This is a genomic window from Flavobacterium sp. TAB 87, assembly GCF_001529295.1.
Taxonomy (GTDB): Bacteria; Bacteroidota; Bacteroidia; order Flavobacteriales; family Flavobacteriaceae; genus Flavobacterium.
Genome location: NZ_LLWK01000036.1, coordinates 230686 through 288356, shown reverse-complemented (window position 1 = coordinate 288356; position 57671 = coordinate 230686). Strand labels below are relative to the sequence as shown.

Annotated in this window: 46 protein-coding genes (2 of these 46 only partly in view); 29 read left to right on the top strand and 17 right to left on the bottom strand. The window is 35.0% G+C overall.

Annotated features, from left to right (window positions below; translation table 11 throughout):
• The 7 genes in view from AP058_RS09225 to AP058_RS09195 are tightly spaced (at most 12 nt apart) and all read right to left on the bottom strand, a layout consistent with a single transcriptional unit that may run on beyond the window.
• Positions 1-131, bottom strand: partial view of a DUF3164 family protein gene (locus AP058_RS09225; protein ID WP_066309570.1) — the beginning only. Its footprint begins 520 nt before the window's first position; 131 of the gene's 651 nt are visible here — the first part of the coding sequence; it begins with the start codon at positions 129-131; its stop codon lies off the left edge, out of view.
• A gap of 8 nt (positions 132-139) precedes the next feature.
• The gene (locus AP058_RS09220; protein ID WP_157492662.1) at positions 140-442 is read right to left on the bottom strand and encodes a hypothetical protein; all 303 of its coding nucleotides are present in this window, start codon (positions 440-442) and stop codon (positions 140-142) included.
• A gap of 3 nt (positions 443-445) precedes the next feature.
• Positions 446-850 (bottom strand): hypothetical protein, encoded by a 405-nt coding sequence (locus tag AP058_RS09215; protein ID WP_066309564.1) that lies wholly within the window; start codon positions 848-850, stop codon positions 446-448.
• 11 nt (positions 851-861) lie between these two features.
• Positions 862-1488 (bottom strand): ATP-binding protein, encoded by a 627-nt coding sequence (locus AP058_RS09210; RefSeq protein ID WP_066309562.1) that lies wholly within the window; start codon positions 1486-1488, stop codon positions 862-864.
• A complete protein-coding gene (locus tag AP058_RS09205) occupies positions 1488-2423 on the bottom strand; it encodes an AAA family ATPase (protein ID WP_066309560.1) in 936 nt (311 codons plus the stop codon). Before AP058_RS09205 ends, AP058_RS09210 begins: the two co-directional genes overlap by 1 nt.
• On the bottom strand, positions 2420-4501 hold the full coding sequence (locus AP058_RS09200; protein WP_157492660.1) for a hypothetical protein: 2082 nt from the start codon (positions 4499-4501) through the stop codon (positions 2420-2422). The genes AP058_RS09205 and AP058_RS09200 overlap by 4 nt, the downstream gene beginning before the upstream one ends.
• Positions 4502-4513: 12 nt before the next feature.
• Positions 4514-4708 (bottom strand): hypothetical protein, encoded by a 195-nt coding sequence (locus AP058_RS09195; protein ID WP_066309553.1) that lies wholly within the window; start codon positions 4706-4708, stop codon positions 4514-4516.
• A gap of 96 nt (positions 4709-4804) precedes the next feature.
• Between AP058_RS09195 and AP058_RS09190 the strand changes: the two genes are divergently transcribed.
• From AP058_RS09190 to AP058_RS09115, 17 genes are all read left to right on the top strand, one after another.
• Positions 4805-5572, top strand: a complete 768-nt coding sequence (locus tag AP058_RS09190) for a S24 family peptidase (RefSeq protein ID WP_066309550.1) — start codon at positions 4805-4807, stop codon at positions 5570-5572.
• 764 nt (positions 5573-6336) lie between these two features.
• The gene (locus tag AP058_RS09185; protein WP_066309547.1) at positions 6337-7575 is read left to right on the top strand and encodes an efflux RND transporter periplasmic adaptor subunit; all 1239 of its coding nucleotides are present in this window, start codon (positions 6337-6339) and stop codon (positions 7573-7575) included.
• 68 nt (positions 7576-7643) lie between these two features.
• Positions 7644-8348, top strand: a complete 705-nt coding sequence (locus tag AP058_RS09180) for an ABC transporter ATP-binding protein (RefSeq protein WP_066309544.1) — start codon at positions 7644-7646, stop codon at positions 8346-8348.
• An 11-nt stretch (positions 8349-8359) separates the two neighbouring features.
• On the top strand, positions 8360-10789 hold the full coding sequence (locus tag AP058_RS09175) for an ABC transporter permease (RefSeq protein ID WP_066309541.1): 2430 nt from the start codon (positions 8360-8362) through the stop codon (positions 10787-10789).
• Positions 10790-10791: 2 nt separating this feature from the next.
• The gene (locus tag AP058_RS09170) at positions 10792-13209 is read left to right on the top strand and encodes an ABC transporter permease (protein WP_066309540.1); all 2418 of its coding nucleotides are present in this window, start codon (positions 10792-10794) and stop codon (positions 13207-13209) included.
• The gene (locus tag AP058_RS09165) at positions 13202-14497 is read left to right on the top strand and encodes a TolC family protein (protein WP_066309539.1); all 1296 of its coding nucleotides are present in this window, start codon (positions 13202-13204) and stop codon (positions 14495-14497) included. The genes AP058_RS09170 and AP058_RS09165 overlap by 8 nt, the downstream gene beginning before the upstream one ends.
• A 124-nt stretch (positions 14498-14621) precedes the next feature.
• Positions 14622-15965 carry a sigma-54 dependent transcriptional regulator gene (locus AP058_RS09160; RefSeq protein WP_197413397.1) on the top strand — a complete coding sequence of 448 codons (1344 nt, stop codon included), beginning with the start codon at positions 14622-14624 and terminating at the stop codon, positions 15963-15965.
• 159 nt (positions 15966-16124) lie between these two features.
• Positions 16125-16397 carry a hypothetical protein gene (locus tag AP058_RS09155; protein ID WP_066309530.1) on the top strand — a complete coding sequence of 91 codons (273 nt, stop codon included), beginning with the start codon at positions 16125-16127 and terminating at the stop codon, positions 16395-16397.
• A gap of 157 nt (positions 16398-16554) precedes the next feature.
• Positions 16555-16914: a hypothetical protein gene (locus AP058_RS09150; RefSeq protein ID WP_066309528.1), complete on the top strand. Its 360-nt coding sequence runs from the start codon at positions 16555-16557 to the stop codon at positions 16912-16914.
• Positions 16915-16920: 6 nt separating this feature from the next.
• Positions 16921-16998 (top strand): K(+)-transporting ATPase subunit F, encoded by a 78-nt coding sequence (kdpF, locus tag AP058_RS16675; RefSeq protein ID WP_072992107.1) that lies wholly within the window; start codon positions 16921-16923, stop codon positions 16996-16998.
• Between the two features lie 35 nt (positions 16999-17033).
• Positions 17034-18722, top strand: a complete 1689-nt coding sequence (gene kdpA, locus AP058_RS09145; RefSeq protein WP_066309526.1) for a potassium-transporting ATPase subunit KdpA — start codon at positions 17034-17036, stop codon at positions 18720-18722.
• A 12-nt stretch (positions 18723-18734) separates the two neighbouring features.
• Positions 18735-20744 carry a potassium-transporting ATPase subunit KdpB gene (kdpB, locus tag AP058_RS09140; RefSeq protein ID WP_066309523.1) on the top strand — a complete coding sequence of 670 codons (2010 nt, stop codon included), beginning with the start codon at positions 18735-18737 and terminating at the stop codon, positions 20742-20744.
• 170 nt (positions 20745-20914) lie between these two features.
• Positions 20915-21475, top strand: a complete 561-nt coding sequence (locus AP058_RS09135; protein ID WP_066309520.1) for a K(+)-transporting ATPase subunit C — start codon at positions 20915-20917, stop codon at positions 21473-21475.
• 66 nt (positions 21476-21541) lie between these two features.
• On the top strand, positions 21542-22624 hold the full coding sequence (locus tag AP058_RS09130; protein ID WP_066309517.1) for a porin: 1083 nt from the start codon (positions 21542-21544) through the stop codon (positions 22622-22624).
• 126 nt (positions 22625-22750) lie between these two features.
• Positions 22751-23302, top strand: a complete 552-nt coding sequence (locus tag AP058_RS09125; protein ID WP_066309514.1) for a potassium-transporting ATPase subunit C — start codon at positions 22751-22753, stop codon at positions 23300-23302.
• Between the two features lie 129 nt (positions 23303-23431).
• Entirely contained in the window at positions 23432-24559 is a 1128-nt protein-coding gene (locus tag AP058_RS09120) for a histidine kinase (RefSeq protein ID WP_066309511.1), read from the top strand.
• Positions 24559-26298, top strand: coding sequence for an ATP-binding protein (locus AP058_RS09115; protein ID WP_066309504.1), 1740 nt, complete (start codon positions 24559-24561; stop codon positions 26296-26298). The genes AP058_RS09120 and AP058_RS09115 overlap by 1 nt, the downstream gene beginning before the upstream one ends.
• A gap of 319 nt (positions 26299-26617) precedes the next feature.
• Here the strand turns inward: AP058_RS09115 and AP058_RS09110 are convergent, their stop codons facing one another.
• From AP058_RS09110 to AP058_RS09100, 3 genes are all read right to left on the bottom strand, one after another.
• Positions 26618-27106: a hypothetical protein gene (locus AP058_RS09110; RefSeq protein WP_066309502.1), complete on the bottom strand. Its 489-nt coding sequence runs from the start codon at positions 27104-27106 to the stop codon at positions 26618-26620.
• Positions 27107-27148: 42 nt separating this feature from the next.
• A complete protein-coding gene (locus AP058_RS09105) occupies positions 27149-27640 on the bottom strand; it encodes a BON domain-containing protein (RefSeq protein ID WP_082706618.1) in 492 nt (163 codons plus the stop codon).
• Between the two features lie 232 nt (positions 27641-27872).
• Entirely contained in the window at positions 27873-28451 is a 579-nt protein-coding gene (locus tag AP058_RS09100) for a hypothetical protein (RefSeq protein WP_066309500.1), read from the bottom strand.
• A gap of 331 nt (positions 28452-28782) precedes the next feature.
• On the opposite strand from AP058_RS09100, the gene AP058_RS09095 reads away from it, so the two are divergent.
• Both AP058_RS09095 and AP058_RS09090 read left to right on the top strand, forming a co-directional pair.
• Complete coding sequence (locus AP058_RS09095; RefSeq protein ID WP_066309497.1) at positions 28783-29967, top strand: PAS domain-containing sensor histidine kinase; 1185 nt, start codon at positions 28783-28785, stop codon at positions 29965-29967.
• A complete protein-coding gene (locus AP058_RS09090; protein ID WP_066309495.1) occupies positions 29964-31013 on the top strand; it encodes a response regulator in 1050 nt (349 codons plus the stop codon). Before AP058_RS09095 ends, AP058_RS09090 begins: the two co-directional genes overlap by 4 nt.
• A gap of 542 nt (positions 31014-31555) precedes the next feature.
• On the opposite strand, the gene AP058_RS09085 is transcribed toward AP058_RS09090, so the two are convergent.
• The 4 genes from AP058_RS09085 to AP058_RS09070 all read right to left on the bottom strand — a co-directional run bounded on the left by AP058_RS09085 (position 31556) and on the right by AP058_RS09070 (position 37178).
• Positions 31556-32728 (bottom strand): glycoside hydrolase 100 family protein, encoded by a 1173-nt coding sequence (locus tag AP058_RS09085; RefSeq protein WP_066309492.1) that lies wholly within the window; start codon positions 32726-32728, stop codon positions 31556-31558.
• A 12-nt stretch (positions 32729-32740) separates the two neighbouring features.
• The gene (locus tag AP058_RS09080) at positions 32741-33883 is read right to left on the bottom strand and encodes a glycosyltransferase family 4 protein (protein ID WP_066309489.1); all 1143 of its coding nucleotides are present in this window, start codon (positions 33881-33883) and stop codon (positions 32741-32743) included.
• Entirely contained in the window at positions 33880-34512 is a 633-nt protein-coding gene (locus AP058_RS09075; protein WP_066309479.1) for a PIG-L family deacetylase, read from the bottom strand. The genes AP058_RS09080 and AP058_RS09075 overlap by 4 nt, the downstream gene beginning before the upstream one ends.
• Before the next feature lie 143 nt (positions 34513-34655).
• Positions 34656-37178, bottom strand: a complete 2523-nt coding sequence (locus tag AP058_RS09070; RefSeq protein ID WP_066309471.1) for a cation-transporting P-type ATPase — start codon at positions 37176-37178, stop codon at positions 34656-34658.
• A 179-nt stretch (positions 37179-37357) separates the two neighbouring features.
• Here AP058_RS09070 and AP058_RS09065 point away from each other — a divergent pair, with 179 nt between their 5' ends.
• Positions 37358-37963, top strand: coding sequence for a 2,3-diphosphoglycerate-dependent phosphoglycerate mutase (locus tag AP058_RS09065; RefSeq protein ID WP_066309467.1), 606 nt, complete (start codon positions 37358-37360; stop codon positions 37961-37963).
• A gap of 98 nt (positions 37964-38061) precedes the next feature.
• Here AP058_RS09065 and AP058_RS09060 read toward each other — a convergent pair whose 3' ends face one another.
• Positions 38062-41436, bottom strand: a complete 3375-nt coding sequence (locus AP058_RS09060; RefSeq protein WP_066309464.1) for a CheR family methyltransferase — start codon at positions 41434-41436, stop codon at positions 38062-38064.
• Positions 41437-41506: 70 nt separating this feature from the next.
• The gene (locus AP058_RS09055; RefSeq protein ID WP_066309461.1) at positions 41507-41959 is read right to left on the bottom strand and encodes a response regulator; all 453 of its coding nucleotides are present in this window, start codon (positions 41957-41959) and stop codon (positions 41507-41509) included.
• A gap of 605 nt (positions 41960-42564) precedes the next feature.
• Here AP058_RS09055 and AP058_RS09050 point away from each other — a divergent pair.
• From AP058_RS09050 to AP058_RS09010, 9 genes are all read left to right on the top strand, one after another.
• Positions 42565-42939: a hypothetical protein gene (locus AP058_RS09050; protein WP_066309454.1), complete on the top strand. Its 375-nt coding sequence runs from the start codon at positions 42565-42567 to the stop codon at positions 42937-42939.
• Positions 42940-43621: 682 nt separating this feature from the next.
• Complete coding sequence (locus AP058_RS09045; protein WP_082706617.1) at positions 43622-46780, top strand: TonB-dependent receptor; 3159 nt, start codon at positions 43622-43624, stop codon at positions 46778-46780.
• Between the two features lie 12 nt (positions 46781-46792).
• A complete protein-coding gene (locus AP058_RS09040; RefSeq protein WP_066309453.1) occupies positions 46793-48388 on the top strand; it encodes a RagB/SusD family nutrient uptake outer membrane protein in 1596 nt (531 codons plus the stop codon).
• A 258-nt stretch (positions 48389-48646) separates the two neighbouring features.
• On the top strand, positions 48647-49213 hold the full coding sequence (locus AP058_RS09035; RefSeq protein ID WP_082706616.1) for a hypothetical protein: 567 nt from the start codon (positions 48647-48649) through the stop codon (positions 49211-49213).
• A gap of 514 nt (positions 49214-49727) precedes the next feature.
• Positions 49728-50105, top strand: coding sequence for a GreA/GreB family elongation factor (locus AP058_RS09030; RefSeq protein ID WP_066309613.1), 378 nt, complete (start codon positions 49728-49730; stop codon positions 50103-50105).
• Positions 50106-50489: 384 nt separating this feature from the next.
• Entirely contained in the window at positions 50490-51554 is a 1065-nt protein-coding gene (locus AP058_RS09025; protein ID WP_066309452.1) for a pesticidal protein Cry7Aa, read from the top strand.
• A gap of 16 nt (positions 51555-51570) precedes the next feature.
• Positions 51571-53937: a glycosyltransferase gene (locus AP058_RS09020; protein WP_231739612.1), complete on the top strand. Its 2367-nt coding sequence runs from the start codon at positions 51571-51573 to the stop codon at positions 53935-53937.
• 270 nt (positions 53938-54207) lie between these two features.
• The gene (locus AP058_RS09015; protein ID WP_066309444.1) at positions 54208-56469 is read left to right on the top strand and encodes an acyl-CoA dehydrogenase; all 2262 of its coding nucleotides are present in this window, start codon (positions 54208-54210) and stop codon (positions 56467-56469) included.
• A gap of 34 nt (positions 56470-56503) precedes the next feature.
• Positions 56504-57163 (top strand): M15 family metallopeptidase, encoded by a 660-nt coding sequence (locus AP058_RS09010; RefSeq protein WP_082706615.1) that lies wholly within the window; start codon positions 56504-56506, stop codon positions 57161-57163.
• On the opposite strand, the gene AP058_RS09005 is transcribed toward AP058_RS09010, so the two are convergent.
• On the bottom strand, positions 57146-57671 hold the 3' portion of the coding sequence (locus tag AP058_RS09005; RefSeq protein WP_066309609.1) for a hypothetical protein. The gene runs 41 nt beyond the window's last position; 526 of the gene's 567 nt are visible here — the last part of the coding sequence; the start codon falls outside the window, past its right edge; the stop codon is at positions 57146-57148. The two genes, AP058_RS09010 and AP058_RS09005, sit on opposite strands and share 18 nt — an antisense overlap.

Below are 57671 nucleotides of genomic sequence, written 5' to 3'. Positions count from 1 at the left end.
TGGTCACGGTCTTTTTCGTAGGTTGCTTTTTCCTTTTCTTCTTTGGCGCGTTCTGCTTTTTTGCGGTTCGCTAACATTTGTTCTAATTCTGCGGTGGTTAATTCGGGTACTAATTGCGTTGTTGTATTCATATTTATGGCTACTTTAAAAATTTATCGTTTGTGAATCCGCCCCAACTGGTAGCGTGTATTTGTTCTAGTGTTTTATTGATCTTATTATCAATATGTTCTGTAACTTGGTAGGTTCTAACTTCGTGCGGAAATATTTCGCCGTTATTGGCTGCTAGTTGACTGAAGTAGGAACCGCGCTCTTGGTTGATTGTGATTCGTTCGCCTGTCGAAAACACTTTGTCTTTTCCATAACTCACACGATCCACTTCGGAGCAGTACAGCAACACGTTGTGCAAGTCCTCAAGGCGTTGGTTTATTATTTCGGTTGTCATAGGCTAGTTTTGATTAATGATGGACATTTCGATTCTGATTCCCGCTACTTTGGTCGTTCTTGGTTTTTGTTCTCGCTTTTTGGCTGCTTCTAATAATACTTTGGGAAATCTTGACATTAATTTGCTAACCGTTTGACACCACAACCAATCTTTGTCTTTTCCTGCAGTGTTCGGGTAATGGCTCAAGAGGTGGCGGCATTCGGTTTCTTCTTTTTTCAATTCGATTAAAAACCATTTGTTCACTGCTGCATTGGCGACCACTTTTTGAAACTCGATTGACGTGAGTGTCACGCTTTCGACCCAGTAGAACCAAAAGGCCAGTAATAGGTCTTGTTTGGTTTCGCATATTTCTAATTGACTCATTAGAAAATCGGCTGCTGATTCTTTGTTGATTGTTGTTTTGCTCATGATGTTTGTTTTTATTGTTCTTTAGATCCCCTTGCTTTTTCGTAACCTTCGTGCCAGACGGTGAACAAACCACCGTTGGGTCCGATCGTCCTACCTTTGCAAACTGCGAGATAGGCATCTACTAATATTTTTTGTTTGGCATTGTATAGTATGTCCTTTTCGAGCTCGGTTCTGGGGTTGCTACCTTGTGCGTGCCCGGTTATAATTATGATTCGGTTTTTGAACGTTTCTTTAAAATCCAAGTACTCTTGAAAGTTTTTAAAGAAGTAGGTGGCCGAGTCGATTATTATCACTTTTGGCGGGTTGCGTTTGTTGGCATATTGTCTCAACTCTTCAACCGAGTACCGTCCTGCTAAAAAATTGTCTTTCACTTCGTGCATGTCAAACATTTCGATTCGTTCTATAAAATCTGAATCGTCGAGCTCCTCTTCAAGTAAATTATATAACACTTTAAAATGCTGGGCTAAGGCTTTTGCTAATTGCATCACAAAAGAACTCTTACCACTACTTGACTGACCCCAAATAAACCAAACCCCTTTGTTTTGTGGTTGTCTAAAGGCTTCGTGAAAATCGCCTGTAAACGGTATTCGATTTATGGTTTGAGCCTTGATGTTTTGAACGTTTAAGGCTTTTTTCATTAGTTGAACATTTGTTTTGGCATGTTCAATACTTTCCGAACAAAGTCTTCAGTCAATTGCTCGCCAATTCGGTCTGCTTCTCGCATTGCTGGAACCAAGCAATCGTGTAACTCGCCATAGTTCTCGCAGTTGGACTGCAAAAAAGTCCTTAGCTTTTTGTCTGTAATCGTTTCTAGGAAGCCTGCAAACGATCGGTCTATATTTGGCAACACTCTTATTCCGAATTTGATGCGGCGGTAAAACTGTCTCATTCCTGCTTTTTTACGCTTGCGTAATTTGTCCAGATTGTCCAGTAGTTCGTCTGTACCGATCATAATGATCGAGCAGTGTCCTGATAGATCGTCGTACAGTTCTTTGGTCATTCCTAGCGTAGGTTGTTTCATGTACTCGCTTTCATCAAAGACGATCATTGGTTTGTAACCATCGAACCTTAGTTTTTGCATGTGCTTAATGATGCTATTGATGTTTTTGCTCTTGGTCTTAGCGGTTGGAATTTTTGCTTTCTCTAAAATCTTATCGATTAAGTCCGAAAGGTTGTCTGAGCTTCCTACTTTGATCACAAACAAATCCAATGGGTTGTGTGAGGCGAACAATGTTGTAGTGAATGTTTTGCCGCAACCTGTTTCTCCTATTATTAAGTTTGTATATCCGTTGTCTTTGGCGTCTTCTAAGACCGACAACATGAAGTTCATTTGATTGGTCGCTACTGGTTGCCAATATTGTTTTTGCAATTGGTACCCGATTGCCTTAGCCACAGCTTCGAACCACTTTGGAGCGATTTCGGTTTTACCAATCATAAAACCTAAGTTTCTCATATTGGACACATAAGACTCATTGATTCCTGTTTTCTTTACGAATTCGTTCGCCGACATTTGGTATAAAGACAAATACGATTCTAATTCTTTTACGATGGCTTGTTTAGTTTCTAAATTCATGGCTGCTGTAGGTATTTGTTAATGTTCACTTTGTTGTTGATGTATTCGTCTTGGTCATCCTGCCAAGTTCTTTCTGCTTTTTTCGCGATCACTGCATCTTGTTTTTGCAGTAGCTTAACCGCCCCTTGTTGCAATCGATCGTTATTTCTCTGGTCTTTGTGCTGGCCTCTTGAATCGACCAGTAAATGCTTGGCTAGTGTGTCGTTGAGCAGTGGATTTTGTGTAAAAAACTGATCAAGAACGTTGGCGTTGTCCGCCCGGGTGTCAGTTATATATTGTACTGCTGTGTTGTTGTAGTCTTTTACCAACTGCAGTTGGTCGACGTCATCATCGTTGCGTTCTGCAATTGCCATAGACTGGATGTACTTTTCTTGGAGTACAAAGCGGTGCTTTTGGTCGGCGCTGATGGCGAGTACTTGGCTGCTGTACTGCTCATCATATAATACAGTCCAGTTTTGGTGCGCTTGATGTCTGAAATTGATGTCAAAACTGTCGTAGGTTCTTTTCATTCCGCTTACTGTCAAATGCAATCCCGATCCTTCTAGTTTGTTGGTGCGTCCCGAAGTTTTACCCAGTGCAAGCAAATAATTTTCGGTAGACATGGGCAGGCGGTGCTCTATTGCGGTATGTTGCCATTGCTCTAGGTATTGCTTTTGCTTTTTGGTGCGCTCGGCTGCAATAATGCTTTCGAGTTGCTTGCGACATCCGCTCTCGTCTGGGAACGTGTGGCGCAGTTTGTTCAACATTTCTGAGTTTGGTTGGTTCTTAGAGCCTGATGCAATCCCGAATCCGCTCCAATTGTCCATTAACTTGCAATAGGTCTTATTGATGTGAGCGAAATACGGCTCGATTACTTTTGATTTCGCATTCTTAACCTTTGCCGGTGTGTAATGCTTAGTGCACGCTTCGTAAATTGGTGTCAATGCCTTTTTTTGGTAATTGTCTGACTGCAACTGGTACGGCATGAAGCGCTCACCAAATAATTCTGCAGTATGATTGATTGCATTGCGCAACGCCTCTTTGATCAGCTCTGGTGTTTCGTGTGTTCCTATTGCGTAACCAACTGGGTATTTATTAAAAGGATCCAGAACCACAACCATTGTCAATCGGTTGTGGTACGTGGTGGTCGAATAGCCTTTTTTGTCGATTGCTGTGTTTTGATACAACAATTCAGAATCCCAACCGTCCAAAGTCCAATACAACATTGGCGAGCTTGGTGCTTGTCTTTTATTTTGCATCAAAATGTTATTAGACAATGCCGAGACCCCGTTGCGACCTGCGTAAATAACCAGATTGGCCTCTTTTTTGCGATTGCCTACTGTTTGCGGTGTGATCGTTGGCCAATTTTGCTGCTCTGCTATAGCATTGTAAACAGTTGCTATCAAGGTATTATCTAAGTTGGTGTGTTTTGCCAGTAGCTCATCCAGTAGGGCTTGCTGTTCACGCTCTTTAACTTTTAGGGCGTTTTTCATTCCGTATTTTTCCGAAATAATACCCGCGTGTCCTTCCTTTTGGTACTTGTTTACTTTGTAACGAAGTGAGCTTTTGGTAGTCGGCAATCTGTGATCTACTTCGTCAAAGGCATTAACATCGCGGCTTAGACTTTCCCAAATATCGACTGACGTACATCCCAATGCTTTTAAATACTGCTTGCGATTTGATTTCATTAGCAAAACAGTGTTTAATACCGATGCTTGATAGGCGTACCTTTCAATAATATTTATGTCAAGTCGTATTGAATCGCCGTAGGTATAAGCGCGATAAAAGTCAAGCGCATCACCATCAGTCATATATTGCTGTGCAAACCAAGATTTCTTGATTGCTTCTTTTGGCTTTCCAAACTTGGTAGTAAGGCGGTCTTTCCACTCTTGACATAAACTTGAAAACTCCACAAGAGCATCACAACCTAATGATGCACGGCGCAATTGATTTTCTGAACAAGTAGGCGATAAAAAGCGCTTATTTATTGCGTTATAGCTTATTAACTTCACGCTCTCGGAATGGTAGTCACGGTCACAAATCAAGTGATTGATTTTAAAGCCGAGCTTACTGTCGTGATATTCGTATGGTGTCTCCAAATCGATGTTGTTTTAAAGTCCTTTTAATGTCTTGTCCACTGCAAGAGTCATTTTTCTGTAATCGCCCTTAATGGCCTCTGACGTTTCTGAAGTCCTGTCATTATTCAGTGACATAGTGATAAATCTTTTAGAAACGCCGTACTTTTCTTTCAGCCTATCTACAATATCTGTATTGTAGATATTTTTCTTTTTCGTAGGTTTGTCCATTGTTTAAATTGTTCCGTTGTTGAGAACAAATATACAAACATGTTTGTAATAGAAAAACTTTTATACAAACATTTTTATAATTTTTAATACAACAAAATGGAAATACCTGTAGAAAACCAGAGAATACGCACTATTATAGAACTTTTCTGTGACGGAAGCGAGAATCAATTTAGTAAGGAAATTGGCATAAGTCAACCACGAATTAACAGATTGTTTCATCTTGATGTCCGAAATGGTAAGTATCCTGTTGTCACATTTGACATCATAAAGGCAATTATAAACAAGTTTGTAGGTTTGTCAGCTGAATGGCTGATTACAGGAGTTGGTGAAATTCGCAAGTCAGAATCTATTCCTTATGTAGAACATCCTGAGAGTAAAGAAGTAGTGGAGGAACCAGGATCAAAGGTTTTCAAATTAAAAACTGACCACTTACTATCAAGACAAGCCGTACCACTATATGATATACAAGCGTCTGCGTCCATAGTGTCGTTGTTTCGAGATGCTGCCAAAGAAAAACCAATCGATCATATCTCTATTCCCAATTTACCCAAATGCGATGGCGCGATCTACGTAAGTGGAGACAGTATGTACCCATTGTTGAAAAGTGGTGATATAATCATGTACAAAAAATTAGCACCATCGATAGAAAACATATTCTGGGGAGAAATGTACCTGGTGTCGCTAACCAATGACGATGGCGATGAGTTTGTTATGGTGAAGTGGGTTCAAAAATCAGATCAAGGTATAGAATACATAAAACTGGTGTCCGAAAACAGACACCACCAATCAAAAGACTTTCACCTCAAGAATGTAAAGGGATTGGCACTAATAAAGGCCAGTGTTAGGGTTAATTCTATGTACTAAATATTAAAATGCTATAAATCAACGTATTAACTATTTTAGATGTTCTTTTTTGTGTATTTCGGGGTTCGCTAAGTTCTTTTTTAGCTTGTTTGGCGTTAATTTAGATACAATACGGGGTTTTGTATCGGCACTATCACTACACTAAAAAGGCTACCCATGAGGCTACCCATTGGGCTACGCATACATAAAAACAGGCATATTAATCAATTGTACAAATAGGTGTTTAAACAGGTCTTTAAAAGTGTTTAAATACTTACATATTACTCGCTAAATGCCTGTTTATAGTAGCTTTTAGACCGTTTTAGCTTGTCAATGGTAGTTGATTGGTTTGTTTGGTATTTAAAGCTTTTTATAATGGTAGTTAAATGGTACTTAATGGTAGCTTATGTACATTTTAATTTTAAAGGCAAAAGGCTCCCACATTGCTGTGAGAGCCTTGTTTTATTGGACTTTTCGACCTTTTTTATATTACTATTATTGTTTATCTTAATTTATAGCCCGTAATTTTTGAAGCAAAAAGTATGTCTTCTTGATCATCAATGATTAAAATGGAGGCATTTGTTTTTTTCATTTTCGGCTGATATTTTATTTTCTGAAGCGTTAATTAAAACACATGCTAATGTGTAGTGTTCGGTTCCGATCAAAAGGTGTTCATTAATGAACAGTTAAAATATTTAATTTTTTTTAATTTACTCATGTTCAGTTAGTTGTTGTTTTTAAATCAGTGGCACGAAAATCCCTTTATACACAACAAATAAGTAGCAATGGACACCGTCATTAAAAGTAAAAGTAACAAAAATAAGTACGTATTAATCGCATTACCAATTATCTTGATTTTAGGATATGTAGTTTTTACATCGGCAACAAAAAAGAGAAGTCTTACCATAAAAAGAAATGAAATTTCGATAAAATCAGTCGAAGGTAATTATTTTGAAGATTTTATGTCTTTTCAAGCAAAGGCAGTTCCGCTAAACTCGATGCTGATTAATATTATTGAGGGTGGATCTGTTCAGGAAATTTTTGTCGAAAATGGTGATGAAGTAAGCAAAGGACAACCGTTAGCAAAATTGTACAATCCTAATTCAGAATTGGCGTATATGCAACAAGAAACCGCTATTATTGAGCAAATTAATAATCTGAATAAAGCGAAACTCGATTTGAGAAACCAAGAATTAAATCTTAGTAAAGATTTGATTGCAATCGAACACGATTATTTAGATGCCAAAAATTTATATGATTTGAATAAAAATTTATTTGAGCAGGAAATTTTAGCTAAAAGCGAGTGGAACAAGACCAAAGAAAATTTTCGTTTTCAACAAGAGCGAATGGGAATTATAAAACAAAGTGTAAGTAAAGAAAAGCAAGCCAATTTAGTACAAATTTCACAATTCAATCAATCGATTGGAGTAATGAATAAAAGTCTTGGAATTTTAAGAACTAACAAAAAAAACTTTCTGGTTACGGCGCCACTTTCCGGAAGATTGTCTTCATTTGAACCTATTCTTGGAAAAAATTATCCTGAAAATTCTACGATCGGAATTATAGATGACCGTAAAGGGTATAAATTGGTAGCAGATGTTGATGAGTTTTATCTGGATCGTATTTCCGAGCTGCAAAAAGGAACGGTTATTTTTGACAATAAAAACATAGCAGTTCAAATAACTAAAGTAATTCCAGAAATAAAAAACGGAAGATTTTTAGTCGAACTGGATTTCATATCTAATGAAAAATTGGATTTAAAGCAAGGATTGAGTTTTGGTGTAAAACTAAATTTATCTGAAAAATCTAAAACAATTGTCGTTTCAAAGGGAAGTTTTAATGAAGAAACGGGAGGAAAATGGATTTTTGTGCTTAAAGGAAACCAAGCAGAAAGAAGAGCCATTAAATTAGGAAAAGAAAATCCGTTGTATTATGAAGTTTTGGAAGGATTAAAACCTGGAGAAAAAGTTATTACATCCTCTTACAAAGATTACAAGCAAGTTGAAGTTTTAAATTTAGAATAAGCAGAAGTAAGTAGTACTTAGTTCTTAGTGAATATTAAAAAAATAACAGCAATCAAAAAACGAATAGTATGATCAAAATCAAAAACCTTTCAAAAGTATTTAGAACCGAAGAAATTGAAACCAAAGCTTTAAGCGAAGTATCATTAACCATTAATCAAGGTGATTTTATTTCGATAATGGGAGCATCAGGAAGTGGAAAGTCGACTTTACTGAATATTGTGGGATTATTAGATAGCGCCTCTAGCGGAAGTTACCAATTACTCGATCAGGAAATGGTGGGTTTGAAAGAAAAGCAAAAATCGAAGGTGAGAAAAGAAAATATCGGATTTATTTTTCAAAACTTCAATTTAATCGATGAATTATCAGTGTATGATAATATTGAATTACCGTTGATTTACAGCAAAATTCCTTCGGCAGAAAGAAAACAAAAAGTAGCAGCAATTGCCGAAAAACTAAATATTTCGCACCGGTTGAAACATTATCCGCAACAACTTTCTGGAGGACAACAGCAGCGCGTTGCAGTAGCAAGAGCATTAATTAATGATCCGAAAATTATTCTTGCCGATGAACCTACAGGAAATCTTGATAGTAAAAACGGAAATGAAGTAATGGAATTATTGACCGATTTGCATGCCAATGGCGCTACCATTTTGATGGTTACACACTCTGATTATGATGCTTCTTTTTCGCAAAAAACAATTTTGATGAAAGACGGAATTGTACTTTCTGAAAAAACGAATAGTCGTAATGTTGATGTACTAATCACTCCATAAATTTGAGAATCATGCTAAAAAATTGGACAAATATATTTTTCTATCACATCAAAAATAATAAGCTTTTTACAGTCTTAAATGTTTTGGGTTTAGCAATAGGAATAGCAGGATTAATTTTTGCCACGCTCTATTGGAACGACGAGCAAAGTTATAACGAATGGAACCCGAATAAAGATACTGTTTTTCAAGTCTTAGTAGATATGGAAGACGGCAAAGTATGGAACAATATTCCAGTTACAATGGCACCATTTGTAAAAGATGATTCCAACATCGAAGAAATGATGTACTCTGAAAACTGGTACCAATCACTACTTTACAAATACAATGGCAAGAAAATATTTGTTGACAAAGTCTTTAATGCCGAAAATAATTTTTTTAATTTTTTCCCTTTTGAGTTTATTAAAGGAAATCAAAAAACGGCTTTACAAAACGAGAACAGTATTGCACTAACACAAAAAACGGCAGCACTTTTTTTTGGAATTGAAAATCCAATTGGCAAACAAATTCAGTATGAAGATCAAATATTAACGGTCTCAGCCATCTATAAAATTACTGGAAATTCCGCAGTTGCTCCAGATGCGGTGGTCAATAGAATGAAAGCTAAAATAAATGCAGATAAAGAGCAATGGGGAAATTTTAATAATGGTTGGTACATCAAATTAAAAGATCCTTCAAAAAAGGGTGATCTTGAAGCAAAAATTAAAACGATTTTTTATACTAATAAAATAGCAAAAGAAGCAAAAGAAGAAGGGATTACCATAAAACAATATGAAGCACAATACGGAGCTTTTAATTTTTCTTTAGAATCTCTAGCTATGTCTCGAATGGATACCAAAGGACCAGGGTCTCCAGAGGGAAAAGGCAACAATCAATTTTTATTGATCATGATTGGTTTGTCTGTTTTAATTTTGACTTTATCCATTGTTAATTACGTAAATCTAGCCACAGCAAATGCATTACGTAGAGCAAAAGAAGTGGGTGTTAGAAAAATTGTGGGCGCATCACAAGCTAATATTATAAAGCAATTTTTGTTTGAAACTATAATTACAGTGATCGTTGCAATTTCGCTAGCCTTAGTTATAGTCGAACTTTCATTGCCTTACTACAATGAATTTTTAGACAAACAATTAATTATTTATGGAAGTCAATTTTTTCTGGAGATCATAATAATTTTTGTAGTCACAGTAATTTTTGCAGGTATTTTTCCCGCTTTTTATGTATCTAATTTTGAGACTTTAAAAGTGTTAAAAGGAAATTTTGGAAGAAACAAAAGCGGCGTTTGGCTGCGAAATACGATGCTAATTGTACAGTTTGCAATTGCTTCTTTCTTTATTATTGGTTCTTATATCGTTTTTCAACAGGTACAGTATTTAGGAAATAAAGATCTAGGATTTTCTGGCGAGCAAGTTTTAGAAATTTTTTACTTTAAACCAGATGCGATTCGGAATGATAAAAATTCAGTACAACTCATATTTGATCGGTACACAACGACTAAAAATGAAGTTTCAAAAATAAAAGGAGTAGAGCAAGTAGCTACAGCAGCCTTACGATTTGGTGGCGGTAACGACTCTTCTTCGAGTTTTAATTATAAAGGCTCCAACATTCAAGGGCAGAATATTGCTGTTGATTTTGGTTTTCTAGAGATGATGAAAATAGAGATGATTCAAGGGCGTTATTTGGATCCTAAAATCGCATCAGACACCATAAATTCTATGATGGTCAATGAAACTGCTTTAAAAATGATGAAGGAGAAAGATCCCATTGGTAAAACTGTAGATTGGAACGGTAATAAACTTAAAATTGTAGGAGTAGTAAAAGATTTTAGCCTTTTTAGCCCACAAGGAAAAGTGCCTCCAATGGTTTTCTTTCACTTTAAAACCATCGACTGGACGATTGGTAATTTAAATTATCTCTATGTAAAAGTAAATACCGAAAACACAGCGCAAACCATTGCAGATATTGAAAAATTTTGGGTAAAAAATGTCGATTCCGATTATCCATTTCAATATGATTTTATAGATAAAAGTTACAAAAGAACTTATCAAACGTATGTGAAACAAAAAAATCTCTTCTCCTTATTAAACATAGTTGTTATTGTCATTGCGCTGTTTGGTTTATTTGCTTTGGCTTCCTACTCGATAGAAAGACGCATGAAAGAGATTGCCATCAGAAAAACGCTTGGTGCCGAAACCAACGTTTTACTATTAGAACTCTCGAAACAGTACATTCTTTTTTGCATTATTGGGTTTTTAATCGCCTTGTTTCCCGTGTATTATTTATTGAATAAATGGCTGGAGAATTTTGCTAACCGAATCGAAATTTCAGTGTATCCCTTTATAATAGGATTTGTTGCTTTGCTATTTCTAACGCTAATAGTAGTGCTATCAAGAGCGTATCAAGCCACAAGAGTTGATGTATTAAAATATTTAAAATACGAATAACAATGCTTAAAAACTATATAAAAATATTCATTTATCATTTAAATCATAACAAACTGTTTTCATTTCTGAATGTTTTCGGATTGGCCATTGGAATTGCGGGCTTAATTTTTTCGTTATTGTATTGGAATGACGAACAAAGTTATAATGACTGGAATCCTGAAAAAGACAAGGTGTATCAGGTTCTAGTGCAGTTAACAGGAATGCCTGTTTTTTCTGATTGTTCATTATTTCTAAGACCTGTTCTAGCTAAAGATCCCAATGTAGAAAATGTAGTTTATGCTGACAGCTGGTATCAAAAGGATAAAATTGTCTATAAAGACAAGAAAGTACTAGTCGAAAAAATTATAAATGTTGAAACTGATTTCTTTGCTCTTTTTCCATTCAAAATTATTAAAGGCGATGCTATTTCGGCACTAAAAGATGATTCAAGTATTGCTATCTCCGATGCTATTGCTAAACGCCTTTTTGGAGAAGAAAATCCAATTGGTAAACAAATAACATGTTTGGATCAAATGTTTGTAGTGCGCGCTGTGTATCAAACTCCAACAAACTCTTCGATTGCTCCAGATGTTGTAATGAATAAAATGAAAGAATTGATAAGAGACAATGCGACAGGTCTTTTTATTTTTAAACTACTTCTGAAAGTTAAAGACCCTTCAAAAATTGAGACCACACGTGCTAGCTTAGAACAAGTATATAATATTGATTTCATTAAAAGAGAGGCCCAGCAAGAAGGTTTTACTTTCGAAGATATGGCTAATAAAATAGGTCATTTTGAGGTTTTTATTGAGCCACTTTCAAAAGCAAGATTGCACTCTGTTGCAGATGGATATCCAGAGGGGAGAGGTAATTATCAGTTTTTGTTGATTATGGTAGGGTTATCCGTTTTAATACTCATTCTTTCGATTGTAAACTATATCAATTTGGCTACAGCTAATGCGGTTAAACGCGCTAAAGAAGTGGGTGTTCGTAAAGTTGTGGGTGCTTCAAAAAGTACTATTGTTATTCAATTTATTTTAGAAACGGTTCTAATAAGTTTATTATCTATTTTGCTGGCATTAGTAATTGTCGAAATAACATTACCGTATTACAATGATTTTTTAAACAAGAGTTTGCGGATAATGGGTAGTCAGTTTTACCTTCAATTAATTCTGATTGTAGTTTTAATTGTTTTGTTTGCAGGAATACTTCCAGCCATTTATGTGGCTAATTTTGAAACACTAAAAGTGTTGAAAGGAAATTTTTCTAGAAGTAAAAGTGGAATTTGGCTGCGCAACGGAATGCTGATTTTTCAGTTTACAATAGCTACTTTTTTTATTGTTGGTTCTTATATTGTCTACCAGCAAATTGATTATCTATCAAATAAAGATTTAGGTTTTAAAGGAGATCAAGTGATTGCAATTAATTTAAATTTTCCTAAATCAGATTATGAGGTTGCAAACGTTGGACAAAACATCTACAAGAAATACAGTACAATTAAACAAGAACTCTCTAAAATAAAAGGTGTTGATCAGGTTTCTACAGGCTTGCTTTCATTTGACGGTTTTGATAACTCATTAGGCGGTGTATTGTATAATGATGAACTTTTTAAAGAACGAACAATTGCAGTTGATTTTGGTCTGTTCGAAATGATGAAAATAGAAGTAGTTCAAGGAAGGTCGCTAAACCAAAAATATGCCTCGGATACTATTAATTCTGTGGTGATTAATGAAAAAGCACAAAAATTGATGGACATGAAAGAACCGATAGGAAAAGAATTAATTATCAAACAACGAAAATTAAAAATTATAGGAGTTGTTAAAGATTTTAACCTGTTGAGTCCCGAAGCTGATGTCTCTGGCATGTATTTTTATCATTTTAAAACTGTTGATATGGCACAGAATATAGGTACCGTTTTTGTGAAACTAAAATCCGATAATATTGAAAATACTATTGCAGATATTGAAAAATTATGGGCGAAAGTGGATTCTGAGTATCCTTTTAAATATGATTTTATTGATAAACAATATGCCAGAAGCTATGAGTCGTATGTCAAGCAAAAAAATCTATTTTCACTGTTAAATGTGGTGGTAATTTTAATTGCTCTTTTCGGATTGTTCGCGTTGGCCTCGTATTCCATTCAAAGACGAATGAAAGAAATTGCAATTAGAAAAACTCTTGGAGCCGAAACAAATTTCTTATTGATCGAACTCTCTAAACAATATATTTTGTACTGTATAATAGGTTTTTTAATCGCCTTATTTCCAATATATTATTTACTTAATAGGTGGCTAGAAAATTTTGCTTACAGAATTGAAATTTCTATTTATCCGTTTATAATTGGATTTGCTGCATTACTGTCTTTAACGCTATTAGTAGTGCTTTCAAGAGCGTATCAAGCGACCAAAGTTGATGTTTTAAAATACCTTAAATATGAATAATAAACTCTTTTTAACGGTCCTTTTTGTTGCTTTTACAGCAGTAGCAAGTGGTCAAGAAGATTCTTGGTCGGTTACCAAATGTATTTCGGTAGGTTTACAAAATAACATCGAAATTAAAATAAGACAATTAGAAATAAAGCGCACTGAAAAATTACAAAACTCCGTTTTAAACCGAATGTTGCCCGCTGTTACTTTATATGGAGATCAAAGTTATAATTTTGGTTCTACGATCGATCCTTCTACCAACGGGAGAGTGAGTTCTAACATTCAAAATGATAATTTTTATTTGAATGCAAAAATGAATCTAATTGATTTTAGTGCTTTTGCAAATGCTCAAAAAGATAAAATAAATATTGAGTTGGCGAAAGCAGATGCAGCAGTGATCGAAAATGAGTATAAACTTCAGATTTTAGAAAGTTATTACCAAGCGCTTTACACCCAAGAATTAGTAAAAATTCAGAAAGCGCAATTCAAACAAAGTGAATTCAACTTAGAGCGAATAACCAAAGAAGTAAATATTGGTAGCAAACCGCAAAGCGACTTATACGACATGCAATTAAGTTTTTCTGAAGATGAAAGTCGGAACATGCAAACCGAACAATTGTACGGAATTCAAAAAATGCAGTTATTTCAGTTGTTAAATTTCACTGACATTGCAATAAATCAAATTGAATTGGAAACTGAGCTTTTATCAGGAAAAGAGCAAACTACGCTTTACAATCCAAAAGTAAAAAGAGCAGAACTTCAATTTGCAAATAGTTTAAAAACGATAAATCTAGAACGAGCTGCAAATTTACCGATAGTATCTGCCTTTTATGGGTATTCGACTTTTTACTATAAAAATTTAAAAATGGAAGATCCGAATGCTCCTGTTTTTTTTAGTCAGTTGCAAGATAATAAAAGTGAGCAAGTAGGATTGCAGTTGGCTGTTCCTGTTTTTAATGGATTTCGCAATACTAAAAAGATTAGCGCAGCTAAAATAGAGCGTGAAAAAACGAAGCAATTTATGCAGCAAGAGGAAGAAGATTTAGAAAAACAAGTTGTTCTAGAAGAACAAAATGCTCAAAATTATCTCAAACTTCAGCAGAAATTAGTCGAAAAGCAACGCTACGCAAGAGCTTCGTTAGCCACGACACAAGCCAAATTTGATAACGGAAAAATAGAAGCTATTTTATATTCTACAATAAAAAACCAATTGCTTATGGCCGAATATGAAGTATTGAAAAATAAACTTCAAATACAATTTACAAGTTTAAAGATTGATTTGCTAAAATTTAACAGCTTCTAGAATGCTACAGGATTATATTTTTAAAGCCTTCAAAAGTATTCTATTTTGAAGGCTTTTTTGTTTCATAAAAAACTATCGGAGCGAACAGTAATAAACCTAAATTTGCATTTCAATAAACAGCACTATTTTGAGAAAAGTTTTAATTATAGACGACGAAGAAAAATTAAGAAGCCTTATGGCTCGAATTATAACTTTAGAAGGATTCGAAGTTTTTCAGGCGGCAGACTGCAAGTCGGCTTTAAAAAAATTAGAACAAACCGAAATTGATGTGGTTTTTTGTGATGTAAAATTACCAGATGGCAATGGCGTTGCACTTTCTAAAAAAATTAAGGAACACAGTCCTTACGCTGAAATAATTTTGCTAACGGCTTACGGAAATATTCCAGACGGCGTTCAAGCCATCAAAAACGGTGCTTTTGATTATATTACTAAGGGCGACGACAACAATAAGATTATTCCGCTATTGTATCGCGCCATCGAAAAAGTAGACTTGACTCAAAAAGTTTCTTCGCTCGAGAAACGAATTAAAGACAAGTATTCTTTTGAAGCTATTATCGGAAAATCAAAAGCGTTATTGCAGGTCATTGATTTGGCAAAAAAAGTAGCCAAAACCGATTCAACCGTTTTACTAACTGGAGAAACGGGTACAGGAAAAGAAGTTTTTGCGCAAGCAATTCACGAAAATAGCAATCGTACAGGAAAATCTTTTGTAGCGCTAAACTGCAGTACTTTTAGTGCCGCAATTCTTGAAAGTGAACTTTTTGGGCACAAGCAAGGTGCGTTTACAGGAGCTGTAAAGGATAAAAAAGGTTTTATTGAAGAGGCCAATGGCGGTACTTTATTTTTGGATGAAATTGGAGAAATGCCAATTGAATTGCAAGCTAAATTGTTACGCGTTTTAGAAACCAGCGAGTACATTCCTATTGGCGATACTTGTCCTAAAAAATCGAATTTTAGATTAATTGCGGCCACCAATCGTAATTTGAAAATTGAAAGTGAAGAACATCGTTTTCGTTCTGACTTGTATTTTCGATTGAATATTTTCGAAATTAGCATTCCTCCGCTGAGAGAAAGACTGAAAGATATTGCGCCATTAACAATTTCATTTGTAAATCAGTTTTCTGAAAAAATGAATAAAAAAAGCTTAGCAATTTCAGATGAATTTCTTCAAAAATTAGAAAATTATTCCTGGCCGGGAAACATTCGAGAATTAAAGAATATTATTGAGCGTTCGATTATCTTAAGCAATGATGCTGTTTTGACTGCCGATGTCCTGCCTTATGAAATGCAACAGCAGAGCGAGAAACCCACCAAAACGATGTCTGCCTTTTCAATGCAAAGTATAGAGAAGCTTCATATTCAAAAAGTTTTAAATTACACGAAAGGAAACAAGGCAGAAACCGCACGTTTGCTAGAAATTGGAATTGCAACTTTGTATCGAAAATTAGAAGAATACAGCATTCAGTAAAAACCTATCATTTCAATAAAAGCCTATCATTATGATAGGCTTTTTTTATGCCTTTTTTTTAGACATAACATTTAAAATAATCAGCAGCAGCACTTTACGAAGATCGATATTTATTGGAACATATTTTGGCATAAGGCAAACAAACAAAATAGAATTCTAATGAAAAATAAAGTCAACAGCCTATACAATCGCGCTGAACGTTTTGCTGAAATTACGAAAAAAGCGCTAATTGCTGGAAATGTAGTTCGCGCTAAAAATTGCTTAAACCTAGCCGAACGTTTATTTATTAACGGCAGCACAGAAACAAAGGGAATGATCGCCAATGTTTATCTCTATTCGCTCTGTTCCTTTATGAAATTAAAAAACTGTACTATTTCCAATCTTTTTCCTCAAAATTTAAAATTGGAGTACAACAGACAGCTCATTCTTTAAACGTATGATAACCTTTTTGTCTCCGTTTAAATCTAAAATCTAAATTTTATTAACCTTTAAATCAATTTGTTATGCTAACAATTATGCTCTTCGTACTCGGTTTATTATGTTTTTGGTTGCTCTACAGCGCTATTAATTTTTTTGACAACATCTAAAAATGAAAACAAAAATCTACGAGGCCATCCAGCAATGGATTCCCGATTCAAAAAACTGGTTTGATTTTCCATCTACAAACGATGAGACCATTAATCAATATGCACTTTTAAAAAGCGTCGCTAGATTTTGTAACGAGAAAATGGATTCGACGGATGAAGAAGAAGCTGAATCAGCGAAAGAAGTTATCAGAGTAATTAATATGCTATATGAAAGTGGCAATCAATATACTCGAAATGCAATCGAGAATGAATTCTTTACTGAATTGAGTACTCAAGAAAATCCTGCAAGTTTAAAGAAGCATTTGAGTCTTCTTTCGAAAGAATCAAAACAAGGATATTTAAAAACCTTATTAGAAAACTAAAAAATTATGACCGCACTTTTTATAATAGCAATTGCAGTATTTATCTACATCTGCTACGTACTGCTAAAACCTGAAAAATTCTAAAACAAAAAGAATTAATAAACCCTTAATACAAAAAAATGAATACAGAAATATTAGGAATTGTAGCAATGTTCTTGCTGACCTTAGCCCTCGCTATTCCGTTAGGAAAATATATTTCCAAGGTTTACGGAATGGAGAAAACATGGCTGGATTTTATATTTAATCCGCTTGAAAAGTTATTTTTCAAATTGAGTGGTGTCAATCCAGCTATAGAAATGAACTGGAAGCAACACATGAAAGCTTTATTAACCATAAACATTATATGGTTTGTGTTGGGAATGATTATCATGATGACTACGGGAAGTTTACCCTTGAATCCGGATGGAAATCCAAGCATGTCCGCAGATTTAGCTTTTAATACAGTGATTTCTTTTGTTGTAAACTGCAACTTGCAGCATTATTCGGGCGAGACAGGAATTAGTTATTTAGGTCAGTTTTATTTGATGTTCTTACAATTTGTAAGTGCAGCAACAGGAATGGCCGCGGCAGTGGTTGTATTTAGAGCTTTTCGAGATAAAACAACCACTGAATTAGGTAACTTTTATACGTACTTCATGAAATCTTGCACGCGCATCTTGTTACCACTTTCTCTAGTTGTAGCGGCTCTTTTGGCTTTTCAAGGTACCCCAATGACATTTGAAGGAAAAGACAGCATTACTACACTACAAGGAGATGTACAAGAGGTTTCTCGCGGACCTGCAGCTGGATTTGTTGCCATCAAACACATTGGTACAAACGGTGGAGGATTTTTTGGTACAAACGGTGCACATCCTCTAGAGAATCCGACTTACTTCACTAATATGTTAGAGATGTGGGCTCAAATGATTATTCCTTTTGCTATGATATTTGCCTTTGGATATTTCATCAAAAGACAAAAGTTTTCTTGGATGATTTTTGGTGTAATGACCATTGGATTCTTGGCATTAGCCATTCCTAATATTATAGGAGAAATGCAAGGAAACCCAATGATCGAGAAAATGGGAATTGATACTTCGCTTGGCGCGATGGAAGGCAAAGAAACAAGAATTGGTGCAGCAGCAACGGGTTATTGGAGTATTGCTACTACGGTAATTTCAACTGGATCTGTAAACTCCATGCACGACAGTACGATGCCACTTTCGGGTATGAACGAATTGCTTGCCATGATGATTAACAGTTTCTATGGAGGTGTTGGCGTTGGAATTCTGAACTTTTTCATCTTTATCATTTTGGCTGTTTTCATTAGTGGACTAATGGTAGGAAGAACCCCCGAATTTTTTGGTAAAAAGGTCGAAGCTCGAGAAATGAAAATAGCGATGATTATCGCCCTAATGCACCCATTTTTAATATTAGTTGGTACTGCATTAACAGCTGCAATGCCAGAATATGGAACAGCAACTTTAAATAATCCTGGATTTCATGGTTTAAGTGAAATGTTATATGAATTTACGTCAGCATCAGCAAATAATGGAAGTGGATTTGAAGGTTTAGGAGATAATACGGTTTGGTGGAATATTTCGACAGGAATAGTATTGATTCTAGCACGTTTCCTTCCAATCATAGGACCAGTAGCTATTGCTGGATTATTAGCAGCTAAGAAATTTATACCAGAAGGCGATGGAACGTTAAAAACGGATACAGCAACCTTTGGTTTAGTAACCTTGACTGTAATTATAATTATTGCTGCGTTAGCTTTCTTCCCAGTACTAGCGTTAGGGCCAATAGCTGAATATTTTACCATTTACTAAAAAGAATCTAAAATGAATAAAGATCAATCATTATTTCAAAAAGACATTATGAAGCCAGCTTTGCTGCAGTCTTTTGTGAAATTGAATCCGAAATTAATGTTTAAAAATCCCGTAATGTTTACGGTAGAGATCGGAACACTCGTGATGCTGTTTGTCTCAATTTGGACATTGAGAGGCGAAACGGCACAAGGTAGTTTTGGGTATAATTTTGTTGTATTCATCGTATTATTATTTACGTTGCTGTTTGCTAATTTCGCCGAAGCCATTGCCGAAGCAAGAGGAAAAGCACAAGCGGATAGTTTGAGAAAAACAAGAGAAGAAACACCTGCAACTTTAAAAAGTGGAGAGAAAGTTTCTTCATCTCAACTCAAAAAAGGAGATTTGTTTGTTTGCGAAGCTGGTGATACGATTCCAACTGATGGAGAAATTGTAGAAGGTTTAGCAACAATAGATGAAAGCGCAATTACAGGGGAATCAGCACCAGTAATTAGAGAATCAGGTGGAGACAAAAGTTCGGTTACTGGTGGTACAAAAGTCTTGTCAGACCGTATTATTGTACAAGTTACCAATGAACCAGGTGAAAGTTTTTTAGATAAAATGATCGCTTTGGTAGAAGGAGCTTCACGCCAAAAAACACCAAACGAAATTGCCTTAACCATATTACTTGCTGGATTTACTTTAGTATTTGTAATTGTTTGTGTGACTTTAAAACCGTTTGCAGACTACTCTAATGTAAATATTACAATAGCTTCCTTCATAGCCTTATTTGTTTGTTTGATTCCAACCACAATTGGAGGTTTATTATCCGCCATCGGAATTGCAGGAATGGACAGAGCTTTAAGAGCAAACGTAATTACGAAAAGTGGTAGAGCGGTTGAAACTGCTGGAGACATTGATGTATTGTTATTGGATAAAACGGGAACAATTACTATTGGTAATAGAAAAGCAACGCATTTTTATCCCGCTCCTGGCATTTCAGAAGCACAGTTAATTAATGCTGCGGTTTTAAGCTCCATGTCTGATGAAACACCAGAAGGGAAATCTATCGTTGAATTAGCAAAAATAGATCCTCTGACACTGCAAGTAAATAATGCACAATTTATCAAATTTACAGCCGAAACAAGAAGTTCGGGAATCAATTTTGAAAACACGCGAATTAGAAAAGGAGCGACAGATGCTATAAAAAACATCGTTATAAATGCTGGAAATCCTTTCCCCGCAGAATTATTAAAGCAAGTAACGACTATTGCCGAAAATGGAGGAACACCTTTAGTAGTTTCTGAAAACGAAGTGGCATTGGGAGTCATCGAACTGCAAGATATTATTAAAGCGGGAATGTTTGAACGTTTTGAACGCCTTCGCAAAATGGGTATCAAAACCGTAATGGTGACTGGTGACAACCCATTGACTGCCAAATTTATAGCTGAAAAAGCAGGCGTTGATGACTTTATTGCCGAAGCCAAACCTGAGGATAAAATGAACTACATCAAGCAAGAACAAATGGCAGGTCGTTTGGTTGCCATGATGGGAGATGGTACGAATGACGCACCGGCCTTGGCGCAAGCAGATGTTGGTGTAGCAATGAACAGCGGAACGCAAGCTGCAAAAGAAGCTGGAAACATGGTCGATTTAGACAATGATCCAACCAAGTTAATAGAGATTGTTGAAATTGGAAAACAATTATTAATGACTCGCGGAACGCTTACCACGTTTAGTATCGCGAACGATGTTGCTAAATATTTTGCCATCATTCCTGCCTTGTTCATCACAGCCATTCCTGCGCTTCAAGGTTTAAATATTATGAATTTACACAGTCCAGAAAGCGCGATTCTTTCAGCAGTAATCTTCAACGCGATTATTATTCCGTTCTTAATTCCACTCGCTTTAAAAGGAGTGAGTTACAAACCAATTGGTGCAAGTGCTTTATTGAGAAGAAACCTGTTACTTTTTGGTGTAGGTGGAATTATAGTTCCTTTTATCGGTATCAAAGTGATTGATATTGTAGTGGCGCTTTTTATGTAGTCCCCACCCCAACCCTCCCCAAAGGGGAGGGAGCTAATTAAGAATAAAGTATTAAGATTTGAAAAATAAATTGTTTTCAAATTTAAAAATAAATACAAATTAACAATTTCCAAGCTCGGCTCCCCTCTCCTTTGGAGAGGGGCTGGGGGTGAGGAACAACATTAAAAATTATGAAAGAGAATTTATTAAAAGGAATTAGAATGACCGTAGTTATGCTCGTTCTTTTCATGGTGATTTATCCACTATCAGTTTGGGCAATTGCTCAGTTAGCACCAAACAATGGCAAAGGTGACGTGGTATCTTACAATCAGAATAAAGGATATGCGAACATTGGTCAAAGTTTTACGGATGACAAGTATTTTTGGGGAAGACCGTCTGCTGTAGATTACAACGCTGCTGGATCGGGAGCAAGTAACAAAGGAGCGTCTAACGAAGAATATTTAGCGGTGGTTCAAGGCCGTATTGATACGTTCCTCCTTAAAAATCCAACAGTACAAAAATCACAAATACCAGTTGATTTAGTGACGGCAAGCGGAAGTGGTTTGGATCCGAATATAGCTGTTACCAGCGCAAAAGTACAAATTGCAAGAGTTCAAAAAGCGAGAAATATAAGCGAAGAAAAATTGAATTCATTAATCGATTCGAATACAGAACAGCCTTTTCTAGGTGTATTTGGACCTACAAAAGTGAATGTTTTAAAATTAAATATTGCCCTAGATCAACTTAAATAACTTGTAGAAAAATTTGGGAGGTTGACCACTACCTCCCTTTTTGAATAAACATTAATTACTATCAAAATGAATATAAAAATAATAACAGCTGTTTTGTCTCTCGCTTTTTCAGGTGCAGCATTTGCGCAAGAAGTCGAAAAAAGCCCATTAACGTTTTCTGGTTATGCAGAAACATACTTTCAATATGATGCTAATAATCCCGACAATAATACGCGTCCGGGATTTATTTACAGCCACAACCGCAATAACGAAGTAAGTTTGAACTTGGGATTTGTTAAAGCGAATTATGATACTGAAAATGTGCGTGCTAATTTATCTTTGGCTGTCGGATCTTATATGAATGCAAATTATTCAGCTGAACCAGGAGTTTTAAAAAATATTTACGAAGCAAATGTGGGATTTAAAGTGGGCAAGAATCACAATCTTTGGATAACAGCTGGAATTTTACCTTCGCATATTGGTTATGAAAGTGCTGTTGGAGCAGATTGCTTCACCTTGACAAGAAGTATCATGGCCGAAAATTCTCCCTATTTTGAGACTGGGGCGAAAATCTCCTACCTATCTCCAAGCGGACAATGGGAATTAACAGGGTTGTATCTTAACGGATGGCAACGCATACAGCGTGTTGATGGCAATACAACACCAGGTTTTGGTCATCAAATTGTTTACAGACCATCAGCACAATTCTCATTGAACAGCAGTTCCTTTATAGGAAATGACAAGCCAGACAATGTCCGTCAAAAACGTTATTTCCATGACCTTTATGCTGCTTTTGAAGTGACAACAAAAGTGAAATTTTTAGCAGGTTTTGATATAGGTTGGGAACAAGAAGCAACGCAAGGCGATAAGTACAATAAGTGGTATGGCGCTTCCGTAATGGCACAATTGATGGCAACTGAAAAATTGAATTTTGCAATAAGAGGTGAATATTACCAAGATAAAAGTGGAGTAATCATCGCATCAGGAACGCCAAATGGATTTGAAACTTATGGTGTTTCGGTGAATGCTGATTATAAAATTACACCCAACTTAGTTTGGAGAACGGAAATTAAAAATTACAGTAGCAAAGATGCAGTATTCGCAAAAAACACAGCTGAAACGTCTGACAATAGTTTATCAGCAATTACTTCGTTGGCTATAAAATTTTAAGATTTTAACTTCTTAAGGACACAAAGTTTTCTATTGTAACTGATAGATGATTTTGTGTCTTTAATAGTTTTGATTAGTTGCTACTTAAATTTTTGTATTCTTCTAAAAAACTAAAATAAAACTGAAATGAAAAAAATAATTCTTATAGCAGTTTGTACGTTTTTTATCGGAATTTTATTTGGAGTTCGATATCCATTTATACTTTCGGTATTTGATGCATTTAATTCAGATCAAAAAATTGACACAGTAGTTCTACAAGAAGGAAAATCAGTTAAGCAAGCTGCTGTTAATTCAAACTTTAATCAAAACATTTATTTTTGGAAACATCCATCTTTAAGTGATTATAGATCCGTTAACTTAGAAAATAATAGTATTTACGTAGTAAAGACAGACTCATTAGAAGAAGTAGATTCTAGAATAAAGGCTGCTTTACTAAACAGAACGACACAAAAGACACAACATAATGCACTTACAAAATCTCAAAATAAATTAGATTGTGACATTTCAATTGAAGATGCAATGATACAAGTCCCAAGAATTGCAAAAACTAGAAATATAAATGTAAATCGAATTGATTCGTTAGTTCTTGAATATTCCAGAACCAGAATAATAGGGATTTTGGGACCAAAACAAATAAATATGATGTTTTTAAATACAGAATTAGATAAATTGAAATGATGCAGCAAAGGCACTTTTTAGATTCAAAAGCTTTATTAAAAATCCTGAGTTATCAAATACAAAATAATTTCGCAAAACAGTAATTGCTGTAGTAGTACATAAATTGGCTCTGAAATAAATTCAGCATAAATGGATCAAGAAAAACAAAACAACGCGCAACATTTTCTAGACTTAATTCAGAAATCTCGCAGAGGTAAATTTAAAATTTACATCGGTATGAGCGCTGGTGTCGGTAAAACGTATCGCATGCTGCAAGAAACACAGACCTTATTAAAAAAAGGAATTGATGTTAAGATTGGTTATATTGAAACGCACAACCGCAAAGAAACACATGAACTAGTAAACGGTTTACCCGTTATTCCGCGTCGTTCTATTTTTTATAAAGGCAAAAATCTCGAGGAGATGGATGTTCAAGCCATTATTAATTTGCGTCCTGAAGTGGTTATTGTAGATGAACTGGCACACACCAATATTGAAGGAAGTAAGAATGAAAAACGATGGCAAGATGTTTTAGAGATTTTAGATGCGGGAATTAATGTGATTTCGGCAGTAAATATTCAACATATTGAGAGTTTAAATGAAGATGTAAAACGCATTACAGGTATTGATGTTAAAGAGCGAATTCCTGATAATGTATTGCGTTTGGCAGATGAGGTTGTAAATATTGACTTAACTTCCGAAGAACTGATCAATCGATTAAAGGAAGGTAAAATTTATATTGAAGATAAAATTCAGCGCGCGCTCAATAATTTTTTTAAGGCAGATCAAATATTACAATTAAGAGAGCTAGCTTTAAAAGAAGTGGCTAGTCAAGTTTTTCGAAAAGTAGAAAATGAAGTACCTAAGAACCCCAATGCGCGACATGAAAAACTGTTGGCCTGCATTAGCAGTAACGATAAAACGGCAAAAATAGTTATCAGAAAAACGGCAAGACTGGCGAGTTATTATAACAGTGTTTGGTTCGTTTTGTATGTGGAAACGCCAAAGGAAAGTAATACCAAAATTCCGTTGGACAAACAGCGCCATTTAATTAATAATTTTAAATTGGCTACACAGTTGGGTGCCGAAGTCATCAAGAAAAAAGAAAGTAAAATTACAGAGGCCATTTTAGAGTTAGTGGAGCAAAAACAAATTACCACGGTTTGCATCGGAAAACCACATTTAAATTTATTTAAGGTAATTTTGTCAACCACTATTTTCAATAAATTATTAAACAAATTGTCATCTTCAAAAGTTGACCTTATCATTTTATCCTAATGAGAATTAAAACCAAATTAAATCTGGGTGTAGGTTTGCTATTTGTGCTGATAATTGTCCTTTCAATTGTGAGCGTTTATTGTATCAATTCAATTAAAAAAGACACTCAAAACATTCTAAACGCTAATTACGATTCTTTAGAATATACGCGAAATATGCTGTTGGCTTTGGACATTTATGAAGACGATGAAATTAAATCTATTGCTCTTTTCGAAAAAAACTTAAACAAACAATTAAAAAACATTACTGAAGTTGGCGAAAACAAAGCGACTTACACACTGCTATCTAATTTTAAGTTATTAAAAGATACTAAAGCTACCGATAGTTTGCAGTCTTATATTCATCAGAACATTTTTGAGATTATGAAACACAACATGAACGCGATTAAGTTAAAAAGTGATGTGGCCAAGCAGACTGCAGAAAACACTAGCTTTTCGATTATGATTTTAGGAAGCTTGTGTTTTTTAATAGCATTTAACTTGTTGGTTAATTTACCAAACAACATCGCCAATCCGATTAAGGAATTGACGGCAAGTATTCAAGAAATTGCAAATAAAAACTATTCAGAACGTGTTCATTTTTTAAGTCATAATGAGTATGGCGATTTGGCGCGCTCTTTTAATACGATGGCCGAAAAGCTACAAGAATACCACAGCAGCAATTTGTACAAATTATCGTTTGAGAAAAAGCGACTGGAAACGTTAATCAATAAAATGCACGATCCAATAATTGGTCTGGACAGCGAAAATATTATATTATTTGCCAACGATGAAACCTTAAAAATTGTTGGTTTAAAGAAGGAAGAAGTAATTGGTAAATTGGCTAATTCTTTAGCAGAAAAAAACGATTTGATCAAGTCATTGATTGATGTAAATCAAACTACAAAGTCGGGACCGATGAAGATCTTTGCAGATGGCAAAGAAAGTTATTTTGAAAAAGAAGTAGTAGAAATCACCATAATACCGACTGGAGAAGATAAGGTTATTGCTATTGGCGATGTAATTATTCTTCGAAATATAACTGTATTTAAAGAATTGGATTTTGCGAAAACGAATTTTATAGCTACAGTTTCGCATGAGCTAAAAACACCAATTGCTTCTATTAAATTTAGTTTGCAATTGCTAGAACGAGCAGAAACTGGAAGCATTAATGACGATCAAAAACAACTGATGGAAAGTATAAAAGAAGACAGCCAGCGCCTTTTGAAAATAACAGGCGAATTGCTGGATCTTTCTCAACTGGAAACGGGAAAAATTCAATTGCAAATAGAAAAAACAAGTCCGTACAAAATTGTGTATCAAGCAGTAGAAGCTGTAAAAATGCAATCCGAAAACAAAAATATTGAAATTTCTGTCGACGCTGAAGAAGATTTACCAGAGATCATAGCTGACAGCGAAAAAACAGCTTGGGTTTTAATAAATTTTTTAACCAATGCAATCGCTTATTCTTCAGAGCAGAGCAAAATTATAATTCGTGTCAAAAGAGATGTAGAGCAAATTGTGTTTGAAGTAATTGATAACGGCAAAGGAATCGACTCAAGATATAAGAATAAAGTTTTTGATAAATATTTTCAAATTCCTGGTAGCAGCAAATCAGGTACTGGTTTGGGACTGGCAATTAGTAAAGAGTTTATCGAAGCACAAAATGGAAAAATTGCTTTAGAAAGTGAGCTCGGTTTTGGAAGTACGTTTAGTATAAGAATGAATGTTTTTGATAGTACCAAGAACTTTAGCTCGTAACGCAAAAGTTGAATTGTTTTTTTAAGCGCCGTAATTTCGCCAATATAATTGAAGAGAATAACTTTAAAACCTCATCACTTACCGTTTTGTAGTTGTATCAGCTAAAACTCAAGAAAGTGGTTACAATAATGGGGCTTGTAACATTTACTTTGATTTACTAGCTGTGCTAGACGAGCTGCCTGTATTTACAACTCCAAATTTTTTTACAGGTAAAACGCAGTTGCTGAATATAAGCTTTTACAGCTCATCTGTTTCCGTAATTAGTTCTTCTTTTAAATTTAATTTTTTAGCTTTTTTGTTTGCTTTTTTCTCTCATTTTTTATTCAAAGTTGGACTGCGGTAAGTTCATTTCATTAATGTTGAGGTCTACTTTTTGCCATTTTGTTTGATCAAGGTTTGAAGTGTCAATATCAGTTGTCCAATCAATAAGAGGCATTACTTTTAAGCGTTCGATGATGCGTTTTCTATATCCGAAAGCGAACCTACTAGCTTTAAGTTGCTGCTCAATAGTATTGTTTCCATTTTGCATATTCTTATAAACAACAGTTTGTGTTTTCCAGTCGCCTTCCCAAGTAAAAAAAGCTTTTCCAAAACAAAGAATTCCGATGATTAAAAAAGTAAGTAGAATTGATTTGTTGCTTTTAAGTTTTCCTAACAAGTGGCCCACAATTATGACAAAAGAACTTGCGGCAATAAATAATACGATAAAATGGAGCACCGAATTATTAATGTAAAGAGGCGTGTAGCGATTTAGTAACACTAATGTAGCGGTTAAGACAAATAGAATGTAGATTATGCTGTTTTTCATGGTAGTAGTTTCGTACGAAAGTAGGTTTTTTTTATTTAAAATTTATTTAGATGAAACTATATCTGTATCGACAGTTAATTGATTGTCTACTTTTAAAACTCCTGGAGTGCTCCATGCAATTCGAGTTGGTTCTTCTTTTTGGTGCAAAGAATCGAACATATCAATTAACGTGATCTTATTGGCAGGAGCAACCGTTATCGTAATATCATTATGATCAATGGTCACGTTCCGCCAGAGTGCCCGTTCTATATTTTTAATGGTACAGGCAGCTTTCTTTAGCTTTTGTAAAATAGTAATGTTGTTTGCAATTTCTTTTACACCTAAAAAATTACTAACAGTTAATTTTGCAGCTTGTTTTTGTTTGTTCCATTCAATTTCGCTCGTTACTATTAAGCAGCCATTTTTAGCGTGTAGTTTTATATTTTCATCGGGAATGTCCCAGTGCCATTTGAATGCGTGCCGAATTTCCGCAGCAATTTCAGTATCGTTTTTTTTATCAATACTCTCAAAACAGCCTTCAATATTTGGTACCACTGCTTTTACACGACGTTACAAATTTTACCGCTTCTTCTGCTTTTTCCTTCCTGATCTAACTATCCAACTGTTCCCAAAAGAGTAATTATTCCTTCTAGATCCGTTACAGCAATGTTTGCATTAAAAAGAATAGGCTCCCATTTTAAGACACTTTTACATCTTTATGCAATTCTTTATTACTTTTCATTTCGGTTGTGCTTTGCAATACATTAAAAATACCTACTGAAACACTTCAGTCAAAATCGTTTTTTACTTTGTTCATGCTTTTACGACCCGGTAAATAAATTTGAAAACCAAAAGAAAGATTTAAGTTATTTTGATAGGGAGTGCTTCCAAAACCCACCAATCCATTGTATTTCAGCAAGGCTTCTAAGCCAATATTTGGTGTTATAAAATAGGAGAAACCTGGGCCGACACTTAAATTTAGTCCGTTAGTATTATCAGCATCACTCACATTTACACCACCTAGACCTACGGTCGCTTCTGCAAAAAACCGACTGTGTTTTACCAGTTCTCCTTCAGCTCCTGCATAATAGCGGCCCAATGCGCCAATTCCGTAATTGGTAGTGGTATTCGAATGTTTTGCCGTTTCAATACCAAAGTTTAAATAACCTCCCAATGCAATATTGTCTTTAATAAACCAGGCCACTTTTGGGCTGATGTCGATACTTATGACATTCGGATCATTTAGTCCTAAACTAATATTGGCAAGATTACCTCCAATAAGCACATTACCTTTTTCGATTTGTGCATTTGCAATAAAACCAAGGGTAAGTAGTGCTACCAGTGTTAATTTTTTTTTTGTTTTCATTGTATTGGTTTTAAGTTATTTTATGTTTTAAACAAAGTTGCTGTATAAGCTAAAGTCACGAAATGATTCAGGTCACTTATAAAAATGTTCCGCATCAGTTTATTTACACTTTGCTGATAGTTTAATATTGATACCTCAAATTTAAATGGATTGAATAAGTAGTAAAAATTGTAAAATGCTGTATAAAAATTAGAGTTTTATGATACTTTTAAGTAAGAAAAGTATTTATTTTTTGTTTCTATTGTATTGTTTTTAAATGAGTTAAATTATTATTTGAAATTTAATTTGGTATATTTGTTATGGTGATTGCTATACGATCATTGCAACGCGCATGGAGAATAGTGCCTTACTTAAAGCCGTAATACAAAATGCTATTGATGGTATTTTAACGATTGATGAGTATGGTACCATTGAATCGATCAATCCATCAGCTTGTGCCTTATTTGGTTATTTAGAGCAGCAATTGATCGGTAAAAATATCTCGATATTAATTCCTTCCTCTTGTAAAAAAGAGTCCCATATGTATATTAACAGTTATAACAAAAGCTTTAAATCTAGTATAGGTACTGGACGGCAATCGATTGGTGTTCGTAAAAACGGCAATTTGTTTCCGTTGCATTTGGAAGTGAGTGAAGTACAGTTTTTAGACAGAAGCATATACTGCGGATTTATACACGATTTAAGTCAGCAAAAAGAAGCGGAAGACCGCCTGCAGCAATATGCGTCTCACCTGGAAGAAGTGGTTGAGGATCGAACGGAATCGCTAAACAGTACAATTGCCGATTTGCAGCTGGCAAAAGAAAAAATTAGTCAATCGCTAGTAAAAGAGAAACAACTTAATAAGTTAAAAAGCCAGTTTTTATCGATGGCTTCGCATGAATTTAGAACGCCATTAAGTACCATACAGTTGTCGGCATCTTTGATCAGTAAGTATGCGCAAGAGTACAGCAATCCTAATATAGAAAAACATGTAAAAAAAATTAAATGTGCGGTAAGCAATCTCACCTCCATTTTAAATGATTTTTTATATGCCGAAAAGAAGGGCATCAATAATGTAAAACCAGTTTATAGTTCTTTCAACCTGGTAGAATTGGGAACAGAGATTGCGGAAGAACTGCAACTTCTTGTAAAACAAGGACAATTTATAAAGTACAGTCATTACGGAGCTAGTGTAACAGTTAGTCTAGATAAAAATCTCATTAAAAACAGTATTATAAATTTGATTGTAAATGCCATAAAATATTCAGAAGAATGTACTGTAATTGAATTTAAAACAAGCATTGATGAAAGCCAATGCATTATTAGTATAAAAGACGATGGCATCGGAATTCCCGAGCAAGATCAGAAGCATTTATTTGAGCCTTTCTTTAGAGCACAAAATGCAGGGAATGTATCTGGTACGGGTTTAGGACTTACTATTGTAGCCCGTTATACCAGCTTAATGAATGGAACAATTTCCTTTAAAAGTACGCCACATCAGGGCACAGTATTCACCCTTTTATTTCCCATGCAATGAGCAAAGTTTTAGTAATTGAAGATAATGATACTGTTCGCGACAATATTGTTGAAATTTTAGAATTAGCAAAGTACACTGTGTCTGAAGCAGCTAATGGAAAGGCTGGAATTGAATTAGCTTTAAAAATCATACCCGACATTATTTTATGTGACATTATGATGGCAGAACTGGATGGTTATGGTGTTTTATATGTGCTTAAAAAACATTTAGAAACCAGTACCATTCCATTTATATTTATAACAGCGAAAGCCGATAGAATGGATGTAAGGAGAGGAATGGATATGGGAGCAGATGATTACCTCACCAAGCCTTTTGATGACTTAGAGCTTCTAAATGCTATAGAAAGCCGCCTAAAAAAGAAAGATGTGCAAAATGCGTTTTATGGTAGCGCTCTAGATAAGTTAGATCAACAGCTTTCTAATATAGAAAGTTTGACTGAATTTAAGAAAATTATAGAGCAGCAAAAATGCCGACACTACAAAAAAAAGCAAGTCATTCATCATGAAGGCGACAAAGCTTTAGGCATATACATGGTCATTAGCGGAAAGATTAAAACGATTAGATTAGCAGAAGATGGTCGTGAATTAATGACAGGAATATTTGAAGCCGATGACTTTCTGGACATTAATGTGATGTTGTCTACCGAAACGTACACGGATACAGCAACTGCAATCGACGATAGCACCTTGTGCTTTATGCCAAAAGAACAGTTAGACGAACTATTATACCAATATCCTGATCTTGCAGCAAAATTTATCAGTATACTGTGTCAAGACATCAGAGAAAAAGAAGAGCATTTATTACAACTGGCCTATCAAAGTGTACGAAAGCGTATTGCCAAAGCTATTATTAGATTGTTTAAAATACATCATGCAGATGGTAATTGTCTTAAAATTACCCGCAATGATCTTGCTGCGATGTCGGGAACTGCATCAGAAACGGTGAGTCGGACTTTGACTGATTTTAAAAATGAAGGTTTAATTGAAAAGACAGAAAAAGGCATCAAGATGCTCGATATTAATCGATTGATTAATCTTAAAAATTAATCGAATGAAGATTAAGAAGTTTCTAAATTGTACTCAAATTCTGTGTACTTAAAATATTGATAGCGTTTGTCTATTGTTTTCAAATTCCTTAGATTAGTTAGAAATCACATTTTCTTTGTAGCGTTTATTTTAAAGCTAAAAGATGAGAAATAGTATGCTCGAACAAATATGAATATAGTAACACTATGTTTTAGCTCTTTATTTTAGCAATGCTACTAGATTTTATTCGTGGCACAGTAAGAAATAAACAGGTATGTAAAGAACCACGCGATCATTGCAGCAATTTGCATTGATCGAAATAAGAACGGACGTAGTATTTTTGAAAATAAATATTCGTCTTTTTACCTGCGGAAATTGCTTCAGCCAGTATGTGACTTTATACTACTTCCTACTTATCAGTTGTTGCTTACCGATTCGAGAGGTTTTATAATACCTGAGTTTGGTGTTGTGTTTTTTTTGTAGTGATGCGTCAAGTCATTTAGAAATAAAAAATAAATATCTGATAAAAGAAGCAGATTAATTTATTTCTCAAGATAATCAAATTACTGATGAACTGAAAAATCAAAAAAATGCGGTTTTTTATCTGCTACGCATTGCGCAGCGTACAAGTACATTGCAGCCGACCACGTTTGCCAATCCTGTCCCATAGGCATTGCATCTTGTGCCTTGTACCACTCGTTAAAGCCATATTCTAACTCTTTATTGTGCGAAATTTTTACCAGATTGGTTAGCGTATCCAATTTCTCTCTAGCCAATTTATGCTTTCCTGCGGCCGTCAGTGCAGCAATTTGAAAACCAGAAACAAAAGGCCAAATACCGCCATTATGATAATCTCCCGGTTTATTGAAGGTTTCATATCTTGGCAACCAATCCGAATCTTCAGGTAATATAAACGGAAATAGATTGGGAGCAATAGGTAATGCTAGGTCTCCATTTTCCATCATTTTATGGCATTGGTCTTCAATCCAAGCGATCATATGTTCGGCTCGATCGGGAGCAGCTAGTCCAGATAGTATTGCAATACTATTTCCCAAAAGATCAAAGCGTTCGCTGCTGTATATTTTATACGACCATAAAGCATAATACGGTTTTTTTTTCACCACCATTCCTTCATGTAAATGGGTGTCGTTAGAGTTGCTTGTAATTGTAAAATGCTGCATTGCGCTTTGTAGTTTTTGCGCACGCTCATCATAACCAAGCATTTTTAAATAACTGTAAGTTAGTGTGTTTACAAAAAGTCCGAATCCGAGAACCCATTGCTCGTCTCGCCAATCACTGGTAGGCAACTGGGCGATTAGGTATTCATCAGAAGGACTTTGGTATTCCATCCACTTAAGCGCTTTTTGAACTGCTTCTTCTAGAAAATCGGCTCTGCCAGTATACTTTCTAAAAATACCTACGGCGAGTAGAAAAAGTGGTGTGGTGTCGCTCGCGCCTCGGTTGCCACTATCATGAACAAACGAAGGTATGTGTCCTCTTTCAGACTGATTTTTAGAAAGGATTTGCAATGTTTTTTCCATAGCGACAGTCAACTTTTCATTTCCAGAAACAGCTATACCTAATATCGAAATCATTAAATCTCGAGTGTAGGGTTCGGGATAGCCCCATGCGGCCGTTCTTGGCAGACCGTGAAACGGACCTTTTGCATTGTGCAAGAGTACTTCTAAAGCGGCATTTTTTGCTTTGTCAATTTCTTGCCAGTTTCTATTATCCATAATTTCTTGACTTTAATATATTCCTAAGCGTTCATTAATGATGCGTACAAATTGTGCTGCCACAACTCTATAATCAAAATGCTCTATCACTCTCTTTCTTGCTGCTTTTCCCATTTTATTTCGTAATTCTTCGCTACTCATTAGTTGTACTAAAGCCTCTTTTATATCGGTCACATCGGCACGATAATCTACGGTTCTCGGTTTTTCAAATACAATTCTTCTATTCTCTTCGTATCCAGATTCGGTACCAAGCGTCACTCCATTAACGACTATTTTTTGTCCTATTCCTGCCAAAAGAGCCGTTTCTCCTTGCACTAAGGTGTCTAACATTCCCATGGCGTTGATACCAATAACGGGCTTTTCGCAAGCGCCAGCTTCTACCTGTGGCATTCCAAAACCTTCAAGCCTGGATGGGGCAGCATAAATGTCACAAGCATTAATTAAATACGGTACAAAATCTCTTGAGATTATACTAGTTTGAAAAGCAACTTTCCGACTGATCCCTAATTGCTCAGCGAGCTTTAAGTCGAGATTATTTTGCAATGATGTTCTAGGCTGTGGCCAAACTTTGCAAATGTATTTCCAGGGCGGTAACTCCTTGCCCGCCAAAGCAAGTGCTTCCATTACTTCTCTTGCTCCTTTACTAGCGGCGTCTCCACCAATAGTCAAAATCATTAGTTCCTCTGCGCTAATTCCCAATGCCTTTCGTACCGCTAGTATTTTTTCATCGTTTTTTGCAAAAGGTTTAAAACTATCGGTATCACAACCTACAGGCAATACTTCAATATTGTCTGCGCTAATACCATCTCGAACATACATTTCTTTTACCCAATGCGAGGTAACCAAGATAAGAGGGAGGTCGTTTAGTACTTTTTGGTAGTTGGCAATATATCCATCGGCAACAAGCCAAGGTATACCGCGCATGCCAAACTTTTGCGGATGCAATACCAGTTGAGGTGTGTTTCCCCAATAACCCGTACCCACAACAACGTCTGGTTTAAACCAGTTGTAGTACCATTCTTTTTCCATGGCCGATTCAATGTGTGCTGCATGTGCATCTACGCCGTTGGCTAATAAACCTTTGTAGAGCAGATCACCTTGAGTAGCTAGTCCACCTGGAGTTGGCGGATAATCGTATAGCACTAAAACCTTCATATGTTTAATTTTTCGTCAAGCCATGTAACGGCCTGCTGTTTGGTCGTTAATCTCCAAAAAGCTTCAATTTTAGGGGTTACTCGAGCTTCCCAGCTGTCTGCAGCAAATTCGTAGATTGTAGTAATGAGCTGATATTTTCTCAGCCATAGATTCTCCGGAAGTATAAAATAGAGATCTGCGGAAGTAATGGCTTTTGGATAACATTTTTTGTTATCGTCTTCGTAAGCAAATAGCAAAAGTTCCGTAGCTGTTATTTTATTTTGTATCCAAAGATCTAGCACGGCTTTGCTCACCTCTTCGTGACGTAAATGTCTGGTATATTCGCCTGCAGGACTGTGAGTTATTATTAAGTCGAAGTGGAGGAGAGGCAATAAATCTAGCAATAATTGCTGTACGTTTTCTTTTTTTTGCGGTTTTTGATCAGGACCATCGTCCAAATTTCCCATAAGCCCGTTGGCATTTAAAGCCTCTACTGTTTTGTAAAACTTAGGTGCTCTATCGAGATCATGCTTACGGCATAAGGATACAATTATACATTTCCACTGGGGATTGTCCAATACAATTCCTGCAGCCCATAAAGTTTCATCGTCGGGGTGTGCTACTATAATAGCGACAATTTTCTTATTCATACTTTTTAGTAGAAAGGTTATTGCCAATTTACTATTTAGTTTACTGAATTATAATGATGTAGGTTATTTAAAAATGTGATGAGAATCACGTTTCAGAAAACATGTATAGCAAAATTATTAGTGTAAAGACACAAATTTTAACTTTACTGTTCACTTTCAGATTTGCGACGTTTGGCTATTTTAACAAATTCGTACCAAAGAACGCTGACGCAGCCTACACTAATTGGAAGTAACAATTGTTTAAGATCTAATTGTTCGAATCTAAAAAAAGCAGTAATTGGTGGTACATATAGTAGTAAAGCTGTCAAGAATATGGTGACCATTATAATGACTAAGACCAAATTATTTTTGTACCTCAAGGTAGTTAATATTGAATAATAGAACGAACGATTAATTAATGTTAGCAGAATATTTGCGGTCACCAAAACCAAAAAAACCATCGTTCTCGTGAGGGATTCATTATAGTCTTGTGCAATGGCATACTGATAAACGGCTAAAGTTCCGGCAGTTATTACCACTCCTTGCACTATGCTTGTAGACAATTCGTTCCAACTAAAAAACGAAGTAGTGTACGATCTTGGTTTTAAATTCATTGTGTTTTTTTCCAACGGTTCATTTTCATAAACAATAGAACAAGTAGGAGCCATAATGAGTTCGAGAAAAATAATATGAATAGGAGAGAAGATGTTGGGATACATCCAGCCCAGAGCAAGTGGTAAAAAAACCGTAAGTATTATTGGAATATGAATTGAAATGATAAATTGAATTGCTTTTTTAAGGTTGGCATAAATTTTTCTTCCCATGGCAATGGCATGGACCATTTTTGAAAGATCATCATCTATTAAGATTAATGAAGCTGCTTGTTTAGCAATTTCAGTTCCTTTTTTGCCCATCGCTATACCAATGTGAGCAGCCTTTAAAGCTGGACCGTCGTTTACGCCGTCGCCCGTCATGGCAACAATTTCATTATTTGATTTTAGTGTATTGATAATTCTGAGTTTCGCTTCGGGAAACATGCGCGTAAATAAATTAATTTCTGAAACTACTTTTTTCAATTCCTCTTCCGACAAGAGCACTAATTCTTTTCCAGACATACTTTTATCATATCCACCAAAACCAATTTGTTTTGCTATAGATGAAGTAGTTTCGGCATTGTCTCCCGTAATAATTTTCACTTCAATTCCTGCCGTGTAAAAATGTTCTAATACGGTACGGATATTTTCTTTGGGCGGGTCGTAGAAAGCCAATAATCCTATAAATTGAAAAAGGTACTCTTGCTGTGTTTTGGGATAAGTGGTTGCTTCAAAATGACTCTCACCAACCGCAAGCACGCGATAACCTTGAGAAGATAAAGTCTTAATGGTATTTTCGATTTCTACCTTTTCATCTGTCGTTACATTAGAAACTGCTATAATGGCTTCGGCCGCACCTTTTGCAGCTATGATTCTGGTACCCAAATTATTTTCGAAAATGTGCGTCATCATCGGCGGAGTACCAGACAGCGGATATTCATGTATCATTTTAAAATTAGAACGTTCGTCTTTTCCTGAAATAGTCATATATTCTTGATGGAGCGCAATTTCCATGGGGTCAAATGGTATTGGTTCGCTCGCCCACATCGATAGTTTAATCAGTTCTTTTTCGTCGGACGTTAGCTTCTCATCTAAAGCCGTTAAATTGGTAATCTGTCTTGATTTTAAAGAGTAAATTTTGGCTAAACTCATTTCGTTCTTGGTAATTGTACCAGTTTTGTCAATACAAATTACCGTCGCACTGCCCAGTGTTTCGACCGTCTTCATCTGCTTTACAATTATCCCTTCTTTCATCATGCGCCAAGCCCCAAGTGCCATAAACGTCGTAAAAGCAATCGGAATTTCTTCCGGTAAAATACTCATTGCCAAAGTAAGTGCTTGTAACAAACTGTCTAAAAGGTTATAGGACATAAAATAATTGATCATCCAGACGATCAAGAATATTATGAAACCTGCAATGGCCATTTTTTTGACAAAATTGCCAATCTGAATTTCTAATGGCGTTTTCTCTTCTTTGATGGCCTCCAGACTTTTACCAATTTTTCCCAATTGGGTTTGTGCTCCAATCTGGGTAACGGTTGCAATTGCCAATCCGCCAACTACATTTGTGCCTTGATAAATCATTTTATCTACGGCTGTTTTGTCTTTATTTACGGCCATAGATTCTCCGGTCAATATCGATTCATTTACCGAAAAATCATTGGAGTGAATTATAATTCCGTCTGCCGAGATAAAAGCACCTTCTTCTACTAATAAACAGTCGCCTAATACAATATCTTCGGTCTTAATTTCAACCACAACACCATTTCTAATGACTTTACAATGTGGTTTTGTAAAATTTTTTAGTTTTTTTAATGCGTTCCGACTTCTTTTATTTTGAAAAGTTGAAATCAAAGAAATCAGAAGTATCGCTGATGCTAGAAAAATTCCGTCGGCAGTTTTTCCGCTAATAAAGTAAATGGTAGAAGCCACCAACAATAAAATTGTCATGGGTTCCTTAATAATACCGACTATTAGATCAAGGTAGCTATCCTTTTTATAGTCCATTCTATTTGAACCATTTTTTGCCCTAGACGCAATTACTTGGGCATCATTCAGTCCGTTAGTTTCCGCATCAAATCCGGTTAGTTGCATTCCTCTAAGTTATCTAAAAGGATTGTAAAAACTCTTTTTTATTTTGTAAGTTTTTAAGTAAAGATGTTTTATTGTAGAAGCGTCAAAAATGACTGCAAACATCTGATTTTGTGATCACGGTCATTTTTTATAATAGTTTTTATTCTTACCTTTTCTACTATTTGTTAATTTAAAAAATTATGTCAATTTTAATCGTGGTTCGTCACGGACAATCTGTTTATAATTTAGAAAATCGTTTTACAGGAAATCTCGATATCGGATTGACTTCGTTGGGTAGAGAAGAAGCACGAAAAAGCGGCGTGAAATTAAAAGGCTATCATTTTGATATGGCCTTTACTTCTAAACTAAAAAGAGCTTGTGAAAGTTTGACTATTATTCTAAAAGTATTAAACCAAAGTGAAATTCCGATTCATGAAAGTAGTGCTTTAAATGAGCGCATGTACGGAAGTTTACAAGGTCTAAACAAGGCAGAAACCGCAGTAAAATACGGAGCTGATCAAGTTGAGGTTTGGAGAAGAAGCTACGACATTTGTCCGCCAGAAGGCGAAAGTTTAGCAGCAACTTTTAAAAGAGCGGTTCACTATTATAAAACAGAAATCGAGCCTTTGCTGCGAGCGGATAAAAATGTTTTAATTGTAGCGCACGGTAATAGTCTAAGAGCGCTAATGATGTATTTAGAACATATAAGTCCTGCAGATATTGCCCAGGTTACTATTCCGACAGGAATCCCTAAAATTTATGTTTTAGATAAGCACGTAAGGATTCTTGAAACTAAATACTTATAGTACAGGATACTCTTAATTTTATTCAAATTAGTGTGCTCCATAAATTTAAAGCTATGAATAGAAAAGCATTAATTTGCTATTCATAGCTTCACATAACCTTAAAAAGAATTAACGGGTAAGATGACATGAAATTCGGCACCACTATTTTCTTGCGATTTAGAAAAAATAAGACCTTTATGGTTTTCTACAATTTTTTTTCCAATAGTTAAACCAATTCCAGTTCCAGAATACACGTCGTTGTTATGTAGTCGTTGAAAAATGGTAAAAATTTTACTTTCATAAATTTGGTTAAAACCAATTCCATTGTCTTTTATTATAATTTCATAATACGTTAAATTTATATTTAATGTAGCATGTTTTTTTACTTGATTGAGAGTCATTTTGCGCGAACTGATCTGTAGTTTTGGCATTGATCCGTCATTTTTATGAAACTTTAGCGCATTGCTTATTAAATTATAAAATAGCTGATTCATTTGTAAGGGAACCGCCTGAATAATGGGCAGTTTTCCTAATTTAATTTCAGGTTTATTTTCGTCGATAAGCAATTCAAAATCAACCAAAATGTTATTAATAATTACATTTAAATCAGTGCTTTCTACTTTTCTCTCAGTGTTATTCAGATAAGAGTACGCAAGCAAATCTCTAATTAACGTATTCATTCGGATAGATGATTTGCTAATTTTTTCAAGTAAAACCAAGGCTTCGGCAGAAATATTTTCTTGCATACCTAAAAGTCTGCTAATGAACATTAATATTTTTCGCAACGGCTCTTGCAAGTCATGACTGGCAACATAAGCGTATTCTTGCAGCTGAAGATTTGCAGTGTATAAATTTTTCACTGTACTTTCTAATTCGGTATTCGAGGTTAGTAAATCTTTGGTGCGTTCTTGGACTTTACTTTCAAAACCATCAGATAAAACTTGAAGTCTTTTTTCGATAATGCGACGTTCGGTAATGTCTTCGATAGCAAGTAAAATGAGCTGTTCTTTACTAGTTTCATTCGTAACCTGTCGGGCATTTAGCAGCATAATACTTTCGCCATAAGGCATCAGATTAACTGAAATTTGATAGTCGTCGAGCTGCGTTTTCTCTGGCAGTACTTTTTCAAGCATGGCGCGCATCGAATTATTGTCAAAAAGATGATTTTGAATTTCATAAATCAATTTTCCAGCTGCTTCGTCTTTAGCAATATTATATTTTTTAGCAAAAGCTCTGTTTACATTCTTTATTCTTAAATTAGTATCTAGTACCACAATTGGCTCTCTAAGAGTCGCCACGATTGCTTCGGTATAATTTTTAGAAATATTAATTTCTTGCTGTTTTGTTAAAAGTTCCTGATTGATTTGCAAAAGCTCTTCGTTGGTCGATTGCAGCTCTTCTTTTGAAGTTTCTAATTCTTCGTTTAGACTTTGAAGTTCTTCGCTACCACTTAATAATTCCTCATTTGCACTTTGCAACTCTTCGTTGGATGCATCTTGTTCTTCGTTTATGGCATTGACGTCAATATGAATTTTTGCTAATTCTCTTTCTAGCTGGTTAACTCGCTTTAAATTGATATTGTCTCGAACTTCTTCGGCTGAAAGATCGCTTTCAGAAACATCTATTTTTTTTAAGATCGTTTGATAAAATACTATTAAAAAATGGGGTTGGACGGTGTTTAATAAAGGTTGTATTTCGATGGTTACTTCACTTACAATTCCTTTTTTTACAATCTGAATTCCGTCTTTTACAATGAGTAATCCCGTTTCCTTGGCCTTATGGTACGCGTTACGCAGTTCAAAAGCCAACCCATTGCGAGCCATTTTTAGCAAATTAAAGGTAGGTTTACCAGTTGCGAGTTCGATAAATTCGGCAATCGTTCCATTAATATGCACAATATCCATTTGCTCGTTTACGATTACACTTGCTGGCGTATATCTCGAAAGAAGAACTGCTTCGGCACTTATTCTAAAATCGTCTTTGCTGCTTTCTTGTCGGGCTACAGCATCTTTTGGAGTGGTAGATGTGGCGTTATTGGTCATTGCGGAATGTACAAATCTGCCAGAAATTTGTTTGCGCGTATACACTTTGCCTGCTTTGTCAAACGGTTGAAAAAGATCGCCTGCTGGCACATTTGTTTCTGATTTTCCTAATAGTAAAAAGCCGTTTTCTTTTAATGCATAATGAAAAGTGGTAAGCGATTTTTTTTGCAGAAACGAATCCATATATATAAATACATTTCTACAAGAAATTAAATCCATTTTGGCAAAAGGTGGATCGATTAAAAAATTATGGACTGCAAAAACGCACATATTCCTAATTCTAGTTTTAATTTTATAACCATTAGTGTTGGAGGTAAAATATTTGGCCAATAAAGCTTTTGGAACATTCTTAAGCTGCGATTTTCGGTAAAAACCAATTCTTGCTTTCGCAATAGCTAGTTCAGAAATATCAGAGGCAAAAATTTGAATTTCTTTCCCATCCAAATTTTCTCCCAAATAATCATGAAGCAAAATAGCTAAGGTATACGCTTCCTCTCCAGTAGAACAGCCCGCTATCCAAAAACGTATTGTATTTTCTTCGCTCGCTTTTGTGCAAATTAGGGGCAATACTTTTTCTCGGATAGTTTGAAATATTTTTACATCTCTAAAAAATTCCGTTACTGGAATGAGCATGTCGTTGAACAAATCTTCAGTTGCCAGTTTATCTCCTTGCAGAATTCGTAGATAATCTTTTAACGTTATAATTTTATTTAAGGCCATCCTTCTGGCAATACGGCGGCGTATCGTAGTTTGTTTATAAGAGGTAAAATCTACTCCGCTATGGTGACGTAAAACCTTAATTATTTCCTGAAATAAGATTTCTTCACTGGCATTGTTCTGGGTATTAATTGCTTCTTTAACTTTAAAAAGCTCAATAAGTTTTGCTACAATTTTTTCAGGTGGAAATACATAATCAACAACTCCCGCATTAATTGCATTTTGTGGCATTTCAGTAAAAGACGCGTTGGAATCTTGTGCAAAAGTAGTTCCACCATGTTTTTTAATAACTTCTAGACCAATTGTTCCATCAGATCCAGTGCCCGATAGTAAAACGCCATACGCAAGGTTAAGATGAACTTCGGCAAGCGAGCTAAAGAATATATCTATAGCTTGATTTCTGGTGTTTTTTAATCGCGGGTCTAATTTTAAAACGCCGTCAAAAGAGGTAAGAATTTTATTTTCGGGAATTACATAAATGTTATTGGGTGCCAGATGAATGTCATCGGTAATTTCATTAATTGGAATTTTGGCAACGCGCGACAGCAGTTCTGTAAGCATACTGTCGTGCTGCGGATGCAGGTGCTGCACAAAAACATAAGCCATGCCAGAATCAGCGGGAATTGCATCAATAAATTGTGTAAAAGCTTCTAGACCTCCTGCCGAAGCACCAATACCAATTATTGGAAAGTCTTGGCGCGATGCCAGAGGCAACTTGTTTTGCGTTGTCTGCATGATTTCTATTGTTAATTCAATTTAGGTAATAAGAAGTATAAATCAGTGCCACAAATACAATTCTCTTAATTTAAAGCTTGATGATAAAAGATTTGATTTCTGAAGATTTTACTTGTTCTTCCCAATCCATACTGATTACTTTTTTTAATAATTTTTTTAAATCATCAAATCCGTCTGGTTTTACAATGTAAGCGTTCGCTCCTAATCCAAATGTAAGCTTGATACAGTCTTCGGATGTCGATGTGGAATAAATAGCTATCACTGGAATATCTTTGAAGTTAGAGTTGTCTCTAATTTTTTCTAACGTTTCAAAACCCGAAAGAATAGGCATATTTAGATCTAAAAAAATAATGTCTGGAGTTTCACAATTTTCGTCGTTCAAGCGACTAATTAACTCAACACCATTTTTACAATATTCAATAGGATAATTAAGATCGAAATCTTCTGTTGCTTCAGCAAAAAAGTAACGGTCATCTTCATCATCATCAGTAAGTATAATTCTTAAATTTTTTTTAGTAGGCATGGGCTGAATTAATTTAATCAAATGTAGTGTTTAAATATATTGTAAGAATTTATTTGGAGGCATTTGATTCGTATTTTATCGATAAATCGTGATCAATATTAGATAAGTGCTATGGAAAAGCCACTTTCCGTAGTTTGTATGAACTTACTTTTTTTTATAAATAAATTAAAAAGATTAAGATTTAGTAATCGTTTAACTACTTTTTAATGAAGCAAATTATATAATCTTAAATTATAATTGTGTAACCAGAAAATAAGAAAAAAATTTAAACTTTATAGCTTTAACAAATCTTAGGCAACGTTATGATGAAGGTGCTGTCATTAGCAAGACCTATTTAATTTTTGATAAAGAATTAAAGGTACAAACGCTACAAAAAAGTAATTGCTGTAAAAACATCAAAATGCTAAACGAACTAGGCTACTCAGAGTCTATCTAAAAAATGCCATACGTGTCAGTAAATTTTCAAAAAATCTATTATATTATTCATATTATCAATGGAATATGGTTTCAATTGCTGGAAAAAGTCCAATACTGTTTTTTAGAAGCAACTAAAATAGGACTTTCCAAAAAGCCAGAAGTTTTAGAACGAATTAAATACAACAATAATGGAAACACACAAAAATTTAGGAATATGGATGGATCATGTTGCAGCCGATCTAATTGATATAAGCAGCGGAACAAACGACCACATTATAGTATCCGATTTTACTTTTGAGCACAAGGATGAAGCTTTAAATAAGAGCGAAAAAACCATGCACAATAAGCAAAGACAAATGCAAGAGCAGTATTATAAAAAAATTGCAGATGTAGTGTTAAAGTATCAACACATACTTTTATTCGGACCCACAGATGCAAAAATAGAATTACATAATTATTTGAAGTCTGATGTGCTTTTTAAGGATATTAAAATGGATGTAAAAGAAACGGATAAAATGACTGATCCTGAAAAAGAAGCTTATGTAAAAAATCATTTTAAATAATTTTTCGCGCACTGCTCACAGATTTATTAACACTCGTTAGTACTAAAAAAACCTCCAGACTCGTTTGTCTTTGGAGGTTTTTTTATGCGTACTTATCAACGAATATAGCCGTTCTTAAATTTGAAAATGATTCGATCTAAATAAAGATGAATTTTATAAATTTAATACTGTTAAATTTAAAACAAGTGTAAGAACAACAGTTAAGCAATTTAGAGTTAATTTAAAAATACAGTTTAGCCAACTTTTAATTTTATTTTTTTAAAGTAACGTACTAAATTGATATTCAGTATGTAATGATTTGTTCTGTATTTCATTATACATCTATAAATTTTAAATTCCTTTTACCAACGATAAAGAGGATTTAAAATTATTTGAATAATAGTTCAAAATTTAGCAGAGTAAAAGTACTCTCTCTATTTTTATGTGCTCGAAAACAAATTAATTATGTGTTCGTGCACATTTTTATTGCATTTTCTTTGTTTTTTAAAATTAAATTTATAGTTTAGTCAAGAATTAAGAAATTACATCTGTAAGTTATGTTAAATGGATTTTGTTTCTAATCTATTTTTATAGAAGAAAATACTTTCAAAAACTACAATTGCCTCAATTGTCGATGAGCAATTAATTTAAGAATAATACAAACTAAATAACACTTTTTATTAACTACTAACCAAACGAACTTATGAAACAAAGTTTATACTCGCTAGAGTTTAAAATGTTTAATGATAAGAACAGATTGCTTCCGCGAATTTTAAAAAGTTCAACGATGCTAGGCGTTGTATTCTGTTCTTTATCTGCTTTTGCAAACACAGACGGCTTTGACCCTGCTTCTTTAAGAGGTGCAACTAACAAAATCTATTACAATTTTAATCTGCAACAAAATCAAGTAAAAGGTACGGTTACCGATAGCAATGGTGCGCCAATACCAGGAGCGAATATTTTAGAAAAAGGTACTACAAATGGCGTGCAAACTGATTTTGATGGAAACTTTGTTCTTTCGGTAAGCAACAATAATGCTGTTTTGGTAGTCTCTTATGTTGGCTTTACGAGCAAAGAAATTTCTGTTAACGGACAAACATCCATAAACGTGCAGCTGCAAGAAGATGCTGCTCGATTAGAGGAAGTAGTTGTTGTAGGATTTGGGGTTCAGAAAAAAGTAAACCTTACAGGATCTGTTGCTACAGTTAGTGGTGAAATGCTCGAAAGCAGACCAATAACGAGTGTATCAGCGGGACTTTCGGGTTTGTTGCCAGGTGTAGCGGTAAATCAATCTTCGGGTCAACCTGGATCTGATGGCGGATCCATTAGAATTCGTGGTACAGGCACCTTAAATCAAGCTTCGCCAATGGTATTGATCGATGGGGTAGAAGGATCATTAAACGATGTACAAGCAAACGATATTGCTAGTATTTCTGTTCTTAAAGATGCTGCATCGGCTGCAATTTACGGTTCGAAAGCGGCTAATGGAGTCATTTTAATTACAACCAAATCAGGTAAGTCTGGCGAACCTGTGGTTAGCATTACCAGCGATGTAGGCTGGCAATCGCCGACAACGTTGCCTGAATATCTAGGGTCTTATGACTATGCAACTTTGTATAATGAGGCATTAGGGAACATGGGTAAAGCACCAAAGTTTACCGCCAATGATTTAGAGCTGTTTCGTAATGGTTCTGATCCTTATGGACATCCGGATACCGATTGGCAAGATTTGCTTTATCAAGGTTCTGGATTTGTAATGACAAATAATGTTGGTATTTCTGGAGGATCAGAGACTACTAAATATAGAGGTTCTGTGAATCATCAAAAACAGGATGGAATTATTAAGCATACGGGGAAAAATGAGTACAACGGCCGACTGAATCTTACGGTTACTCCTCGTAAATGGTTAACTACCAATATGAACTTATCGTATACGCAAATGGATCGCATTGCTCCAAACAATGCGTACACAGGAGGAGGATTGGATCAGATTATCAGACAAACTAACAGAATTGCACCATGGATTCCGTACAAAAATGAAGACGGCACATATGGAACAATCTCAGATGGTAACCCAATCGCATGGTTGGATATGGGACCTCAAATGAATTACCAGCGTAAAACATTTGTAGGTATTGGTTCGGTGCAAGCAGATATATTTAAGGGCTTTAATGTAAAAGCATTAGTTTCTCATAGAAATATAGAAGAGGATAACTCCGAAATGAACAAAGAGATTCAGTACAATGCGTCAAAATACCAAGGTCCTACAAAATTAACCGAAGATTTACGATCAAGTACCCGTAATACATTTGATTTAACGGCAAATTACTTCAATACCTTCAATGAGGTTCACAATGTATCTGCTTTAGCAGGCTATCATACTGAAGCTTATGATTATAAAAGAACGACAGCTTATCGTGAAAATTTTCCGAGTACAGAACTTCCTAACTTAGATGCAGGATCTACAAACGGAATGAAAAATACAGGATATACACGTGAACTGAATATGGTTTCGTGGTTCGGACGTATTAATTACGATTACATGGGCCGTTATTTGTTTGAAGCTAATTTAAGATCAGATGCTTCGTCTCGTTTTGCAAAAGAAAACAGAGTAGGTACGTTCCCGTCGTTTTCAGCAGGATGGCGTATCTCTGAAGAGGCGTTCTTCGAAGGTGCTAAAAATTCGGTAAATGATTTGAAAGTTAGAGTTTCATGGGGACAATTGGGTAACCAAGATGCATTATCAAATGATGGTCAAGATTCTTATTATCCTACTATTCCAACTTTAGGACTCGGTCAAGATTATCCGTTTAATAGTATCATAAATTCTGGAGCAGCGATTGTAAATGCTAAAAATGGAGCATTAATTTGGGAAAAAACAACAAGTTATGGTGTCGGTTTAGATGCTAGGTTTTTCCGCAAATTAGATTTAACTGTTGACTGGTATAAAAAAAGTACCGAAGGTATTATCATGCAAGTACCAGCGCCCAATGAGTTTGCTTTAGAGAAATTCTACGACAACGTTGGTAAACTAGATAATCAAGGTATTGAAGTGAGTCTTAATTATTCAGATAAATTTGGCGAAGTAGATTTTGGCTTTGGTGGAAATATCGCATATAATAAAAATGAATTAGTAGAACTTGCAGGAACAGACATGATTATTGCTGGGCGTAAAATTCGTCAATTAGGACAATCTGTTGACTCTTGGTACGGTTATAAAACAGATGGTTTACACCAAAGTCAAGCTGATATTGATGCGTATCCGACCAACACATTATATGGCAATCAAATTAAACCAGGAGATTTACGTTATGTAGATTCAAACGGTGACGGTAAAGTTGATGCTGATGATCGAGTTTTATTAGGCAATTCAATACCTTCTTTAAATTTCGGTTTTAATTTAACGGCTGGCTATAAAAACTTTGACTTCATGGCTCTTTTTCAAGGTGCAACGGGAGGTTATGGATATATGGATTTTGATGCAGTGGGTGCGGTAAATGGAGACGGTCAGAAACCATCAGCATTATGGATGAATCGTTGGACTCCAGAAAATCCAAATACAAGTGTGCCAAGGCTTATTGACAACATTTATGGTCCAAGTATGCCACAGAATTCAACAACAAGCTACTGGTTAAGAAGTACCGATTATTTGAGAATGAAAAATCTGCAAATTGGATACAATGTTCCATCAGAAATATTAAGTAACTGGAAAATTGCGCGCCTTAGAGTGTACTATAGTGCCGATAATTTATTTACCGTTACAGATTATTTAAAAGGATGGGATCCAGAAGCTCCTTCGGGACGTGGTAGCGGTTATCCAGTTGTAATGACAAATTCAATCGGACTTAATTTAACTTTTTAATTTACATAAAAGATGAAAAAATTAATATACTTATTAGCAATAGTTTTTATATTCAGCGCTTGCAGTGAGTCTTTTTTAGAAACAGCACCAGACGATGCTCTTTCTCCTTCTACTTTCTGGAAAAGCAAGAAAGATTTAGATTTGGCACTAACAGGATGCTACAGCGGCTTTGAAGATGGGGGTACATTGATGTACCGTGATTGTGGCTCAGACAATGGTTATAATAATTTTCCTTGGGAAGGATGGACTGCTGTAGGAAATGGTAATTTGTCACCAGCAGATCCCGGAGCTTCTTATTACGGTTTTGGCACAATTAACAGATGTAACGAATTTCTTTTAAATGCTGATAATGCTACTACAGTTCCAGAAGGAGACAGAGCAATTTACAAAGCTCAAGCTCGTTTTATTCGCGCTTATAAGTATTATTCGTTAACTACAAATTATGGTGATGTGCCGTTAATTACAGAAAATTTTGCAACGCCAGAAGATGCGAAAGTTCCAAGAGATTCGCAAGAGGTGATTCGCAAATTTATTGAAGATGAATTGACAGCTGTGATTGCTATTTTACCAGCATCTTATTCGGGAGCAGAATATGGCAAAGCAACAAAAGGAGCGGCTCAAGCACTTTTGATGCGATACTATTTGTATTTTAAAGATTATCCAAAGGCATTAGCGACTGCAAACAGTATTAGCGGGTATTCTTTAAATCCAACATTTACAGGACTTTTTGATCCAGCCAATGAACAAAACAGTGAGATTATCTTATCAGTGCAACAAACAGCCGATTTGTCTGCAATTGATTTTACTCCATTTTTACCAAACGGTATCGGTGGATGGTCCTCTGTTGTGCCAACACAATCTTTAGTTGATGCTTTTGAAATGGCAAACGGAAAGACAATTCAAGAAGCAGAAAGTGCAGGCGAATATGATCCTGCAAATCCATTCGTAAACAGAGATCCACGTTTACGAGCAACTGTAGTTTATCCAGGCCAAGTTTTTGGAGATAAAATATATCGCTCAGTAGAAGTGGGTAGTAATGATTATTACAACAAAGCGGACAATGCGTCTAAAACAGGTTATAATTTTAAAAAGTACACTTCATTTATGGAGTTAGATTCTGGAGCTCCGTATTGGAATATGGGTAGCGACATCTTTATTTTCCGTTATGCAGAAGTACTGTTAACAATTGCTGAAGCTAAAATCGAATTGGCTCAAATAGATGCAGCACTTTATACTGCTTTAAATACCGTACGTCTTAGAGCAGGAATGCCTGCTGTAGATCAAGCAAAGTATGCAGACCAATCCAGTTTAAGAAAACTACTAAGAAACGAGCGCAGAGTAGAATTTGCTATGGAAGGTTTACGTCGAGATGATATTATTCGTTGGAATATCGCGACTGATGTGCTTAATGGTAATTTAATGGGCGCAAAAAGAGGAACTGTTTTGGCGACAACGCAACCAAACGGCGATTACAATGTGTCAATGACCTTGCCAGCCAACTTAATTGAAAGCAGATCGTTTGTAGCGCCTAAAAACAATCTTTTGCCTATTCCACAAAATGCGATCGATAAAAATCCAAAACTTTCGCCAAACAATCAAGGCTATTAGGTAGAGGATAAAATAATGGAATTATTAAAGTTAGTTTGGTTTTTATATTGAAACTAAAAGTCCCGTCAAGTCATTTAAAGACTGACGGGATTTTTTTATGGTAATATTTACGATATTCCAACGCCTAATAATTTTAAATTTATCAGTAAAATATATTATTAAATGTAAATTTCAAAAATAGAAGAAAACCGTAAATTTGTTTCTTTCAAAAGCAACTTGAAACGCAATTGATCTCACGAAATCTGAAATCGAAGTTCTATGTATAACTATCAATCTAAAACGAGCATGCAAAAAGATAAAAAAGAAAGAGTACTTATAGTATCTGATTTGTGGGGCAAAGAAAAATCAAATTGGATTAACTTTTACCTTTCAGTTTTAGAAGATCAATTTGACGTTCAGTATTATGACAGTTGTGTTTTAGGCGAAATCGATACCAGTGAGTACGCTAAAGATAAATTGCACGCTCAATTTATTAATGGAGGTATTGACAAAGCAGTCGAAAATCTTTTGCTTCAAGAGAATGAAAACTGCATGGTGCTAGGTTTCAGTATCGGTGGCTGTATTGCTTGGAAAGCGGCTAATTTGGGATTAAAAGTTGAAAGTTTAATAGCTGTATCTTCGACAAGATTGCGATACGAAATTAAAAAGCCAGCGGTAAAAATTAAATTAATTTACGGGCAGGAAGACGCAAATAAGCCAGATGGAAATTGGTTTTCAAACATGCAAATTAGCGCAAATTTTTATCAAAACGAAGATCACGAATTATACAGGAAAAAAGAATGTGCAGATAAAATTTGTAAAACCATTATAGATCACAAATTTTAATTGGACTTATTTATAGGCGCACTTAAATTATCTTTTAGAAAGAAACATTTTAGTAGTTAAAAAGCATTTAGAGCAATGGATAGGTAAAAGTTATCCCTATTAAACGTCAATTGTTAATTCTTTTTTAAAAAAAGCTGCTACAGCAGCTTCTATAGTTAGAATTTGTTAAAAGCTTTTGAAGGTTGTTATATTTTTGTATCTTGTTACTTTATGTAGAAAAACAATGACAATCCATTTATTTTTTCTTGTGAATACCGTTGCGCTAGGTCTTTTATTCTTACTGACCTACTTGCACGACGACTCGTTTTTAAACTGCTCGAAAGACTTTATAAATTAAGCCCTGTCAAACCCATGACAGGGAAATCTTCTGATTCCTTTATATACAATTTAAACCGTCAATCGTTTATTGATGCCGATTTTTCATTAAACCTCATTTGCACAAAGGTAATGAGTTTTAATGTGTGGGTATTTTATAAAAAAAGCATCAAAGCAATTGGTACAAAACACAGAAAAAATGGAACAAGAAATCACATTAACAACAGGAATTTACGACTTAATTAAAGATCATATTAGAAGAAAGAAATCGACTCCTGAAGAGGAAGAAATCTTAAAATTACAGTTAAAAAGAGCCAAACAAGTTAACCGTAAATTACTACCGTTAGATGTTGTAACGGTTGACGCAAAAGTGACAATTAAAGATTTGACAAGTCAAGAAGAGCATGTTCATACATTTGTTGCGCCAGACAAAGCAAAGCAAAGAAACAAAACCGAATCGATTTTAAGTACTATGGGTCTTGCTTTGGTAGGATGTAAAATAGGAGACATCATCAATTGGAGTTTTGATGAAGAGCCAAAGCAGTTCGAAATTATGAACGTAGAAAGACTAGCATAATAAATGCGATAAAAACACAGTATTTCGTTAGTAGAATGCTGATTTTTAATTATTTATTAAGCGTTTGACTGAAAATTTAGTAGATACAAGTAGTAGATCAAACCATAATATAAAACCTTCAAAGTCATTGATTTTGAAGGTTTTTTTGTATCTAGGTGTCATGCAAGCTTGCATTTATTTAGTGTGAATTGTTTACTATTTCAGTATTCAATGCCCTTATGTTAAAAAGTTTTAATGGCTTTCTTTCAAAACACTTTCAAAAACAATTAAAACACCCCTCTATGCTTCTTTCAAGTTAACTGCAACATATTGAGCTAATCAAAATTTCGATTGAGTTAAGTTTTTCGTCTTTAGAGCAGTAACTTTATAAATAAATTGATTGATATGGATTCTCTTGTTAAACATGGCGTTATTTTAAAACCAACAGACTTAGAATTTGAAAATTTAGGCGTGTTAAATCCCGCAGTTTATCAAGAAGGAAATACAGTCCATATGTTTTATCGTGCCGCACACGTTGGTAATTTTTCGAGTATCGGGTACTGTCAATTTAATGGTCCGTTAGATCTGGTTCAGAGAGATAAAAAACCCATTATTTTTCCTGAATTTATTTATGAGTGTCACGGAGTGGAAGATCCAAGATTGACTAAAATAGAAGATACCTATTATTTGTCGTATGTGGCGTACGATGGAGTTAACGCATTTGGAGCTTTAGCGGTATCTAAAGATTTAAAAAAGTGGAAGAAAAAAGGGATTATTACACCAAGGTTTTCGGCTTTGGCTTATAATAATTTATTACATGAAAAAAAGATAAAAGAATCCGATCCTAACGCGCTATATGTGAAGCACAATAATGAGAGTAAGCATCACTTTAATCCTATTACCAAAGACGACGCTTATGTTTGGGATAAAAATGTAGTTTTTTTTCCGAGAAAAATAAATGGTAAGTATGCGTTTTTGCATCGTTTATTACCCGCAATTCAATTTGCCAGTTATGAAAACTTATCCGATTTGAATGCGGAATTCTGGTCAAATTACATACGAGGCCTGGACCAGCACACAGTTTTGTGTCCAAAATATAAACATGAATCGAGTCATATTGGTTCTGGTTGTCCACCGATAGAAACAGCCGATGGTTGGCTACTTATTTATCATGCTACCGAAAAGAGCGAAAAAGGGTTAGTATATCATGCTTGTGCGGCTTTATTAGATTTAGAAAATCCTTTGAAAGTGATTGCACGTTTAAAGGAACCACTAGTTTCGCCAAGTGAGACTTACGAAAAGCAAGGCTATGTTAATTTTGTAGTATTTCCAACGGGAACTGCGATTTTTGACGGTCGATTATATATTTATTATGGCGCTGCCGATGACGAGATTGCAGTAGCTTCTGTGGATTTTAATGAATTAATGAACAATTTAAATAATCAGAGTGATGAAAACGTTATCTCCTAAATCGAAAATAATTTTTATGTCAACGTATCCACCGACACAGTGCGGAATAGCTACGTTTACAGAAGACACTGTTAATGCAATTCAAAAAATATATGGTAAAAGTATCAGCTGTGAAATTTGCGAAATTACTTTTAAAGGAGAGGCAGATAAAAGCTCAGCTTATCATTTACCATCTAAAAATAGAGAAGCTTATGCTGCAGTAGCAAATGATATTAATAAGGACGATGCTGTTAAACTAGTTCATATTCAGCACGAATTCGGTTTATTTGGTGGTGAGTTTGGCAATTATTTGTTGGATTTTTTAGAGGTAATAAAAAAGCCAATTGCTTATACTTTTCATAGCGTAATTCCGAATCCAGATAAAAAATTAAAAGCTATTGTACGTTTGCTGTGCAGTTATAGTGAAGCCATTTTTGTAATGACCAATCAGTCCAAAAAAATCTTGATGGAAGAGTACGGTATCAATGAAAAGGATATTGCATTGGTGGAACACGGAACACATTTGGTTCGTTACGAAAGTACTGATCAAGCAAAGAAGAAATTAGCATTAGAGGACCGATTGATACTTTCTACTTTTGGATTATTAGGAGAAGGAAAAAGTATTGAAACAGGTTTGAAAGCGCTTCCTCAAATTGTAGCACAATTTCCGAATGTTCTGTATTTAATTCTAGGTAAAACACATCCAAACACTATCGTCGATAATGTAGATCACTACCGCAATTCGTTGGAAGCAATTGTTAAAGAATTACATCTCGAAAAAAATGTTCGCTTTGTCAATGAGTATTTGGAAGTACATGAATTATTGGATTATCTTAAAGCAACGGATGTGTATTTGTTTACGTCCAAAGATCCAAATCAAGCAGTAAGTGGAACTTTTTCATATGCAATGAGCTGTTCTTGTCCAATTGTGGCAAGTAAGATTCCGCACACTTTAGAAAGCTTGACTTCTGATATTGGTATTTTAGCTGATATTCAGGATTCAGATCAGTTTGCAAAAGCGACTTTGAAACTTTTAAGCGATTCTGAATTAAGAACGCATATGGCACTGAATGCTTACGCAAAAACGACTAAAACATCTTGGGAAAATACCGCTCTTAAACACATTAAGACGTACCAGAAAATTGCAACGGATTTATCAAAAATAAAAATAAATTATCCTGAGATCAACATGGACCATCAAAAAGCGATGACTTCGGATCTTGGAATCTTTCAGTTCTGTAAAATTTCAGAGCCCGATTTAGATGCTGGATATACCATAGATGATAACGCAAGAGCATTAATTGCGATGTGCAAGCACTATAAGTTAAAAGGAGAAGAAACGGACATTCCTTACATTAAAATTTATCTTGATTTTATTGTAAGATGTCAGTTGAAAAAAGGAAACTTTATAAACTACGTCGATCAATTTAATGTAGTAGAGCCAAAAAATAGCAACGAAAATTTAGAAGATTCTAACGGTCGTGCAATTTGGGCGTTGGGTTATTTGCTAAGTTTAGAAAATGGAACATTGCCAGCATCAATTGTTTATAAAGCTACTTTAAGCATTAACAAAACGCTGACTTTTGCCAAAGAGTTGCATTCGCCTAGAGCGATTGCATTTGCTGTAAAGGGATTGTATCAGCTTTATTTAGTAACACCAACCGAGCGAGTATTAAATCTACTCAATCATTTGTCAAAGAAATTAGAAAAAACCTACATTAATACAGCATCAAAAAACTGGAATTGGTTTGAAGAAAAACTGACGTACGCAAATAGTGTTTTACCCGAAGCGTTGCTAATTTCTTTTGTTGTAACTGGAAATGAAGCTCATAAAAAAATAGCATTGGAGTCGATGGATTTTCTAATATCCAAAATGTTTTTTAATGATAAATTTAAAATCATTAGCAACCAAGGATGGCATGAAAAAGGAGCAATTCCCCATGAATACGGAGAGCAACCAATTGAAGCATGCTACATGATGTACGGTTTGGACTTATTTTATCAAACATTTGGTGATCCGATGTATAAAAAGAATTTGAAGTTAGCATTTGATTGGTTTTTAGGGAAGAACCACTTAAATCACATCATGTACAATCCCATTACGGGAGGTTGTTATGATGGTTTAGAGAAAGGAAATGTAAACTTAAACCAAGGAGCAGAGTCTACTGTTTGTTATTTATCTGCACGACTTTTAGTTGAAAGCTATACATCAAAAGGAAAAATTATAGAATTGCCAACGGGTAAAAAAATCAATGCAAAAAACGCTGCTTTTCTACGTTTTAATGAAGTTAAGTCGGCTACAGGAACCGATAATTCAGTAAACGAATCATTAGGTTTTAATTTCAAAAAGAAAGATATTACTTTGACGACTCTCGGAAAAAAGAGAGAAGTTACATTAAAATAGATATAAAGGTTTTTTGAGTGTATTTTGGACTATATAAAAAGAGAGTTTGTGCGTGCAAGCTCTCTTTTTGCATTTTCATTACTTTACTGTAGAGACAAAAAAGACATAAAGATACTTTTTGATTTCCTTCGACACTATTTGAATTACAGAGTATTTTTCCACATACTAAAGAAATTACGGATTTAACTTTTTAGGAGTAAGAGAATTTAAAATTTTTGAGTACTTTACAGTATCATTAAATTTCATGCCCAACTTTATTATAATTTTATTATGAATAATGCCAAACTGCAAGCTTTTATACCGCTTTTTTACTTAGTATGGTCTGATGACCTTTTAACACAGAAAGAGTTTCAAACTTTACAAGATTTTATAACTACTCAAACTTGGCTTTTGCCAGAAGAACAGCAATTTTTACTTTCAAAAATAACAATATCAAATCCACCATCACGTCAAAATTTGTACGAATGGAAATCGGAATTAGAAAAAATTGTACAAGCTAATCCCTCCATTAATTCTATTTTTGATATTGTAAAAGCGCTTTCAAATAACGATGCGAATATTAACGGCTTGGAACCATATTTTACCAAATTAGAAAATGATTTAGGCTATTTAGGAGAAGAGGTCATTAGTACTTTCAAAACAACTGTAAATTCAATTACTTCAAGAACGCATACCGATAGTAGCTTTGATATTTCAAAATTAACTGCGCTATTGGATGGCGACCAAGCAGATATAATCAATAAGGTAAAAGCGGTTATTTCTAAACCAGAATTTGCTTACGAAACATCCACAGACACTACAGTTTATAGAACTAAAGTGTATGAATGGTGTCGCATTTTAGCAAAAGAAAATTTTGGAAATATGGCCTATCCAAAAGAATATGGCGGCGGCGAGAATATTGCGGATTATTTTGCCATTATGGAAACATTAAGTTACCACGATCTAAGTTTGGTAATTAAATTTGGGGTGCAATTTGGTTTGTGGGGAATGAGTGTGCAGTTGTTAGGGACAGCCAAACACCACGAGAAATACTTGCAAGCAATTGGCTCTTTGCAGCTGCCAGGCTGTTTTGCCATGACAGAGACCAATCACGGCTCGAATGTAAAAGGACTGGAAACGACAGCGACCTATAATCATGAAAACAAAACGTTTACGATTCAAACACCAAACAAAAAAGCACAAAAAGAATACATTGGCAATGCTGCAATGCACGGACAAATGGCGACCGTTTTTGCCAAATTAATTATAGACGATCACGATTACGGAGTCAACGCCTTTATTGTACCTTTAAGAGATGCTGATGCTACTGTTTTAAACGGAATTACAATTGGTGATTGCGGATTAAAGATGGGACTAAATGGTGTAGATAACGGAACAATTAGTTTTAATGATGTGGTTATTCCGAAAGAAAATATGTTAGATCGATTTGCTTCGGTAAATGAAAATGGAGAATTTGAAAGTCCAATTCCGAGCGACAACAGACGATTTTTTACGATGTTAGGAACCTTGGTAGGTGGACGAATCGGAATTCCTCGTTCTGCCTTGGCTGCAGCTAAATCAGGTTTAACTATTGCAATTAAATATGGAGATCAACGCCGTCAATTTGGTCCAGACGGAGGATCTGAAGTTCCCGTTTTAAACTATAGAATCCATCAACGACGCTTACTTCCTCACGTGGCTAAAACCTATGCAATGCATTTTGGTTTACAATATCTTACCAATCGATTTTTAGCACGAACCGACGAAGGAATGCAAGAAATTGAAGCCTTGGCTGCAGGAATGAAATCGTATTCAACTTGGAGTACCAGAGATATTTTGCAAGAATGTAGAGAAGCGTGTGGCGGTAAAGGATATATGTCAGAAAACAGAATTGATGCATTGAAAAATGACACCGAAGTCTATACTACTTTTGAAGGAGACAATACCGTTTTGATGCAATTGGTCGCCAAGAACAGACTATCTGAATTTAGAAAGTCGTTTGGTGAAATGGGATCGATGGGAATCATTAATTACGTTTATGAGAATGCAAGAACAGCAATAGCAGAAAAGAATCCGATTGTAACAAGAAAAACTGATGCCGATCATTTACTAGACCGTCAGTTTCATTTGCAAGCTTTTGAGCATAGAGAAAAAAGTATTCTAGCTTCTGCTGCTAAGCGAATCAAAAAATTAATTGACAGTGGTTTAGAGCCTTATGATGCTTTTAATGTGGTACAGCATCAAATGATCGATGTGGCACAAGCCTATTTGGAACGTGTGACCTTAGAACAATTTCAGATTGCCGTAGCAAAAGTAAAAGACGAATCCGTAAAAGCAATTCTAAATAAATTAGAGCAATTGTATGCGCTTTCACTAATTGAAAAAAATAAAGGATGGTTTTTAGAAGATGGCTACATGGAAGCAGTGAAGACGAAAGCAATTCGTAAAATGGTCAATCAATTGTGTTGGGATATTCGTCCAGATGCAGTTCCTTTGATGGATGCATTTAACATTCCAGACAGCTGTTTGGCAGCCCCAATTATATTTAAATAAACTTCAATTTGACTTCTAATCTAATTTTATTTCAATGAAACTTGTAAAAAATATTTGCTCTATTGCCATTACAGTTATTTTTAGCTCGTCTGTTTTTGGACAAATACAAGCTGAAAATCAAATGGTTGCAGATACTATATTTGTGAATTTAAAAGACTACAGTTCTGATTTTATTTATGATATGAAATATGCTACTGACGACAATTTCTTAAAAGCTAAAGTGTACGATTGCGATGAATGTTATTTGCGGCTACAAACCGTAAGAGCTCTGGTAGAAGCAAACAGAGAATTTGTAAAAAAGGGCTATAAAATAAAATTATTCGACTGTTATAGACCACTTTCTATTCAGAAAAAAATGTGGAAAATAGTTTCTAATCCAAAATATGTAGCTGATCCTAATAAAGGCTCCATCCACAATAGAGGAGGAGCCGTTGATATTACTTTGGTAGATGAAAATGGTATTGAATTGCTAATGGGAACTCAGTTCGACCATTTTGGAATTGAAGCGAGTCACAAATATACTAAGTTGCCCAAAGAGATTTTAAACAACAGAAAATTGCTAAAAACAGTGATGCAAAAGCACGGTTTCAATGCTTTTGATTCGGAATGGTGGCACTATAATTTAAAAGCAGGTTTAAATGAAAAAGTGTCTAACACTAATTGGAATTGCAATTTGTTACTCGATGCATTTTAGCGTATTGATAAAAAATGTATCTGGTTCGTATTTTTGACCATCCATTTCAGAAGTTAATTCGTTTCCTACGACAAAATCTTCAGAACCATTTAGGTACTTAATACGCATCATTGTAACAGGAGATTTTTTCAGCTCTTCTATGCTTCCTTTTATGAACATAAAAATGCCAGTATTAATGCGATTGTTTGAACTGTTTTCGCCGCGAATTAACGTTCCGCAACTTTCTTGATCGATGTGATACATAGTCACTATTTTTCCGTTAGCCAGTTGCAAAATCAAACGAGAATTCTTGTCAAAACAGTTGGCACTAATAAAATTTTTACTCTTTTTAATCAATTGTAAGTTTAAGGTAGGCATATCATCGGTAGAAATCAACGAAAAGAAAACGTAACTGGAACTGCTGTCCATACTCTTTTCGCTCATAATATAGCCTTTGGTTGCTTTATAAGTTCCAATAGAATCGGTAACGTTCGCACTATATTCGCAAGGTTTTTGTGCAAATGAATTA

Coding starts and splice junctions, on each gene's coding strand:
- AP058_RS09220 (WP_157492662.1), bottom strand. CDS start 442: ATGACAACCGAAATAATAAACCAACGCCTTGAGGACTTGCACAACGTG.
- AP058_RS09215 (WP_066309564.1), bottom strand. CDS start 850: ATGAGCAAAACAACAATCAACAAAGAATCAGCAGCCGATTTTCTAATG.
- AP058_RS09210 (WP_066309562.1), bottom strand. CDS start 1,488: ATGAAAAAAGCCTTAAACGTTCAAAACATCAAGGCTCAAACCATAAAT.
- AP058_RS09205 (WP_066309560.1), bottom strand. CDS start 2,423: ATGAATTTAGAAACTAAACAAGCCATCGTAAAAGAATTAGAATCGTAT.
- AP058_RS09195 (WP_066309553.1), bottom strand. CDS start 4,708: ATGGACAAACCTACGAAAAAGAAAAATATCTACAATACAGATATTGTA.
- AP058_RS09190 (WP_066309550.1), top strand. CDS start 4,805: ATGGAAATACCTGTAGAAAACCAGAGAATACGCACTATTATAGAACTT.
- AP058_RS09185 (WP_066309547.1), top strand. CDS start 6,337: ATGGACACCGTCATTAAAAGTAAAAGTAACAAAAATAAGTACGTATTA.
- AP058_RS09180 (WP_066309544.1), top strand. CDS start 7,644: ATGATCAAAATCAAAAACCTTTCAAAAGTATTTAGAACCGAAGAAATT.
- AP058_RS09175 (WP_066309541.1), top strand. CDS start 8,360: ATGCTAAAAAATTGGACAAATATATTTTTCTATCACATCAAAAATAAT.
- AP058_RS09170 (WP_066309540.1), top strand. CDS start 10,792: ATGCTTAAAAACTATATAAAAATATTCATTTATCATTTAAATCATAAC.
- AP058_RS09165 (WP_066309539.1), top strand. CDS start 13,202: ATGAATAATAAACTCTTTTTAACGGTCCTTTTTGTTGCTTTTACAGCA.
- AP058_RS09155 (WP_066309530.1), top strand. CDS start 16,125: ATGAAAAATAAAGTCAACAGCCTATACAATCGCGCTGAACGTTTTGCT.
- AP058_RS09150 (WP_066309528.1), top strand. CDS start 16,555: ATGAAAACAAAAATCTACGAGGCCATCCAGCAATGGATTCCCGATTCA.
- kdpF (WP_072992107.1), top strand. CDS start 16,921: ATGACCGCACTTTTTATAATAGCAATTGCAGTATTTATCTACATCTGC.
- kdpA (WP_066309526.1), top strand. CDS start 17,034: ATGAATACAGAAATATTAGGAATTGTAGCAATGTTCTTGCTGACCTTA.
- kdpB (WP_066309523.1), top strand. CDS start 18,735: ATGAATAAAGATCAATCATTATTTCAAAAAGACATTATGAAGCCAGCT.
- AP058_RS09135 (WP_066309520.1), top strand. CDS start 20,915: ATGAAAGAGAATTTATTAAAAGGAATTAGAATGACCGTAGTTATGCTC.
- AP058_RS09130 (WP_066309517.1), top strand. CDS start 21,542: ATGAATATAAAAATAATAACAGCTGTTTTGTCTCTCGCTTTTTCAGGT.
- AP058_RS09125 (WP_066309514.1), top strand. CDS start 22,751: ATGAAAAAAATAATTCTTATAGCAGTTTGTACGTTTTTTATCGGAATT.
- AP058_RS09120 (WP_066309511.1), top strand. CDS start 23,432: ATGGATCAAGAAAAACAAAACAACGCGCAACATTTTCTAGACTTAATT.
- AP058_RS09115 (WP_066309504.1), top strand. CDS start 24,559: ATGAGAATTAAAACCAAATTAAATCTGGGTGTAGGTTTGCTATTTGTG.
- AP058_RS09110 (WP_066309502.1), bottom strand. CDS start 27,106: ATGAAAAACAGCATAATCTACATTCTATTTGTCTTAACCGCTACATTA.
- AP058_RS09100 (WP_066309500.1), bottom strand. CDS start 28,451: ATGAAAACAAAAAAAAAATTAACACTGGTAGCACTACTTACCCTTGGT.
- AP058_RS09095 (WP_066309497.1), top strand. CDS start 28,783: ATGGAGAATAGTGCCTTACTTAAAGCCGTAATACAAAATGCTATTGAT.
- AP058_RS09090 (WP_066309495.1), top strand. CDS start 29,964: ATGAGCAAAGTTTTAGTAATTGAAGATAATGATACTGTTCGCGACAAT.
- AP058_RS09085 (WP_066309492.1), bottom strand. CDS start 32,728: ATGGATAATAGAAACTGGCAAGAAATTGACAAAGCAAAAAATGCCGCT.
- AP058_RS09080 (WP_066309489.1), bottom strand. CDS start 33,883: ATGAAGGTTTTAGTGCTATACGATTATCCGCCAACTCCAGGTGGACTA.
- AP058_RS09075 (WP_066309479.1), bottom strand. CDS start 34,512: ATGAATAAGAAAATTGTCGCTATTATAGTAGCACACCCCGACGATGAA.
- AP058_RS09070 (WP_066309471.1), bottom strand. CDS start 37,178: ATGCAACTAACCGGATTTGATGCGGAAACTAACGGACTGAATGATGCC.
- AP058_RS09065 (WP_066309467.1), top strand. CDS start 37,358: ATGTCAATTTTAATCGTGGTTCGTCACGGACAATCTGTTTATAATTTA.
- AP058_RS09060 (WP_066309464.1), bottom strand. CDS start 41,436: ATGCAGACAACGCAAAACAAGTTGCCTCTGGCATCGCGCCAAGACTTT.
- AP058_RS09055 (WP_066309461.1), bottom strand. CDS start 41,959: ATGCCTACTAAAAAAAATTTAAGAATTATACTTACTGATGATGATGAA.
- AP058_RS09050 (WP_066309454.1), top strand. CDS start 42,565: ATGGAAACACACAAAAATTTAGGAATATGGATGGATCATGTTGCAGCC.
- AP058_RS09045 (WP_082706617.1), top strand. CDS start 43,622: ATGAAACAAAGTTTATACTCGCTAGAGTTTAAAATGTTTAATGATAAG.
- AP058_RS09040 (WP_066309453.1), top strand. CDS start 46,793: ATGAAAAAATTAATATACTTATTAGCAATAGTTTTTATATTCAGCGCT.
- AP058_RS09035 (WP_082706616.1), top strand. CDS start 48,647: ATGTATAACTATCAATCTAAAACGAGCATGCAAAAAGATAAAAAAGAA.
- AP058_RS09030 (WP_066309613.1), top strand. CDS start 49,728: ATGGAACAAGAAATCACATTAACAACAGGAATTTACGACTTAATTAAA.
- AP058_RS09025 (WP_066309452.1), top strand. CDS start 50,490: ATGGATTCTCTTGTTAAACATGGCGTTATTTTAAAACCAACAGACTTA.
- AP058_RS09020 (WP_231739612.1), top strand. CDS start 51,571: ATGTCAACGTATCCACCGACACAGTGCGGAATAGCTACGTTTACAGAA.
- AP058_RS09015 (WP_066309444.1), top strand. CDS start 54,208: ATGAATAATGCCAAACTGCAAGCTTTTATACCGCTTTTTTACTTAGTA.
- AP058_RS09010 (WP_082706615.1), top strand. CDS start 56,504: ATGAAACTTGTAAAAAATATTTGCTCTATTGCCATTACAGTTATTTTT.